Consider the following 56,220-nt stretch of genomic DNA (forward strand, 5'->3'; position numbering starts at 1 on the left):
GCCGGACGGGCTGGGTAACTCAGCCCCTCCGGCGTTTGAGGAGCGGGGTCTGGGGCGGAGCCCCAGGATGGGACGGGTAGGGGCGGCGGGGGCGAGTCTCAGTGGTGTACCGACTCCGACAGTTCCGGCACGTGGGACGCGACCACGCGTTCCCGCCCCGGTACCGCCCGCCGCCGGTCGACCACGTACGCGACCCCCGCGACTCCCAGCCCCAGCACGGCAAGTCCCGCGCCCACGACCGCCGGAGACGTCACACCGAACCCGGCGGCAAGAGCGAGCCCCCCGATCCACGCACCCCCGGCGTTCGCCAGGTTGAACGCCGCCTGGTTCGCCGAGGACGCCAGTGACGGGGCCGAGGACGCCTTCTCCATCACCATCAGCAGCAGGGGCGAACTGGTCACGAACGCCGCCGTGCCGAGCAGGACCACCGCGAGCGGCGCGCTCCACGCCGTTCCCATCAGTACTGGGAAGAGCGCGAGGACGATCGCCAGAGAGACCAGGCCGCCGAACAACGTGCCCCGCATCGACCGGTCCGCCAGGCGTCCGCCCAGCAGGTTGCCCGCCGTCGCGCCGACACCGAACAGGGCCAGCAGCAACGTCACGCTGGAGTCGGCATAACCCGCGGCGTCCGTGAGCATCGGCGTGATGTAGCTGTACGCGGCGAAGAGGGCACCGAAGCCCGCGACCGTCGTACCGAGCGCGAGCCAGACCGGGAGGGAGCGCAGGGCGGCCATCTCGCCGCGCAGGCCGGCAGACGACGCGTGGGCGCTGTCCCGAGGCACCAGCAGCGCCAGGGACACCACCGCCAGGACGCCGATCACGCTGACGCCGAGGAACGTGGAGCGCCAGCCGAGGTGCTGGCCCATGAGCGTGGCCACGGGCACGCCCGCGATGTTGGCGATGGTCAGGCCGAGGAACATCAGCGAGACCGCGCGGGCCTTGCGCTCGGGGGCCGCGAGCCCGGTGGCGACGACCGCGCCGACACCGAAGAAGGCGCCGTGCGGCAGGCCGCTGAGGAAGCGGGCGGCGAGCAGCCAGTCGTAGTCGGGGGCGAACGCCGAGAGGGTGTTGCCCGCGATGAACAGGAGCATCAGGCCGATCAGGACCTTGCGGCGGGACATGCGCGCGGTGACGGCGGCCAGCAGGGGCGCGCCGATCACGACGCCGAGCGCGTACGCCGAGACCAGGTGCCCGGCGGTGGGGATGGAGACGTGGAGGTCGTCCGCGACGTCGGGCAGCAGGCCCATCATCACGAACTCGGTGGTGCCTATGCCGAATGCGCCTACGGCCAGCGCGAGCAGGGCCAGGGGCATGGAGGTGCCTGTGCCTTTCCAAGAGTGCGGTGTTCTGTCCACTGTATGTTCATGGACGGAACAAAGTCTCCCCGGCCCAGTATTCCGGCAGGTTAAGAGCGCGTGTAATCAAGCGCAGATGTCATCAAAAGTCCGTGTCATCACGAGCCGGTGTCGAGATTCACACGCGCCGCCACCGGCAGGTGATCGCTCGCCGTCCGCGGCAGCGTCCACGAGCTCACCGGCTCGATGTCCTGGACCATGATCTGGTCGATCCGGGCCATCGGGAACGCGGCCGGCCAGCTGAACCCGAAACCGCTGCCCGCCGCGCCCTGCGTGGAGCGCATCTGGGCGGTGACGGCGTTGAGGGAACGGTCGTTCATGGTGCCGTTGAGGTCGCCGAGCAGGATCTTGCGGGGCAGTTGCTCGTCGGCGATCGCCTCGCCCAGCGCGTCGGCGCTCTTGTCGCGCTGCCGGGCGGTGAACCCGGCCTCCAGCTTCACCCGCACCGACGGCAGATGAGCGACGTACACCGCGATCCGGCCCTCGGGCGTGGTGACGGTGGCGCGCATGGCGCGGGTCCAGCCCAGCTTGATGTCGACGGCCTTCACCCCGGTGAGCGGGTCCTTGCTCCACAGCCCGACCGTGCCCTCGACCGAGTGGTACTTGTACGTCGACGCAAGCGCCTTCTCGTACACCGGGACCGCCGAGGCGGTGAGTTCCTCCAGGGCCACCACGTCGGCGCCGGAGGCGGCCACGTCGCGGGCGGTGCCGGAGGGGTCGGGGTTGTCGGCGTTGACGTTGTGGGTGGCGACGGTCAGGTCGCCGCCGCTGCCGGTCTTGTCGGTGAGCAGACCGCCGAAGACGTTCAGCCAGACGGCGGCGGTCAGCACCACCGCGATCAGCGCGGTCGCGCTCCTGCGCACCAGGGCGAGCACCAGCAGCACCGGAACCAGCACGCCCAGCCAGGGCAGGAAGGTCTCGGTGAGGCTGCCCAGGTTGCCGATCACGTTCGGGATCTGCGCGTGCAGCAGCATGACCAGGGCGAGGAGCACCGCGATCGCGGCGAGCACGATGCCGCGCCGCCAGATTCTCGGATCCCCGCGCCAGCCGGCCACCAGCCGCTTCAGCAGGCGCCGGACCCGGTCTCCCCGGCGTTCGGGTCCCGACCCGCCGCCGTCCGTCTCCGTCACATAAGCCTGCTGCGCCATACCGTCGCCTCACTACCTGCCGTGCGCACCGTTCATCTCCGCGTCATACGACCCTAGGGGATGATCGGTTGTCCTCCTGCCGTGCCATGACGGCCGTACGGGCACGAGGACGACGAAGCGGGCGCGGGGAGTTGCAGGGACCGCTGGTGAAAGCGCGGTCTGTGACGCAACGCGCACATTCACGCGTTCAGGCTCACACCGTTCCTACGGCGTGGTCGGCGGGCTGACGGGCCGTAGTCCCGCGAGCAGCGTGTCCACGATCTGTTCGGACAGGCCCTCGGGAAGGTCGCCGTCGGGGCGCATGACGGAGCGCAGGAGCATCGGGCCGACGAACAGGTCGTTCAGCAGCTCGGGGTCGAGGTCCGGGCGCAGTTCGCCGTTCTCCTGACCGCGGCGCAGGATCTCCACCGCCTTGCGGCGGCGGGGCTCCACGACGGTCGCCTGGTAGGCGGCCCAGACCTTCGGGGTGCTCTTCATCTGCGCGAAGACGTTGTGCAGGAGCGCCGAGGACCGGGTCATCACGCCCCGCAGCCGCAACTGCTCCAGCATGGCGACGAGGTCGTCGCGCACGGAGGTGCCGGGCAGTTCGGGATCCGCCGGCTCGGCGCAGCGGACGACGTCGACGAACAGTTCCTCCTTGCCCGGCCAGCGACGGTAGATGGTGGCCTTGCCGACACCGGCGGTGCGGGCGATGCGCTCGATGGAGAGTTCGGCGAGGGGCACCCCCTCCTCCACGAGCTTCATCACGCCTTCGGTGATGGCACGTTCGACGGCCTCGCTGCGGGGGCGTCCCCTGGTGGGGGCCTCCTGCCCAGTCCCGTTGCCGGCAAGGCTCACGTCACTCCGTCCTTTCGCTGCCCCCGTCCTTCCCCGCCGGGGCGATTGTCGTCGCTACTCCCCCACGACGACCAATTCCTGCTCCTCCTTGCCCTCCTGGCGAGCCGTCGGCTTGCCGGGCAGGAAGAGGAACGCGACGACCGCGCCGATGATCGCGACGCCCGCTCCGCACAGCGCGGTGACGTGCATGGCGTGCAGGAACGCGTCGTTGGCGGGGGTGACGAGCGCCTTGCCCTGCGCGCCCAGCTTCTCGGCGACACCGAGGGTGGCCTCGATGGACTCGCCGGCGGTGTCCCGCAGGGCGGGCGGTACGAGGCCGAGCTTGCCCTCGATGCCGTTGCGGTAGGCCGTGGACAGGACCGAGCCGAGGACGGCGATGCCGAGGGCGCCGCCGACCTGGCGGAAGGTGTTGCTCAGCGCGGACGCGGAGCCCGCCTTCTCGCGCGGCAGGGCCTGCATGATGACCACGCTGGTCGGGGTCATGACGTGCGCCATGCCGGTGCCCATCAGGAAGAACACGACCTCCAGCAGCCAGATCGGCGTGTCCGCCTCGAAGCCGGCGAACGCGGCGAGCGTCCCGGCGAGCAGCAGCAGGCCGACGCCGGTGGTGACCTTGTTGCCGAACCGTTCGACGACCAGCCGGGCCCGCGGCGCGAAGATCATCTGCGCGGCGGCCAGCGGCAGCATCAGCAGACCGGTCTGCAGCGGCGAGTAGCCGCGCACGCTCTGGGTGTAGAAGACCGAGAAGAAGGTCACGCCCATCAGCGCGAAGAAGACCAGCGCGATGGCGGCGATCGCGGCCGAGAACACCTTGTTCTTGAAGTAGGTGACGTCGATGGAGGGGTGGTCGCTGCGCTTCTCGAACCAGACGAACCCGGCGAGGACGAGGACACCGGCGATGATCGTCGACAGCACCTTGGGCGCGGTGAAGTCGGCGAGTTCGCCGCCCTCGATGATGCCGTAGACCAGCAGGACGAGGCCGACGACGGACAGCACGACGCCGATCGGGTCGACGCGGCCGGGCTTGGGGTCGCGGGAGTCGGGCACCAGCCAGATCATCAGGGCGAGCGCGAGCAGCACGATCGGCACGTTGATCAGGAAGACGGAGCCCCACCAGAAGTGGTCGAGGAGCACACCGCCGGTGATCGGGCCGATCGCGATGGCGAGGCCGACACCGCCCGCCCAGATGCCGATGGCCTTGGGCTGCTCCTCGCGCTCGAAGACGTTCATGAGGACGGCGAGGGTGGCGGGCATCACGAAGGCGGCGCCGAGGGCCATCAGGGCCCGGAAGGCGATGAGCTGGGTCGGCGAGCCGGACTCGGCGGCCAGCGCGGAGCCGATGCCGAACACGACGAGCCCGCCGAGCAGGACCTTCTTGCGGCCGATCCGGTCGCCGAGGAGGCCGGCGGTGAACAGTAGGCCCGCGAAGACGAGGGTGTAGGCGTTGATCGCCCACTCCAGCTCGCTCTGCGTGGCGCCCAGGCCGGTCGGGGCCGGGGTCGAGATCGTCTTGATGGCGACGTTGAGGATCGAGTTGTCGAGCACCACGATCAGCAGGCTCAGCATGAGAACGCCGAGGATCGCCCAACGGCGCCGGTGCACCGCCTCCGGTATGCGGGAGGCGGGTACGGATGGAGTGGTCATGCCGGTCAGGCTAGGCGAATTCCGATACGGAACGGTCCCGTATCGTAAATCTTTTACTCATCTCTTACATGACGGAGACCCCCTTCCTCCTACGTGACGGAGACCCCTCTGGCCCTCACTGGCACGAGGTGCCACCATGGAGGTGATCCGGGGACACCGTCAGGGTGCCTCGAGATGACCGAAGGAGCCGTTGCAATGACGCAGCTTTCGGCTGCCCCGACTGTGCACAACAGCCCCTCCGACGGCACCAAGGCGCTGTACGGAGGCAAGGGCACACGCCGTATCACCGTGCGCGACATCGCTCTCGCCAAGGACCGTGGCGAGAAGTGGCCCATGCTCACCGCCTACGACGCGATGACCGCGTCCGTCTTCGACGAGGCCGGGATCCCGGTGATCCTCGTCGGCGACTCGGCGGGCAACTGCCACCTGGGGTACGAGACGACCGTACCCGTCACCCTCGACGAGATGACCATGCTCTCGGCGGCCGTGGTCCGCGGCACGACCCGCTCCCTGATCGTCGGCGACCTGCCGTTCGGCTCCTACCAGGAGGGTCCCGTGCAGGCGCTGCGCTCGGCGACCCGGCTGGTCAAGGACGCCGGGGTGGGCGCCGTGAAGCTGGAGGGCGGCGAGCGCTCGCACGAGCAGATCCGGCTCCTGGTGGAGGCCGGCATCCCGGTCATGGCGCACATCGGCCTGACCCCGCAGTCCGTGAACGCGATGGGGTACCGCGTGCAGGGCCGGGGCGAGGAGGCGGCCCAGCAGTTGCTGCGCGATGCCAAGGCGGTGCAGGACGCGGGCGCGTTCGCGGTCGTCCTGGAGCTGGTGCCGGCGGAGCTCGCGGCCGAGGTGACCCGGGTGCTGCACATTCCGACGGTCGGTATCGGCGCGGGCGCCGAGACGGACGCGCAGGTGCTGGTGTGGACCGACATGCTCGGGCTGACGCCGGGCCGGGTGCCGAAGTTCGTGAAGCAGTACGCGAATCTCCGGGAGGTCATGGGGGACGCGGTGAAGGCGTTCGCGGAGGACGTGGTCGGCGGAACGTTCCCGCTGGAGGAGCACTCGGTCCACTGACGTCATGACGTCATGAAGCAGCCATGGAGCCACTGCGGCACAGAGACGGCCCGCCGATTTCCCCCGTCGGCGGGCTGTCGCCTTTGCCGGGTTCGAGTCGGTCGTGTGTCGGCACCGACAGGTCACCGACATATCTCTGTCGGTGACCTGTCGGTCGTTTGTCGGTGGGCCCTGGCACCGTTCTCGGCATGACGCGAATCGACAAGAACCCCAGCGGCGGGGACACCGCCGTGACCGTGCGGGGACTGGTCAAGCACTACGGCGAGACCAAGGCGCTGGACGGTGTCGACCTGGACGTGCGCGAGGGCACCGTGATGGGTGTGCTCGGGCCGAACGGCGCCGGCAAGACCACCCTCGTACGCATCCTGTCCACCCTCCTGGCCCCCACCTCCGGGCACGCCACCGTCGTCGGCTACGACGTCCTGCGCCAGCCCCGGCAGCTGCGCAAGGTGATAGGGCTGACCGGCCAGTACGCCTCGGTCGACGAGAAGCTGTCCGGCTGGGAGAACCTCTATCTGATCGGGCGCCTGCTCGACCTGTCCCGCAAGGACGCCCGCACCCGGGCCGACGAGCTGCTGGAGCGGTTCTCGCTCACCGAGGCCGCCCGGCGCCCGGCGAGCACCTACTCCGGCGGCATGCGGCGCCGGCTCGACCTGGCCGCCTCGATGATCGGGCACCCGCAGGTGCTCTTCCTCGACGAGCCGACCACCGGCCTCGACCCGCGCACCCGCAACGAGGTGTGGGCCGAGGTGAAGTCCATGGTCGGCGAGGGCGTGACCGTCCTGCTGACCACCCAGTACATGGAGGAGGCCGAGCAGCTGGCCTCCGAGCTGACCGTCGTCGACCGCGGCAAGGTCATCGCCGGCGGCGCCATCGAGGAGCTGAAGGCGAAGGTCGGCGGCCGTGCCCTGCGCATCCGCCCGGTCGACCCGCTGGAACTGCGCCCGCTGGCCGGCGCGCTGGACGGGCTCGGCATCACCGGGCTCGCCACCACCACCGTGGACCCCGCGAGCGGCACGCTCCTGGTGCCGATCCTCAGCGACGAGCAGCTGACCGCGGTCGTCGGCGCGGTCACCGCGCGCGGCATCACCATCGGCTCGATCACCACCGAACTGCCCAGCCTGGACGAGGTGTTCCTCTCGCTCACCGGCCACAAGGCCAGTGCCCCGCAGGACGCCGTGCCCACCGACACCCGCGAGGAGGTCTCCGTATGAGCGCCGCCACGATCACCGCTCCCGTCGGCGCCGCGGACGCCCGTATCCCGCTGCGCAACCACGTCCGGCACACCGGCGCGCTGATCCGCCGCAACCTGCTGTGGATCCGCCAGGACCCGGAGTCCATGTTCGACGCCGTGCTCTTCCCGGTGATCTTCACCCTGCTGTTCGTGTACGTCTTCGGCGGCTCCATCGGCAAGTCGCTGGGCGGCGGCCAGGAGGCGTACGTGCAGTACGTCATCCCCGGGCTGCTGGCGATGATGGGGATGAACATGTCCCAGGGCGTCGGCACCGGCTTCAACACGGACTTCAACTCCGGTGTCATGGACCGCTTCCGGTCCCTGCCGATCGGACGCGGCTCGGTGCTGATCGCCAAGATCGTGGTGGAGCTGATGCGCATGCTCGCCGCGTGCGTGATCCTCATGATCGTGGCCGTGCTGGTGGGCTTCGACATCACCAGCTGGACCGGGATGCTCGGTGCCGTGGGTCTTGCCACGGTGTTCGGCTCGGCGCTGATGTGGGTGTTCATCACCCTCGGCGTGACGATGAAGAGCGCGCAGTCCGTGCAGGCGATGGGCTTCCTGGTGATGATGCCGCTGCAGTTCGGCTCGTCGATCTTCGCGCCGACCGACTCGATGCCGGGCTGGCTCCAGAACTTCACCGACTACAACCCGCTGTCCTCGCTCGCCGACGCGGCGCGCGGCATGATGGTCGGCGGCCCGGTCGCCCACGGGCTGTGGGTGACGCTGGCCTGGTCGGTGGGGCTCACGGCGGTCATGGCGCCGGTCGCGATCCACAAGTTCCGTACCAAGAGCTGAAGTTCACCATCGGTGCGCGTCAGGCAGTGTCCTGCACCAGGGCGGCGGCCTCCTCCAGGGAGAGGCCGCCGCCCTCCGCGTACGCGGCCTCGTACTCGGCGTCGCCGAGGGCCGCGCGGGTGTGCCGCTCGGCCCGCTCGAACACCTCGCGCTCCATGGACGTCGAGCAGTTGCCGGGCGGCAGGTTCGCCACGCCGGACCCGAGGCAGCGGGCGCCGTCGCGGGCCAGGCGGCCGCCGTCGACCTCGGCCATGCTGATCGCGGCGAGGGCCAGGTACAGGGAGCGCATGTGCGGGGCCATGGCCCTGGACAGCGCGTCGGAGGACCGCTCCAGCGCCTTGCGGACCTTCTCCAGGGAGAGGTCGTAGTCGCCCGCGACCGCCTCCAGCCAGGCCTCCCCGCCGAGGATGAAGGCGTCGAAGACCATGAAGTGGGAGATCTCGAACTCCTTGCGCAGCACCGCCAGTTGGCTGCGCGCCTCGTCGACCCGGCCGGTGGTGGCGAGCCGGCCGGCGAGGAACATCCGGGCGGCGGGCATGGCCTCGTTGCCGGAGCCGTCCTTGCGCTCGATCACCTCGCGCAGCAGCTGCTCGCCCCGCTCGGACTCGCCCGCCTCGATGAGCGCGCTGCCGAGCCGGGCCTGCAACACCGCCACCTGGCCGCGGGCGCCCAGCCGCTCCGCCTGCTCGGTGGCCGCCGCGTAGTCCCCCGCGGCGAGCACGTACTCGCCGACCCGCTCCCGGGCCTCGCCGCGCGCGGACAGCGCCTCGGCGGTGCCCCAGGCGTCGCCGAGCCGGTCGAAGATCCGCAGCGACTCGTCGGCGTCACGAGAGGCGTCGCCGGCCCACTCGCTGCGGTTGGCCAGCAGGTTGGCGCGCATCTGGAGCGTGGCGGCCAGCTCCCACTCCATGCCGGGGGTGGTGCGGCAGGTGTGGACGCAGGCGTCGAGGATCACCGGCAGCATGTCCACGTTGCCGGTCAGCATCACGGCGTAGAACCAGAGCATGGCGGGGGTGCGGCAGGTCTGCGGCATGCCGGGTTCGTAGACCTCGGTGATCAGTCGCAGTTTCTCCTTGGCCGCCGGGGACTCCCAGGCCTCCAACTCGGTGTCCATGCAGGCGAGATGGGCGAGGTGGATGCCGCGGCGGGCCTCGGCGAGGAGTTCGCCGGTCAGCGGGGGCGGGACGTCGGTGCAGCGCTCCCGGACGGGGGCGGCGCGGCGCAGCGGGGCGGCGAAGGGGTCGGGGCCCAGGGTCATGACCTCGGCGCACCAGTTGCGGGCCTCGATGCGGGCGTCGCGCATCTGCCAGTACCAGACCAGCGACAGGGCGAGGCTGAGGGCCTCCTGTTCGTCGCGCTCGGCGACGGCGTGCCGCAGGGCGGTGCGCAGGTTCTCGTACTCGCGCTCCAGCAGTTCGATGGCGGCGAGCTGGCCGGGGCCGCGCAGCAACGGGTCGGTGGTGCGGGCGAGTTCGCGGTAGTACGTCAGATGCGCGCGCTCGGTGCCGGCGCGTCGGCCGGCCTCGTCGAGGCGCTCGCCCGCGTACTCGGCGACGGTCTCCAGGAGCCGGTAGCGCATGCCGCCGTCGCCCGAAGGGGACGCCACCACAAGGGACTTGTCGACGAGCGAGCCCAGCGCCTCCAGCGCGACCGGGCCGCACACGGCCTCGGCCGCGGCGAGGTCGCAGCCGCCCGCGAACACCGAGAGCCGGCACAGGACGTCGCGTTCGTCGGCGTCGAGCAGGTCCCAGGACCAGTCGACGACCGCGCGCAGGGTCTGCTGGCGGGGCAGGACGGTACGGCTGCCGGAGGTGAGCAGCCGGAAGCGGTCGTCGAGCCGGTCGGCGATCTGACGTGGTGTCAACATCCGTAGCCGGGCCGCCGCGAGCTCGATGGCCAGCGGCAGTCCGTCGAGCCGGCGGCAGATCTCGGCACACGCCTCGGGGTCGTCCTCGACCCGGAACCCGGGCCGGGCGGCGGCCCCGCGGTCGGCGAGCAGCCGCAGCGCGCTCGGCTCGGGCAGCGGCTCCACGGGCCGCAGCAACTCCCCCGGTACGCCGAGGGGTTCACGGCTGGTGGCGAGCACCGTCAGTTCGGGGCAGCGGGCCAGGAGCTCCTCGACGAGACGGGCGGCGGCGTCGATGACGTGCTCGCAGTTGTCGAGGACGATCAGCATGCGGCGTTTGCCGAGATGTTCGGCGAGCCGGTCCAGGGGCTCGTCGTGCCGGTCGCTGCCCGCCGCCCGCATGGCCTCGGCACCGGCGCCGTACAGCACGGTCTCGCGGGCGCCGACGGCGGTGAGCACGGCCTCCGGCACGGAGTCCGGGTCGTCCACGGGCGCCAGTTCGGCCAGCCAGACCCCGTCCCGGGTGGCGTACCGCACCTTCTCGGCGGCCTCCTGCGACAGCCGCGTCTTCCCGGCCCCGCCGGGCCCGAGCAGCGTCACCAGCCGGGCGGCGGCGATGTCACCCCGGATGGCATCGATGTCGGCCTCCCGGCCCACGAAGGAGGTGAGCCGGGCCCGGAGGTTGCCGGGAGGCGGGGCGGAGGGGCCACCGGGCGGGGTCGGTGCAGCGGCGGGGGCCTGGGCACGGGCGTCGCTCGCGGGACCCGCCTCCCCGTCCGCCGACCGGAGCAACTCCCCGTGCAGGGCGCGCAGTTCAGGGCCCGGGTCGGAGCCGAGCCGGTCCGCGAGGAGTCGGCGTACGTCCTCGTAGGCGGCCAGCGCCTCCGCCGTGCGGCCGGTGGCGCGCAGGGCCTTGAGGCGCAGGGACTGGAGGGGTTCGTCGAGGGGGTGGGTGTCGCACAGGGCGGTCAGTTCGGGCAGGGCCGTGTCCGCGTCGCCGAGGGCGAGGGCGGCCGTGAGCCGGGCCCGGCGGGCGTCCAGGCGCCGGGTCTCCCAGCGGGACGCCTCCCCCGTGCGGTCGGGGAGGTCGGCCAGGGCCGGGCCGTGCCACAGGGCCAGCGCGTCGTCCAGGGCCTCCGCCGCCTTCGCGGGGTTGCCGTCGGCCAGCGCCCGCAGCCCCTCACCGGTCAGCCGCTCGAAGCGGTGCAGGTCGATGTCGTCGGCGGCGACGGCGAGCCGGTACCCGCTCTCCGCCGAGGCGATCGCCTCGGCACCCAGCGTCCGGCGCAGCCTCCCCACCAGCGCCTGGAGCGCGCCCGTCGCGTCCGCCGGCGGATCCCCGCCCCACACCTCGTCCACCAGCAGGCTCGCGGGCACGGTCCGCCCGGGCCGCAGAGCGAGCACGGTCAGCAACGCGCGCAGCCGCGTCCCGCCGACCGGGACGGGCGTACCGTCGGGGCGGACTGCCTGGGTGGTACCGAGAATGCGATAGCGCACGGGGTCCATTGTCTCCGGTCATATCGGGGCCGGTCACGGGGTTCGGATACACGGGGTGGCGAGGGGCCGGTCGAAAGGGGGATCGGCGGGCTCAGGGAGCCGGCCTCGGACGCGTCCACGCCCCGCTCTTCACGCACCTCACCGCTTTCCCGACCCTCATCCCCCCACCTTCCCCGGAACCGTTGACCCTCCGCGAGACGTTTTCCCCTTACGCCCGGTACCGTCGGGCAGTCCCACCGCGCGCGCATTCAGTCCAGGGAGCCCGATGACCACCGCCACCACCCGCCACAGCGACCGCCGGATCAGTCCCGTCTTCCTCGGGATCCTGGCCGTCACGGCGGTCACGGGATGGGCCACCTGGACGGGGTTCGCCGAGCAGCCCGGCGTGGCCGTGTTCCTGTTCGTGACGGCCGCCTGGATCGTCTCACTGTGTCTGCACGAGTACGCACACGCGCGTACGGCGCTGCACAGCGGCGACATCTCCGTTGGCTCCAAGGGTTATCTCACGCTGAACCCGCTGAAGTACACGCACGCCCTGCTCAGCATCGTGCTCCCCGTGCTCTTCGTGATCATGGGCGGGATCGGGCTGCCGGGTGGGGCCGTCTTCATCGAGCGTGGGCGGATCCACGGGCGCTGGAAGCACAGCCTGATCTCGGCGGCCGGTCCGCTGACCAATGTGCTGTTCGCCGCCGTCTGCACCGCGCCGTTCTGGCTGCACGCGCTGGACGGGGTGCCGCGGGACTTCCAGTTCGCGCTGGCCTTCCTCGCGCTGCTCCAGGTCACGGCCGCGATCCTGAACTTCCTGCCGGTGCCGGGCCTCGACGGCTACGGCGTGATCGAGCCCTGGCTCTCGTACAACATCAAGCGCCAGGTGGAGCCGTTCGCGCCGTTCGGTCTGCTGTTCGTGTTCGCGCTGCTGTGGGTGCCGGCCGTCAACACCCAGTTCTTCGACGTGATCGACGCGATCCTGCGCGGTCTGGGGATCGGCGACTTCTCGACCTACTGCGGTCAGGAGCTGTACCGCTTCTGGCAGGGCAGCAACGAGTTCTGCTCGGTCAGCGGGTGACGGAACGGGACGCGGTGCCCCGGCCCCGCTTCAGGTAGTACCAGCACATGTTGGACGACAGCCCCGCCAGCAGCACCCACACGATCCCGATCCAGCTGCCCTGCACGAAGGACACGACCGCCGCGGCCACCGCGAGGACGCAGACGACGAGGGCGTAGAGGGCTAGGCGGGGCATTCGATCGGCTCCTGTCGAGGGGCGGGGGAAACGGATGGGCACCCACCAGTCTCCCCCACCCGCTCACACGTCGGTGACGCGCAGCCCCGCGTGTGCCTTGTAGCGGCGGTTCACCGAGATCAGGTTCGCCACCAGTGACTCCACCTGGTGGGCGTTGCGCAGCCGGCCCGCGAAGACTCCGCGCATACCGGGGATGCGGCCGGCCAGGGCCTGGACGATCTCGACGTCGGCCCGCTCCTCTCCGAGGACCATCACATCGGTGTCGATCTCCTCGATCTCCGGGTCCTGGAGCAGCACCGCCGAGAGGTGGTGGAAGGCGGCGGCGACCCGGGAGTCCGGCAGCAGGGCGGCGGCCTGTTGGGCGGCGCTGCCCTCCTCCGGCTTCAGCGCGTAGGCGCCCTGCTTGTCGAAGCCGAGCGGGTTGACGCAGTCGACGACCAGCTTGCCGGCCAGTTCCTCGCGCAGGGACTCAAGGGTCTTGCCGTGACCGTCCCAGGGCACGGCGACGATCACGACGTCACTGCGCCGCGCGGTCTCCGCGTTGTCGGCGCCCTCGACGCCGTACCCGAGCTCGTCGGCGGCGGCCTGCGCGCGCTCGGCGGCCCGCGAGCCGATGATCACCTTCTGGCCGGCCCGGGCCAGCCGGTAGGCGAGACCCTTGCCCTGCGGCCCGGTCCCGCCGAGGACGCCGACGACCAGACCGGAGACGTCGGGGAGGTCCCACGGGTCCTTGGCGGGGGCCTTCGCAGGGGTCTGTGCAGCACTGTCGGTAGAGGTCATGGGCCGACTGTACGTGCGCCCCGACCCCCCTCGCCGGTCAGGTGAGCGCCGTCACGGGCACTGTGCGGAATACGACGCGTTCGTACGCCCCGAAGTCACCGGTCTCGTACAGGAGTCCGACGGTCTCGTCGTCCACGCGGACGAGGTCGGAGTAGGCGGCGGGCAGGCCGTCGGCCGTGCACACCGGGCGCCAGGTGGTCCCGCCGTCGGTGGAGGCTCGGACGGTCATCAGGGCGCGGCCGTCGGGCAGGGCGGGGCCGGAGAAGAGGAGGACGTCGGGGTCGCCGAGGTGGAGCAGGCTGCCCTCGCAGACGGGTCCGGTGAGACCGGCCTGGGGGCGGAAGGGGAGGCGCAGGGTCCGGCCGCCGTCGTCGGAGTGGGCGTCGGCGCGGTTGCCGGGCGACGGTGAGTCGTTGCGGGTGTTGAAGTAGACGCGGCCGTCGGGGAGTTCGGCGGCGGTGGTCTCGTTGCAGTTGATGTAGCCGTTGGTGTTCTCGTCGACGTAGCCGAGGTACCAGGTCTCGCCCAGGTCGTCGCTGAGCAGGCAGTGGCCGCTGTTGTACTTGGCCTCGTTGCCGATGTCGGTGCCGGTGGGCGGCAGCGTGTGGTTGGCGGGGACGACGACCCTTCCGGTGCTCAACTGGAGGGCGTGGCCCGGAGTGGTGGCGTACCAGCGCCAGCCGGGCCGCTTCACCGACGCGGTGATCTCGACCGGGCTCGACCAGGTCAGCCCGTCGTCGTCGCTGTGGCACACCCACACCCGGCGTCCGTCGGCGTCCGTCACCTGGCCGCGCAGGATCAGGTCCTCGGAGGCGCCGGCCGCCGAACGGACGTGCACGAGGAGGATCCGGCCGGTGTCGAGGACGACGGGGGCGGGGTTGCCAGCGAGGTCGGTGCCGTTGTCCGCGGCGATCTGGAGCGGGCCCCAGGTACGGCCGCCGTCGGTGGAGCGCTTGAGCACGATGTCGATGTGGCCGTAGTCGCGCCCGGAGTCGACCCGCCCCTCGCAGAAGGCGAGCAGGGTTCCGGCGGCGGTGCGGACCACCGCGGGGATCCGATAACTGGCGTACCCCTCGCGACCGGCGCGGAAGGGGACGGTGGCCTCTGCCATGGACGTACTCCTCGTGATCGTCGTTGATCTCCGATAACTGACCCGATTGCCCAACTTGGGCGAATTCGTGGTGAACACCGGGTCACGAGTGGCCGGTTGGTGCAGGATGCGGACATGGACGCCGTACGTGTCGCGCTGCTGCGCGAGGTGCTCGCCGGGACCGAATGGCTGGGCGCCACAAGGAGGTTCGCGGGGGCGCTGCGCGGGTCGGTCGTCTCGCACGGTGGCGGGCTGCTCCTCGTCGGCACCCCGGAGTACGAGCCCTGGCACCTGGCGGCGCACCTGGTCGACGAGGCCGCCTGGTCGGGTACGCCGGAACTGGCGCCGACGCTCGTCCGGCACGGGGCGCAGGCCGCGGACCCGGCCCATCTGGCCGTCGGTCTCGGCCGGTTGGCGGCGGCCCGGCGCGGCGAGACGCTGCTCGTGGTGTCGCCGGGCGGCCCCGATGTGCCGCTCCTGGAGCGCGTGCACGACGCCCGCCGGGCCGGGGCGACGGTCCTGGCGCTGGGTCCCGGCGAGGAGCAACTGGTCTCCCTGGCCCACGAGTCGCTGGCGGTCCCGGACGGCTCCGAGCTGGATCTCGACACCGTCCAGCACCTGGTGAGCGCGGCGGCCGGCGAGACCCCGCTCCCCGCACCGCGAGGCCGCCGCCGTTTCAAGGACCGGCTGTCCCGGCTGGCGGACCAGCTGACGGCACCGCCGCCCGCGCGCTGGTAGCGACAGCGGGGACGCTGCCGCAGGTGGGGCGGCCGGAAAAGCGTTTGCCCCGGGCAGCCATCCAGCCCGAACATGGCACTTCGTGACCGAAGACGCCCCCGAAACCCCGTCCCGCCTGCGCGGCCTCCTGCCCGATCTCGCCCCCTGGCGGGCCTCACGGGACTTCCGGCGGTTGTGGTTCTCGGGGATGATCTCGACCTTCGGCAGCTTCCTGACGTTCGTCGCGCTGCCGGTGCAGATCAAGGAACTCACCGATTCCGCGGCGGCCGTGGGGGCCATCGGGGCCGTGGAGCTGGTCCCGCTGATCGTGTTCGGGCTGTACGGCGGTGCGCTGGCCGACGCCCTGGACAAGCGGAAGCTGATCCTGTGGACGGAGGCCGGACAGGGCGTGCTGTCCGCGCTGCTGCTGCTCAACGCGCTGATGCCGAGCCCCGCCGTGTGGCCGCTGTACGTGGTCGCCGCCCTCTCCTCCGCCCTGGTCTCCGTGCAGCGCCCCGCGCTCGACTCGCTCTGGCCCCGGATCGTGGCCCACGAGCACCTGCCGGCCGCGGCCTCGCTGAACGCCCTGCGCTGGACGGTCGGCGGGGTCGCCGGACCGGCCCTCGCGGGCGTGGTCGTGGCGTACGCGGGCCTCGGCTGGGCGTACGGCGCCGACCTGGTGACGTTCGTCGTCTCCGCCGTCCTCATGGTCCGCATCGCCGCCGCCCCCGCCGTGCGCGAGGCCGCGAAGCCGTCGCTGGCCGCGATCGTCGAGGGCGCCCGGTACGCCTGGAGCCGCAAGGAACTGCTGGGCACCTACGCCGTCGACCTGGCCGCGATGTTCCTGGCGATGCCGCTCGCCCTGCTGCCCTTCCTCGCGGACGAGCTGGACGCCGAGTGGTCGCTGGGCCTGATGTACGCGGCGGTCCCGTTCGGGGCGATGCTGGTGGGCCTGACCGGCGGCTGGACCTCGCGGGTGCACCGGCACGGGCGGATGGTGGTGCTGTCGGCCGCGCTGTGGGGCCTGGCGATCGCGGGCGCCGGTGTCGTGGGCAACGTATGGCTGGTGCTGCTCTTCCTGACCGTGGCCGGCAGCTGCGACATGGTCAGCGGCATCTTCCGGAGCGCCATGTGGAACCAGACGATCCCGGACGAGCTACGGGGTCGGCTCGCCGGGATCGAACTGCTCTCGTACTCCGTCGGACCCACCCTCGGCCAGGTCAGGTCGGGCGGTTTCGCCGCCTGGTGGGGCGTACGGGCGTCCGTCTGGTCCGGCGGGCTGCTGTGCGCGGGGGCGGTGGGGCTGCTGGCGCTGTGCCTGCCGGGGCTGATGCGCTACGACGAGCGGACCAACGAGCACGCGGCACGCGTGCGTGCGCAACGGAAGGCGACCGCCGCGGTGACACCGGTGAGCCAGGCGCAGGCCCAGGCGTAGGCACGTATACCTACGCCCGGACCCGTGCGCGGGCCCGTCACTTGTCCTCGGTGCCGCCCTTCGGGGCGTCGTGCCAGTTGGGGTCGTTCTCCCACTCCAGGTTGCGCTCGCGGGCCGTCTCCATCGCGTGCTCGGCCTCCTGGCGGCTCGCGTAGGGCCCGAAGCGGTTCTTGCCGGGGCAGTCGGGCCCCTCCTCGACCGTCTTGTGTTCGAGGCAGTAGTACCACTCGCCCGGCTTGCCGACCGTGCGCTTCTTGAACAAGGCCATGACCTGCTCCTCTCGCCACCGACATGTTCCCCCACGGCGGCTCGTTAGACTCGCTGGCATGTCTGGCCAGTCGCTGCTCGTACCAGGGGATCTCTCCCCCACCCGTCAGGTACCCGGAAACATCCGCCGCCCCGAGTACGTGGGCAAGCCCGCACCGGCGCCGTACACCGGCCCCGAGGTGCAGACGCCCGAGACGATCGAGGCGATGCGCGTCGCCGGGCGGATCGCCGCGCGGGCGATGGCGGAGGCCGCGAAGCTGATCTCCCCCGGCGTCACCACCGACGAACTGGACAAGGTGGCGCACGAGTACATGTGCGACCACGGCGCCTATCCGTCGACGCTCGGCTACCGCGGCTTTCCCAAGTCCCTGTGCACCTCCGTCAACGAGGTGATCTGCCACGGCATTCCGGACTCGACCGTGCTGCGGGACGGCGACATCGTCAACCTCGACGTGACGGCGTACATCGGCGGGGTGCACGGCGACAACAACGCGACCTACCTGGTCGGGGACGTCGACGAGGAGTCGCGGCTGCTGGTGGAGCGGACCCGGGAGGCCCTCGACCGCGCGATCAAGGCCGTCCGGCCGGGCCGGCAGATCAACATCATCGGCCGGGTCATCGAGTCGTACGCCAAGCGCTTCGGGTATGGCGTGGTCCGGGACTTCACCGGCCACGGGATCAACTCGTCCTTCCACTCCGGGCTGATCATCCCGCACTACGACAGCCCGCACGCGACGACGGTGATCCAGCCCGGGATGACGTTCACGATCGAGCCGATGCTGACGCTCGGGACGTACGAGTACGACATGTGGGACGACGGGTGGACGGTCGTCACGAAGGACCGGAAGCGGACGGCCCAGTTCGAGGACACGCTGGTGGTGACGGAGTCGGGGGCGGAGATCCTCACGCTGGCGTAGTCCGCCGGAGGTGGACACGGCTCGGGTCGATGTCGATGCGGCTCGCTCTCTCGGAGGGCGGGCCGTTTTCTTGTACTCTTTTACCGACAGGGTGTCGGCATCCTTACCGACCAAAAGTCGGGAAGCTGTTGACTTAGGTAAGGCTTACCTCAGAAAATGGCGCGCATGGACTCCTTCTCGACAGTCATCCGCACCGCCTCCCACGAGCAGCACGTGGAGGCGGAGACCTCCACGTTCATGAGCGACCTGCTCGGCGGACGACTGGGGGTGGACGCGTACGCGCGCTACACCGAGCAACTGTGGTTCGTGTACGAGGCGTTGGAGGCGAGTGCCGAGGCGCTGGCGTCGGATCCGGTGGCCGGGCCCTTCATCCAGCCCGAGTTGTACCGGCTGCCCGCGCTGGAGCGGGACCTGACGCATCTGCGGGGCGCCGACTGGCGGTCCGGCCTGACCGCGCTGCCCGCGACGCGGGCCTACGCGGACCGGGTGCGGGAGTGTGCGGAGCAGTGGCCGGCCGGGTACATCGCCCACCACTACACGCGCTACCTCGGCGACCTCTCCGGCGGCCAGATCATCCGCGACAAGGCGGAGCGGACGTGGGGCTTCACGCGCAAGGGAGACGGCGTGCGGTTCTACGTCTTCGAGGAGATCGCCAACCCGGCCGCATTCAAGCGGGGTTACCGGGAGCTGCTGGACGCGGTGCGGGCGGATGACCTGGTGAAGCAACGGATCGTGGCGGAGTGCAAGAACGCGTTCGCGCTAAACACCGGGGTCTTTCGGGCGCTGGGCGAGGAGTTCTCCCTGTCTGCGTGACCGCTCCTGGGGGCTGCGCCCCCAGACCCCCTTCGGCCTGAACGGCCTCGTCCTCAAACGCCGGACGGGCTGGATGATGCCGACCGCATGGATGGGTCAGCGCTCCAGGAACACCCGTCCCCCGACCTCGACCCATCCCCCAGGCTGCGGAGCCGTCAGTAGCTGTGACCCCGCGCCCTGCGTGATGTTGAGCGCCCGTCCCAACTGGTCCGTGAGCAGGAGTGCCGCCGCGCCCGTTGCCTCGTCCTCGTCGATGCCGTCGTTGCGGCCGGGGAAGGCGCGGGCGCGGACGCGTCCGGCGGCCTCGTCCTCCCAGGCCCAGGCGTAGATCCACTCCCCCGGCGGCGGCACCGGCAGGGCGTCGACCTCGGCGGCCGTGCCGTACTGGCGCAGCGTGCGCGGCGGCGCCCACTCCGCGCGGGCCTCGATCCAGCTGAACTCGCCGTCCAGACGGGCGCCCACGAGCCCGGCCGGCGTGACCAGTTCGGGCACGTCGAGGAGCCAGGCCGAACCGACGCAGGGGTGGCCGGCGAAGGGGAGGCGCAGGGTGGGTGTGTAGATGTCGATGACTCCACGCTCGGGGTCGTCGACGAACACGGTCTCGCTGAAGCCGAGTTTGCCCGCGAACGCCTGCCGCTCGTCCGGGTCGGGCAGCGTCGAACCCTCCCGGACGACGGCGAGTTCGTTGCCGTATCCGCCGTTGGGTGCGCAGAAGACGCGGAGCACGTCGTAGTCGGTCACGCGGGAATTGAAGCATCCCGGGGGCACAGGCGATTGCCTGTGCCCCCGGTCCGACCAAGACTTACGCCTCTGTACGCCGCCTGCGCATCGCGAAGACCACGCCCGCGCCCGCCGCCACCGCGACCGCCGAGGCCGTGCCGAGTGCGGTGACCGGTACGTCCGAGCCGGTCGACGCCAGGCCGCCGCTGATGCCGCCCGTCGTCGAGCCGGTCGTGCCGCCGGTGGTGCCCGAACCGCCGGTGGAGCCGCCCGAGGAGGTGCCGGTGCCGCTCGAACTGCCGTCGGTCGGGAGGGTGGCGTCGTCACTGAGGGCCACCGAGAGGGTGACGGGGTCGAGTTCGGTGCCGGAGGTGTAGTAGCCGCTGAAGGCCTTCGCGCCGGCCTCGGTGAGGGTCGCGGTGATGCCGTCGACCGTGATGACGTCGTCCTCGGGGGTGAGGGTGGCGTCGTTGGTCTCGAGGTCGGCCAGGACCACGTCGTCGGTCGTCCTGCCGAGGCTGGTGACGTCCGCCGTCAGCTCGCCCTTGCCGCCGTCGAGGGCGACTTCGAGGCCGCTGAGGGTGAGGTCGAGGGCATAAGTGCCGTTCGTCTCATGGCCCTTGAAGTTCACCGCGCCCTCGAAGACGGCGGAGAGGGTGTCCGCGTCGTTGTCGTAGGAGCCGGTCGCGTCGGGGAACGTGAAGGCGCCGTTGCCGGTGGCCTGGGTCGCGCCGGATGATGCCGTGATCCTGCCGTTGGCGACGCTGCCCACGACGTAAGTGCGGAAGGACTCCTTCACGCCCCAGCCGAGCTTGCCGTCGAGGATCTCGCCCTCGGTCGCGGGCTCGGACTCCGACTCGGAGGGCGTCGGCGAGGGGGTGTCGGTCGCGGTGGGGGTGGTGGTCGGGGTGGGCGTGGGTGTCGGGGTCGGGGTGGGCGTGGTCGACGGCGGCGGCGAACTGGGCGGGGTCGGAGCCGTCACCGTCAGCGGGTCGCCGGCCGCGCCCTCGTAGCCGGGGCTGCCGAAGGAGTCCGCGGCCTCCTTGGTCAGCGTCGTCGCCATGGCCTTCATGTCGCGCGTGACGGTGACCTTCGCGAGCGGCACGTTCTGTGCCGTCGTCCCGTTCTTGGTCACGTCCGCCGTCAACTCGGCGTCCTTGCTGTCGAATTGGACGTCCGACAGCGTGATGTCGAAGCCGTGCAGCTTGGAGACGATGGTCAGGCTGCCCTCGAAGGCGAGGTCCACCGTGTGCGCGTCGGAGTCGTAACTGCCCGCGCCCTTGACGAAGGTGAAGGCGCCGTTGCCGGACGCCTGCGAGGCGCCGGCCGCCGGGGTGAAGGTGCCGGCCGCGGCGCCGGTCACGTAGGTGCGGTACGACTCCTTGATGCCCCACGTCAACTCGTAGCCGCTGAGCGGCACTTCGGCGGCGGACGCGCTGGTCGCGGCGAACGCGCCGGCGCCCAGGGTGACCGCGACGGCGGCGGCGAGGGCGATGGATCTGGGTGTGGCGGCTGGCATGGCGGGATCGTCTCCTCGTGATGATGGTGGTGATGGCGTTTGTGGGGGGGGTCAGCCCTCGTCGGCCGTGGCGCGGGCCCGGCGTGCGCGGACGACCGCGTAGGCGGCGGCCGCCAGCAGCAGGGCGCCGGCCGTGAGGCCGACCGGGAGGACCGGGAAGCCGGCGTCGTCGCCGTCGGTGGCGCTCGCGGCGCGGACCGGTTCGGCGGACGCCTTCGAGGGCGTGGGGCTCGGGGTGGGCGTGCTGCCCAGGTCGGGCAGGGCCGGGAGGACGGCGTCGTCGGTGAGGGCGACGGCCAGCGAGACCGGGTCCATCGCGGTGCCCGCCTGGTACATGCCGCCGAAGGCCTTGGCGCCCTGGGCGGTGAGCTGCGCGGGGGCCTCGGTCAGTTTCACCAGTCCGTCGGTGACTTTGAGGCCCTTCGCCGCGAAGGTGACGAGCGGGACCTTCTTGCCGGTGAAGTCGGCGCTCGTGACATCCGCGTAGAGGGTGCCCTTGCCGTCCTTCACGGCGGCCCGCACCACGCTCAGCCTCAGGTCGAGGCCCTGCTCGCCGGTGAAGCGGACCGCGCCGGTGAAGCTCGCGGTCAACTCGCCCTTCTCGTACGTCCCTTCGCCCTTCGGGAAGCGGAAGAGCGCGCCGCCGTCCTCGGCGCCGTCGGAGAGCGTCCACTTGCCGCGGGCGATGTCGCCGGTGACGTACTCGCGGAAGGTGCGGCGCACGCCCCAGTCGGCGGCGCCGTCCTGGATGGCGTCGGTGGCGGCCGGCTTCTTCTCCTTCTTCGCCGCCGACTTGGTGGGCGTCGGCGAGGAAGTGGCCTTGGCCGCCTGGATGTCCGCCGTGAGGCTGACGGGGTCCAGGGCGGTGCCGGCCGTGTAGTAGCCGGCGAAGGACTTGGCGCCCTGGGCGGTGAGGGTGGCGGGCAGGTTGTTCAGGACGACCGAGGTGCCGCCGCCCTTCATGTTGATGCCGCCCAACGAGAGGGAGGCGAAGGGCACTTGCGAGGACGTCGTGACCGTCCCGGTGCCCTTCGCCTTGCTGACGACGTCCAGGTAGAGCGTTCCGGTGGCGCCGGAGATGCGGACGGTGGGGCGGCTGAGGGTGAGGTCCAGCTGGTAGGTGCCGTTGGCCTCCTTGTGGCCGACGAAGTGGACCCCGCCGGCGTAGGAGGCGTTGAACGCGCCGGTCGAGCCGTCGTAGGTGCCGGTCGCCGAGGGGAAGCGGAACTGACTGCTGCCCACGGTCGCCGCGCCGCCGGTGAGGGAGTAACTCCCCTTGGCGATCGGGCCGGTGACATAGCTCTGGAAGGAGGATTTGATCCCCCAGTCGAGCCGGCCTCCCCGCACGGTGCTGCTGTCCGCGTGCGCGGCGGTGACCGGGAGCAGCAGGGCTCCCAGTACGGCCGTGCACAGCACGGTGATCAGGGCACTTAGGCGCGCGGGCATGAAAAGTCCTCCGGTGACGACTGCCGGTAGCGAGCGAAGGTAAGGCTAACCTAAGCTTTGCCTGCCGAAAACAGTCGGCGGACCTGGTCATGGACCGGACCTGAACCGGAAGGAACGAACGGGACCGTGCGACGCATGCGCGCTCGACTGGCAGGAGCACTGGTCTCCGTGCTCGCCCTCACGCTCACCGCGACCGCCTGCGGAGGGGACGACACCACGACCCCAACCGCGGCGACGACCACGGCGGCCAACCGGGTGGAACCGCTGACCGGCACCCCGGAGCCCGACCTCCCGGTGACCGTCGCCTCGGCGGACGGGAAGAAGGTGACCGTCTCCGCCGCCCGGCGCATCGTGCCGCTCTCCGGCAGCCTCAGCGAGATCGTGTTCACGCTCGGGCTCGGCGACCGGGTCGTCGCCCGGGACATCACCGCCACCTTCCAGCAGGCGGCGAAGCTCCCGGTCGTCACCCGCAACCACGACGTCTCCGCGGAGAGCGTGCTCTCGCTCAAGCCCGACCTGGTCCTCGCCGAGGCCACGACTGGACCGGAGGAGGCGATGGGCCAGATCCGCGCCGCCGGTGTCCCGGTCCTGGTCGTCGACCCGGCCCAGGGCCTCGACGACGTCGGCCCGCGCATCCGGGCCGTCGCCGACGCGCTCGGCGTACCGGCCGCCGGGAAAGAGCTGACGAAGCGCTCCGAGGCGCGCATAGCCGCCGTACAGAAGGCGGTTCCCACCCACAAGGACAAGCCGCGGGTCGCGTTCCTCTATCTGCGCGGTTCCGCCTCCGTCTATCTCATCGGCGGCAAGGGCTCGGGCGCGACCTCGCTCCTGGAGGCGGCCGGCGCGGTCGACGCGGGCGCCGAGTCGGGGCTGGACAAGGACTTCACCGCCATCACCACCGAGGCCCTCGCCAAGGCCGCGCCGGACGCGATCCTCGTCATGACCAAGGGACTCGAGTCCGTCGGCGGCATGGACGGCCTGGTGAAGATCCCGGGCGTCGCCCAGACCCCGGCCGGCATGAACCGCCGGGTCGTCTCGATCGAGGACGGCGTGCTGCTCAACTACGGGCCGCGCACCGACCAGGTGCTGAAGTCGATCGTCGACCAGTTGTACGGGGAGACCAAGTGACGCTTCTCGACAAGCGGTTGGTGACGGAGAGGACAGCTCCGCCGCGCCCCAGACGCACCACCACCTGGATCCTGACCGTGGGTCTGGTGCTCGCCCTGCTCGTCCTCATCCCCCTCGCCGCCGGGCTCGGTGCCTATCCCATCCCCGTCGGTGACGTTCTCTCCTCCGTCCAGCACCGGATCGGACTCGGCGGCGCGGCCCTGGACCGCGTACCGGAGTCGGTCCTGTGGAACGTGCGCTTCCCGCGGATCGTGCTCGCGCTGCTGGTGGGTGCCTCGTTGGGCTGTGCCGGTGCGCTGATGCAGGGCGTGTTCGGCAATCCGCTAGCCGAACCCGGGGTCATCGGCATCTCCTCGGGCGCGGCGGTGGGCGCGGTCGCGGTGATCGCGTTCGGCCTCAACTTCCTCGCCACATGGACGGTTTCGGTGTTCGCCTTCGTCGCCGGTCTTGGCGCGGTCCTGCTCGTGTACGCGGCCTCGCGCTCCGGGGGCCGTACGGAGGTGGTGACGCTGATCCTGACCGGCATCGCGCTGAACGCGTTCGCGGGCGCGCTGATCGGCCTGTTCCTCTTCTTCGCGGACACCGCGGCCGTCAACCAGATCACCTTCTGGCAGCTCGGCTCGCTCTCCCAGGCAACCTGGCCGAAAGTATTGGCAGTCCTACCGTGCGCGGCGATCGGCCTGACCCTCGCCCCCCTGTACTCCCGCCGCCTGGACCTCCTCGCACTCGGCGAACGCCCGGCCCGGCACCTCGGTGTGGACGTGGAACGGCTGCGCCTGACGCTGGTCCTGCTGATCGCCCTGCTCACCGCCGCCGCGGTCAGCGTCTCCGGCATCATCGGCTTCGTCGGCCTGGTCGTCCCGCATCTGCTGCGGATGGCGGCGGGCCCCGGCCACCGCTTCCTCGTCCCCGGCAGCGCCCTGCTCGGCGCGCTCGTCCTGCTGGCGGCCGACCTGACCGCCCGCACGATCGCCGCCCCCGCGGAACTCCCCCTGGGCGTCCTCACCGCCCTCCTGGGCAGCCCGTTCTTCTTCTGGCTGCTCCTCAGAACCCGGCGCAGGCAAGGGGGTTGGGCATGAAGAGTCGGCATGCCGGCGGATCCGGTCGCATCCTGACGCACGGTCGGTTCATGAGGTTGAAGTACGCCGGCACCCTGTTCATCCGGTACACCGGCGCCTTGCTACCGGGCCACGCGCCACCCGCGGTCCAGTCCCCCGGGAGCGCGCTGAACCTGCCCCAGCGACACCTCCCCGCCCGCCACGCGTTCCTCGCCGCCCTCTCCCGCCACCGCGCGGCGGCGGCCACCTTCGCCCCGCCGTCGACCGACCACACCGACGACGCACTCCGCCCCTGCCCGACCTCCCGGGCATGAGCCGCACCCGGCACCACCCGCGGCCGCGTACGGCGGGAAGGGGACGGGCCGGGGGGTGTCCGCCCGCAGTGTCCGGTGTCAAGACACGGCCCCGTCCAGAACTCCCTGTGCCACCGGACCGAGGACGGACACCCCCCGGCCCGGCCCCGACCCACACCTCACCCGAGGCATTCCGCCAACTGCCCTCCGCCCTACTCCGCCTTCCTCCGCGCCCAAGGACCGCCACATGAGACTCCTGCGCCCCCGCCCGACCCCACCACCTCCCGCCGAACCCGGAGACGTGCTCGCCGAGGCCGTGGGGCTTCATGTGCGGCTCGGGGGCCGTGAGGTGCTGCACGGTGTCGATGTGCGGGCGCGGGCCGGGGAGATCCTTGCCCTGGTCGGGCCCAACGGGGCCGGGAAGTCCACCCTGTTGGGCGCCCTCGCCGCCGATCTGCCGGCGGCGACCGGCAACGTTCGGATCGACGGCCGGTCCGTCACGGAGTGGACCACCCCCGAACTCGCCCTGCGCCGCGCGGTACTTCCCCAGTCGGCGACGCTCTCCTTTCCGTTCACGGTGGAGGAGGTCGTCCGAATGGGCCGTGCCCCGCACGTCGCGACGCACGCCTCCGCACCCGCCGAGGACGACCGGGCCGTCGCCGACGCGATGGCCCGCACCGAGGTGACCGCGTTCGCCGCGCGCCCCTTCAACGCGCTTAGCGGCGGCGAGCGCGCCCGGGTCGCCCTCGCGCGCGTACTCGCCCAGCACGCCCCGCTGTTGCTGCTCGACGAGCCGACCGCCGCGCTCGACCTGAAACACCAGGAGCTGGTGCTGCGGCTGTGCCGGGAGCGGGCACATGCGGGGGACGCGGTGGTCGTCGTCCTGCACGATCTGGGGCTCGCCGCCGCCTACGCGCACCGGGTCGCGATCCTGTGCGCCGGGCGGGTCGCGGCGGACGGCCCGCCCGCCGAGGTCTTCACCGAGCCGCTGCTGTCGCGGGTCTACGACCAGCCCGTCGAGGTGCTCCAACACCCGCGCACGGACGCGGTCCTGATCACCCCGAAGCGAATCCTTTGAAGTTCCTTTGAAGGTTTCTTGGGGTCCGTTTTAGGTCACCGTGATCGGCTCGTGGCCGTAGGTCTGCCATGAGAGCTGAATCACCGCATGGGTGGGTATCACGCAGGCAAGGCTCAGTTAAGTTAGGCGAGCCTCACCATCCCAGTGTGAGCCCCGACACGCGATTTTTCGCCATCCTCAGGAGCCTGCATGCGAGCCGTCAGACTCTCCGCCGTCACCGCAGTCGCCACCGCCGCGGCCCTGGCAGCCGTCACGGGCTGCACCGAGAAAAGCTCGGGCGACGGTGACGACGCGATCCAGGTGACCGCCGCCGACTCCAAGTGCGACACCTCCGTCAAGTCGGTGGCGGCCGGTCAGGTCACCCTGAAGATCGAGAACACGGGCTCCAAGGCGACCGAGGTCGAGATCCTCTTCCCGGACGACCGGATCGTCTCCGAGAAGGAGAACATCGGGCCCGGGACCAAGTACACGCTCACCGCCGAGGTCAAGGCGGGCTCGTACGAGATCGCCTGCCGGCCCGGCATGAAGGGCCACGGCGTCCGGCAGAAGCTCACCGTCACCGGCGGCTCGGTCGCCAAGCGCGACCCGAAGCTGGACGCGGCCGTCGCCGCCTACCGCGAGTACGCGCAGAACGAGGCCGACACGACGATCCCGAAGGTGGAGACCTTCGTCAACGCCATCAAGGCGGGCGACCTCGACGCCGCCAAGAACGCCTACGCCCCCTCCCGTGTCGGCTGGGAGACCACCGAGCCGATCGCCGAGTCGTTCGGGGACATCGACCCCAAGACCGACACCCGCGCCGACGGCCTGGAGAAGGGCCAGAAGTGGACCGGCTGGCACGCGCTGGAGAAGGCGCTGTGGGAGGACAAGAAGATCGGCGCCGAGCAGAAGACCCTCGCCGATGAGCTGCTCACCGACCTGAAGGACTGGCAGAAGCGGGTCGGCAAGGCCGAGATCACCCCGACCTCCATGGCCAACGGCGCCAAGGAACTCCTCGACGAGGTCGCCACCGGCAAGGTCACCGGCGAGGAGGACCGCTACTCGCACACCGACCTGAGCGACTTCAAGGCCAACGTCGACGGCGCGCAGAAGGCGTACGAGCTGCTCAAGCCGGTCGCGCAGAAGAACGACGCGGCCCTCACCACCGAACTGGACAAGCAGTTCGCCTCGCTCAACACGCTGCTGGACAGGTACCGCTCGGACAGCCCGCACGACAAGGCGTACAACGGCTTCGTGTCGTACGCCACGGTCACCAAGCCCAAGCAGAAGGAGCTGTCGGACGCGGTCAACGCCCTCGCGGAGCCGCTCTCCAAGCTCGCCGCCACCGTCGTGAAGTAGGCCTGAGATGACCGAAGTCGAGGAAAGCGAAAGCGGTACTCCTTCCCGCCGTTCGCTGCTCGGCTGGGGCGGTGCCGGGCTCGCGCTCGGTGCCGTCGCGGCCGGCGGCACGGTCGCGGCGGTCCGCTCCGGCGACGACATGGACCCGGCCGCCGCCGAGACGGGCGCGGCGGTCGCCTTCCACGGCGCCCACCAGTCCGGTATCGCCACGCCGGTGCAGGACCGGCTGCACTTCGCCGCGTTCGACGTACAGACCGACGACCGCGCCGAGTTCGTACAGATGCTGAAGGACTGGACGGCCGCCGCGCGCCGGATGACCGCCGGGAAGGCGGTCGGGGACGGCGCGTACGGCGGTCTGGCGGAGGCCCCGCCGGACGACACCGGCGAGGCGCTGGGGCTCAAACCGTCCCGGCTGACGCTGACGATCGGCTTCGGTCCGTCGCTCTTCAAGAAGTTCGGGCTGGCGGACCAGCGGCCCGAAGCCCTCGTCGAACTCCCCCAGTTCGCCGGCGAGAACCTGGACAGGAACCGCAGCGACGGTGACCTGTGCATCCAGGCCTGTGCGGACGACCCGCAGGTCGCCGTGCACGCGATCCGCAATCTCGCCCGCATCGGCTTCGGCAAGGTCGTCATCCGCTGGTCCCAGCTCGGCTTCGGGAAGACCTCGTCCACGACACCCGACGCCCAGACCCCGCGCAACCTGATGGGCTTCAAGGACGGCACCCGGAACATCGCCGGCACCGAGACGGCCCGGTTGAAGAAGTACGTGTGGGCCGAGGGCCCCGACTGGATGAGCGGCGGCTCGTATCTCGTCGCCCGGCGCATCCGCATGCACATCGAGACCTGGGACCGCACCTCGCTGCAGGAGCAGGAGGACATCTTCGGCCGGGACAAGGGCGAGGGCGCTCCGGTCGGCAAGGCCAAGGAGCGGGACAAGCCGTTCCTGAAGGCCATGCTGCCCGACGCACACGTCCGGCTGGCGCACCCCGACTCCAACCAGGGCTCGACGATCCTGCGCCGCGGCTACTCCTTCACCGACGGCACGGACGGCCTGGGGCGGTTGGAGGCGGGCCTGTTCTTCCTCGCCTACCAGAAGGACGTGCGCGACGGATTCATCCGTATCCAGCGGCACTTGGCGACCGACGCCCTCAACGAGTACATCCAGCACGTGGGTTCGGCGGTCTTCGCCGTCCCGCCGGGCGTCCGCGACAAGGACGACTGGTGGGGCAGCACGCTGTTTTCCAAGGAGGCCTGACGCGTGTTCTCCAACTACCTGATCGGTCTGCGCGAGGGCCTGGAAGCCAGCCTCGTCGTCTGCATCCTGATCGCCTACCTGGTCAAGACGGACCGCAGGGACGCCCTGAAGCCGATCTGGATCGGCATCGCCGTCGCCGTGCTCATCGCGATGGGGTTCGGCTGCGCGCTCGAATTCGGCTCCCAGGAGCTGACGTTCCAGGCGCAGGAGGCGCTCGGCGGCTCGCTGTCGATCGTCGCGGTCGGCCTGGTGACGTGGATGGTGTTCTGGATGCGGCGCACCGCCCGGCACCTGAAGTCCGAGCTGCACGGCAAGCTGGACGCGGCCCTGGCGATGGGCACCGGCGCGCTGGTCGCCACCGCGTTCCTCGCCGTGGGCCGCGAGGGCCTGGAGACCGCCCTGTTCGTGTGGGCGTCGGTGCACGCGGCGAGCGACGGCACCCCGCGCCCGCTGGTCGGCGTCGCGCTCGGCCTCGCCACCGCCGTCCTCCTGGGCTGGCTCTTCTACCGCGGCGCCCTGAAGATCAACCTCGCGAAGTTCTTCACGTGGACCGGCGCGATGCTCGTCGTCGTCGCGGCGGGCGTGCTGGCGTACGGCTTCCACGACCTCCAAGAGGCGGACTGGATCCCGGGATTGACCAACCTGGCCTTCGACATCAGCAACACGATCCCGCCGGACAGCTGGTACGGCACCCTCCTCAAGGGCGTCCTCAACTTCCAGCCGGACCCGACCGTCCTCCAGGTCACGGTGTGGCTGCTGTACCTGGTCCCGACGCTCGCGCTCTTCTTCGCCCCGGTAGGGTTCGCCTCCGGGAAGGGGAAGGTGAAGACACCTGATGAGCAGGGATCTCGGCCCTCGAAGGCTCCGCAGGCTTGACCGGCGCGTACTGATAGCGGCCTCGGTGACCGCTTTGTCGCTGACGGCGAGCGGTTGTGTGGTGGTGCACGGCGAGCGCGAGGTGCTCCCCTCCACCACCCGCGCCGAGGCCGCGAAGGCACTTGAGCAGTTCACGACCGCGTACAACGCGGCGGACAAGGCCTACGACAGTTCGCTCGACGCCGACCATGTCACCGGCGCCCTCGGCGACATCGACGCGGCCCGGCTGAAGGCCGGTCACACCAACAGCCCGGCCGGCAACCCGTCGCACACGCCGCTGACGCTGACGAACGCGACGTTCACGATCCCCAAGAAGGCGGGCTGGCCACGCTGGTTCGTCGCCGAGGCGCAGGGCAACAAGGGCGGAAACCTGCGCTGGCTGCTGGTGTTCACCCGTGACGACCTGGCCGAGCCGTTCCAGGTGGCGTATCTGACACTGATCACGCCCGGCTCACTGCCCAAGGTCAAGAAGGACGCGGCCGGCTGGGCCGAGGCCGTGCCCGCCAACTCCACCGGACTCACCGTCCCGCCCGGGCAGTTGAGCAACGACTACGCGACCTACCTGAAGAACGGCGGGCAGGGCTTCGCCGACGGCCCGCACACCAGCGAGTGGCGCGCCCAGCGCGCGAAGTCGGCGAAGAAGCCGGGCCTGGTGACGCAGTTCATCGACGAGCCGGTCACCAGCGGCGACTACGCCCCGCTGGCGCTGCGCACCGAGGACGGCGGCGCGCTGGTGTTCTTCACGACCCGGCGCTTCGAGAAGGAGACCGCCGCGGCGGGCACCGCGATCCCCACCCCGAACGCGAACGTGCAGGCCCTGACGACCGGCGAGATCAAGCAGTCGCTCACCATGGAGTTCGTCTCCAACGGGGTGGCGCTGGACCCGAAGAGCGGCGGCAAGGTGACGATCATGGCCCGCCTGGAGGGGCTGACTTCGGCCGAGGGGTCCTGAACGGTCAGGTCCCTCAGCGGAGTTGAACGGTCAGTGGCGCGAAGGCCAGGCCGCGCTCGCGTGGTCGGGCTCCTCGCCCGCGTACCGGGCGCACGCGTCGGTGAGGGTCTCCAGCAGGCTCAGCGGGTCGGGCAGCGGGTGCTCCAGACCGCGTACCCACCACACGGACCGGTCGTCGGCACCGGGGAGCCGGGCGGGCGGTACGAGGACGTAGGACCCGCGGCAGTGCCAGCGCAGTCCGTGGTGCTCGTCCATCGTCTCGGGGTGGCAGTCCAGCTCGCAGGGCCACCACTCGTCCTCGTCCTCGGGGGTGCCCCGGGTGAGGGTGAAGAACAGCAGCCGGCCGTCGGAGCTCTCGGCGACGGGTCCTACCTCGACGCCGGCGCCGAGCAGTCGCTCCAGCGCGGAGCGGCCCGCCTCCAGCGGCACGTCGAGGACGTCGTGCACCATGCCGGTCGCGGTGATGAAGTTGGCCTGCGGCTGATGCCGGGCCCAGCGCTCGATCTGCGCCTTGTCGGTGGTGGACTGCGTCTGCCACGCGAACGACACCGGGTGCCGCGCCGGGGTGGGACAGCCGACGCGGTCGCAGGAACAGCCGTAGCCGGCGGCCGGATACGCGGCGGGGGCGAGCGGCAGCCCCGCTCCGGCGGCCGCCAGCAGCAGGGCCTCACGACCACCGTCGCCGGTGGGCTCCTTGGGCCCGCGTCCGCGCAGCCACTGGGAGATTCTGCCCTGTAGGCCGGTCCGGCCGGCCGAGTCCGCGCGGTCCCCGCTCATCTGCACCTCGCCTCGCTGTCGTCCCAACAGCATGCCTCATGGTCCCATCGTCGTGCGCTCCGGGGGGTGCAGAGCCGACATCTGGGGAGGTCCCGACACCGTGGCACCCGATGGCACCGGGTGTCACCTCGGGGCGAGACCGCCCAGCGCGTAGTCGACGAGAGTGTCCGTGTACGCGTAGGAGATCGGTCCCGTGTGCTGGAGCCAGCGCTGGGCGAGCGGGGAGACGAACAGCTCCAGGGCGATACGGGGATCCACGTCGGGCCGGATCCCGCCGGCGTCCTGGGCCGAGCGCAACCGGTCGACGTAGAGCTGGAGTTGGGGCTCGAGGAGCTTGGCGACGAACTCGCGGCCGAGCTGCTCGTTGACGAGGCCCTCGGCGGCCAGCGCGCGTGACGGTGCCTCGAAGCGGGGGTCGAGCAGTTCGTCGACCGTGGCCCGCAGGACGGCCTTGAGGTCGGCGGCGAGGTCTCCGGTGTCGGGGATGCGGTACGGCTCGTGTCCGGCGTCCCGCGCGGCCCGCTCGCCCATGTCGAGGAACGCCTCCAGCAGCACGTCCGCCTTCGACGGCCACCACCGGTAGATGGTCTGCTTGCCCACACCGGCCCGCGCGGCGATGCCCTCGACGGTCGTCTTCGGGTAGCCGACCTCCGCGACGAGGGCGAGCGCGGCGTCGTGGATCGCCCGCCGGGACCTGTCGCTGCGGCGGGTGGCGTCGGGGGTGGCGCGGTCGGGGGTGGGCTTTTTGACCATGGGTCGACGGTACCGGCCTGGGAGTTTCTACGGCTGTGCGGTGTACGGCGGCCAGGAGTCGCCCCAGTTCGCGTCCCGGGCGGCCTTGTACAGGTCGCCGTGGCGTTTGGTGACCGTCGTGCGGCGCAGCTGTTCGTCGGGCTCGCACAGGTCGAGGAGGACCTGGCCCTTGCGGATCTGAGGGCGGCGGACGATCCGGGCGAGGGCGGGCGCGGACGCCTGGGCGGCGGGCTTGAAGCGGGTCGCGGCGACGTAGCTGAACTTCTCGTCCTCGTACGGCAGTGAGCCGCCCTTCACCTTGCGGTGCAGGGAGGAACGGCTGACCCGCGCCGAGAAGTGGCACCAGTCCGTGCCGGGGGTGATCGGGCAGGGGGCGCTGTGCGGGCAGGGGGCGGCGATGTGGAAGCCGGCGGCGATCAGGCGGGTGCGGGCCTCGATCACGCGGGCGTAGCCGTCGGGGGTGCCGGCCTCGACGATGACGATCGCCTGCGCGGCTGTCGCGGTGGCGTCGATCAGGGCGGTGCGGTCCTGTTCCGTCAGTTCGTTGAGGACGTAGGAGACGGTGACCAGGTCGGTGGGGGCGAGGGTGAGGGTCTTGCCGATGCGGGCCTTTTGCCAAGTGGCTTCGCGGAGGGGCGGGTTGGTGGCGGCGAGTTCCTTGCCGAGGGCGAGGGCGGGTTCGGCCCAGTCGAGGACGGTGATCTTGCGGGGGCCGGGCCAGGTGGCGGAGACGGCCCAGGTGGCTGCGCCGGTGCCGCCGCCTACGTCTGTGTGGGTGGTGGGGGTCCAGTCGGGGGTTGCGGCGGCGAGTTCTTCGAGGGCTGTGTGGGCTGCCTCGAAGGTGGCGGGCATGCGGTAGGCGGCGTAGGCGGCCACGTCCGCGCGGTCGCGGAGGATGGGGGTGTGGGTGGGGGTGGTGCCCCGGTAGGTGGTGATGAGGCGGTCCACGGCTTGGGACGCCTGCTTGGGCGGAAGGCCGTCGAGGAGGGTGGCGAGTCTCGCGCGGAGGGCTTCCGCCGGGGGTACGGGGGCATTCACTCCGCGATTCTAATCTCGCCCCCGCCGCCCCTACCCGTCCCATCCTCCAGGGGCTCTGCCCCTTCGACCCCGTCCGGGGGCCAGCCCCCGGGCCCCCGCTCCTCAAACGCCGGAGGGGCTGGAATTGGCGAGTGGGTGGGCTGGAATTAGCGGGTGGGTGGGCTGAAAGTCACCTCACCGCCCTTGCCATTCTTGTTGCCAGTTGGGCCCTCGGGGTGTTGTCCGGAGGGCGGCGTCTTGGGTGGACCGTGTTGGCCAGGAGGACCACGAACGTGTCCGTCTCTCGGTCCAGGACCAGGGACGTGCCCGTGAAGCCCGTGTGGCCTGCCGCGCCCTGGCCCGACAACTCGCCCATGAACCACGGTTGGTCGAGGGCGAAGCCCAATGCCGGTGGGGTGAGGAGGAGTTCGACCAGGTCGGGGCCGAGGATGCGGGCGGGACCGTAGGAGCCGCCCGCCAGGAGGGTGCGGGCGAAGACCGCCAGGTCTCGGGCCGTGGAGAACAGGCCCGCGTGGCCGGCCACTCCGCCCAGGGCCCAGGCGTTCTCGTCGTGGACCACTCCTCGGAGCATGCCTCGGTCCGCCTTGGCCCAAGGACGTCGTTGGTCCTCGGTCGCGGCGGCGCCGGGGCAGGGGCCAAAGGCCGTCGACGTCATGCCCAGGGGGCGGGTGATGCCCTCGTGGACGAGGACGTCCAGGGAGCGGCCCGTGATGCGTTCCAGGACGTACTGGAGGAGGAGCAGGTTGAGGTCCGAGTAGGTGTAGGTGCCGGGGACTCCTACCGGGGGTTCCGCTTGGAGGAGAGCCAGGCGTTCCTCGTCGTTCTCGCAGTCGTAGAGCGGGAGTTCGGGGCGCAGGCCCGATGTGTGGGTGAGGAGTTCGCGGATGGTGATGCCGTGTCTGGCCGCCGCTCGGAAGTCCGGGAGGTAGTCGCCGACGCGTGCGTCGATGCCCAGCGTGCCGCGTTCGATCTGCTGGACGGCGGCGACCGAGGTGAAGAGTTTGGTCAGGGACGCCAGGTCGAAGGGGGTGTCCACCGTTGTCGGGACGCGAGAGCTTTTCGGGAGTTCGACTCCCTTGTCCCGCTCCGGGTCGTACGACGTGTAGCGGACCGCCCAGCCCGCCGCCTCCGCCACCGCGATCACCGGACCGCGGCCGGCGACCACGACCGCGCCCGCCGCCCAGGGGCGGTCCCCGGCGGTGAGGTCGTGGACCTCCTGGGCGAGCAGACGGAGTTCCTCGGGGTCGAGGCCGGCACGTTCCGGTGTGTCGTCGCGCAGTCTGGGTGCGCTCAGCTCCCTGCTCCCTCCAGGCTCGTACGTTTGTTCCAGGGACGGCAGATTCCCATGAAGCAGGCCAGCGCCACCAGTGCGGCCGCCAGTTGGACGACGGCCATCGGGACGGCCGTGTGCTCCCCGGCGATCCCGACGAGCGGCGAGGCGACCGCGCCTATCAGGAAGGACGACGTTCCGAGCAGCGCGGATGCAGAACCGGCCGACTGTTTGGTGCGCATCAGGGCCAGCGCCTGGGCGTTGGGCAGCGTCACCCCCATGGCCGACATCAGGACGAACAGGGCGGCGGCCACCGGAACCAGCCCGACCTCGCCGAACGCGCCCGTCGACATGAGCAGCAGCGCGGTCGCGGCGGCGATCACGACGAGCAGGCCGACGCCCAGCACCGTCTCCAGGGTGACCCGGCCGACCAGCAGCTTGCCGTTGATCTGGCCGACGATCACCAGGCCGACCGAGTTCAGGCCGAACAGCAGGCTGAACGTCTGCGGGGAGGCGCCGTAGATCTCCTGGATCACGAACGGCGAGGCCGCTATGTACGCGAACAGCGCGGCGAAGGTGAAGCCGCCCGTGAGCATGTAGCCGGTGAAGGGCGGGTCGGCCAGCAGGCGGCGCATCGCGTGCAGGGCCTCGCCCACCCCGCCGCTGTGGCGCTCGGCGGGGGCGAGGGTCTCGGGGAGTCTCACCCACACGACCGCGGTGAGCAGCACGCCGACCACCGTCAGGACCACGAACACGCCCCGCCAGTCCGTCACCCGCAGGATCTGGCCGCCGATCAGCGGCGCGACGATCGGGGCGACCCCGGAGACCAGCATGAGCGTCGAGAAGAAGCGGGCCATCGCCACGCCGTCGTACAGGTCACGGACCACCGCGCGGGCGATGACGATCCCGGCCGCGCCCGCCAGGCCCTGCGCGAGGCGGAAGGCGACCAGGACCTCGACGGTCGGCGCGAGGGCGCACAGGACCGTGGCGACGACGTACACCACCAGGCCGGTCAGCAGCGGGCGGCGGCGGCCCCAGCGGTCGCTCATCGGGCCGACCACCAGCTGGCCGAGCGCCATGCCGAGCAGACAGGCGGTGAGCGTGAGCTGGACGGTCGCGGCGGGCGCGTGCAGGGAGCGGGTGACCTCCGGGAGCGAGGGGAGGTACATGTCCATCGCCAGCGGGGGCGTGGCGGTGAGGCCGCCCAGGATGAGCGTGACGAGGATGCCGGTGCGGCGGGCGGCGAGGACGGTGGGGGCGGTGGTGGGGACGGCCGGTTCCGCGGCGGGTTCGGCCGCGGGTGCCGTCGCCGGCTTCGTGTTCTGCTCCACGCCCGGGTCCATGCCCTGGTCCAGGCGCGGTGGCGGCGCCCCCTGCTCGGGCATGTGCCCCTCCCTCTCCGATTGATCCGACACCTATGCTCTCAGCTCGTACACAGTGCCGAGGGTCACACGAGCGGCCGAGGCACCTGAGCGAGGGCGGCGCGAGATGGCGGCGGAGAACGTGCGGTGGGGAATTCTGGCGACCGGTGGGATCGCCGCCGCGTTCACGGCGGATCTGGTCGATCTGCCGGATGCCGAGGTGGTCGCGGTCGCCTCGCGCACCGAGGCGTCGGCGAAGGCGTTCGCGGAGCGGTTCGGGATCGAGCGGGCCTACGGCGACTGGGACGCGCTGGCGCACGACGAGGACATCGATGTCGTGTACGTCGCCACCCCGCACTCGGCGCACCGGGTGGCCGCGGGGCTGTGCCTGGAGGCCGGGCGGAACGTGCTGGTGGAGAAGGCGTTCACGCTCAACGCGCGCGAGGCGGACGAGTTGGTCGCCCTGGCCCGGGGGCGCGGGAGCTTCCTGATGGAGGCCATGTGGATGTACTGCAACCCGATGATCCGGCGGCTCAAGGCGCTGGTCGACGACGGCGCGATCGGTGAAGTGCGGACCGTTCAGGCGGACTTCGGGCTCGCCGGGCCCTTCCCGCCGGCGCATCGGCTGCGCGATCCGGAGCAGGGCGGCGGCTCGCTGCTCGACCTCGGGGTGTATCCGGTGTCGTTCGCGCAGCTGCTGCTCGGGGAGCCGTCGGACGTGGTGGCGCGAGCGGTGCTCTCGGACGAGGGCGTCGATCTCCAGACCGGAGCGCTGCTCTCCTGGGAGAGCGGGGCTCTCGCTTCGGTGCACTGCTCCATCGTCGGCGGTCTGGCGACCTCGGCCTCGGTCACCGGCTCGCTGGGCCGCATCGACGTCCCGGACGGCTTCTTCTTCCCGGACCGCTTCGTCCTGCACCGCGACGGACGTGATCCGCAGGAGTTCACCGCCGACCCGGCCGACGGTCCGCGCAACAGCCTCAAGCACGAGGCCCGCGAGGTCATGCGCGCGCTGCGGGCCGGCGAGACCGAGTCCCCTCTCGTCCCGATCGACGGCACCCTCGCCGTGATGCGGACGCTGGACGCGATCCGGGAGCGGATCGGGGTGCGGTACCCGGACGAGGCGTGATCCCGGCGACACCGGAACGGGGCGTGACCTCGCGGGATCCCGCTTCGTAGGCTGCGGTCCCATGGATGCTGAGCAATCGAAGACCGCCGTATCGAGATCCGCCGTACCGAAGGTCGCCGTGGTGACAGGCGCCGGTTCCGGGATCGGGCGGGCCGTCGCCGTCGAGCTGTCGCACGCCGGCTGGTCCGTCGCGCTGGCCGGGCGGCGCGCCGAGACGCTGGCGGAGACGGCGGCGCTCGTGCCCGACGGCGCCGCCCTCGTCGTACGCACCGATGTCTCCCAACCGGCCGACGTGGACGCGCTGTTCGCCGCGACCGTGGAGCGATTCGGGCGGGTGGACCTGCTGTTCAACAACGCGGGGACGTTCGGTCCCGGTGGGGTGCCGGTGGAGGAACTGCCGTACGAGGCCTGGCGGCACGTGGTGGACACCAACCTCAACGGGGCGTTCCTGTGCGCGCAGGCGGCCTACCGACGGATGAAGGAGCAGGAGCCGCAGGGCGGACGGATCATCAACAACGGTTCCATCTCCGCCCATACGCCCCGGCCGCTGTCGGTGGCGTACACGGCGACCAAGCACGCGCTGACCGGCCTCACCAAGTCGCTGTCCCTTGACGGGCGGCCGTACCGGATCGCGGTGGGGCAGATCGACATCGGCAACGCGGCGAGCGCCATGACGGCGGGGATGAGCACGGGCGCGATGCAGGCGAACGGTGAGGTCGCGCCCGAGCCCGTGATGGACGTGGCCGATGTCGGGCGCACCGTGCGGCACATGGCGGAGCTGCCGCTGGAGGCGAATGTGCAGTTCGCGACCGTACTGGCGACGACGATGCCGTACGTCGGCCGCGGCTGAGCGCGTCCACCGACCCCCAACTCCCCAACTTGCACAAGCGGAATTTGACCGTCCGCACTATTGCGGCCGGTGGCGGCCTTATGCTCAACTCTCCTACACAAGAGCTTCACACTTGGAGCACGGGGCTTCCGCAGACCAAAACCGAGGGGGGAGGCGGCAGCCGTTCCACGGCATCGCGTGGGGGTGGACCTCATGCGGGACCGTGAGGTACGCACCGGTGCCTGGAACGGCTGCCGCGAGACTCAGTCGGGGCGGTCCGCCTCGTTCGCCTTCGTCGCCCCCTCAACTCCCGTTGCTCCGGCCGCCCTTCGCCTGCGCAGCGCCCACGCCCCGCCCGCCAGCAGCGCGACCGCGCCGCCCGCGCCCGCGAGCGTCCCCCAGGCCGAGGACCCGCCGTCCGCCGCCGAACCCGGTGCCCCGGCCGCCGCCCGGGCCGATGCGCCACCCGGGGTCGCGGTCGCCTTGGCCCCGCCCTCGCTGAGCGGATCGACCAGCGTGCCCAGCGCCCGGGCCGAACTCCCTTTGCCGAAGCCCCAGTCGAGCAGCGCGGCCGTCTCCTCGTAGACGGCGTTGTAGCCGCTCCTGGGGTGCATCACCGTCACCAGCAGGGTCCGGCCGCCGCGGGTGGCGGCTCCGGTGAAGGTGTTGCCGGCGTTGCTCGTGTAACCGTTCTTGACCCCGATCAGACCGTCGTACGTCTTCACCCCGTACGTGCCGGTGAGCAGGCGGTCGGTGTTCTGGATCTGGAACGTCTTCTTGCCGCGCGCCGGGAAGTCGGCGGTCCTGGTGGCGCAGTACGCGCGGAAGTCGGCGTCCTTCAGCCCGTGCCGGGCGAAGAGCGTGAGGTCGTAGGCGGACGACAGCTGGCCCTTGTGGTCGAAGCCGTCGGGGCTGACCACATGGGTGTCCAGGGCCTGCAGATCCTCCGCCCTGGCCTGCATCTCGGCGACCGTCCTGGCGATCCCGCCGTTCATGTGGGCGAGCACGTGCACGGCGTCGTTGCCCGAGCGCAGGAAGACGCCCTGCCACAACTGCTCGACGGTGTACGTGATTCCGGGCTTGACGCCGACCAGGCTGGAGCCGGACGGGATGCCGGCCAGGTCCGCGTCGGTCACCCGGTACCGCTCGGCCCGCTCGAACTTCCCCAGCACGGTGTCGGCGAACAGCATCTTCAGCGTGGACGCGGGCGCGAGCCGCCGGTGCGGGTCGCGGGCGGCGAGCACCTCTCCGCTGTCGCAGTCGGCGACGAGCCAGGCGGCGGCGGTCAGCTTGGCGGTGAGCGCCTTGGGCAGACCTGTGCCCTGAATTCCGGCGCGGGCCAGCCGCGCACCGCCGACAACGGTCGAGGCGTGCGCGTCGGTCGCCGTGGCGAGCGGAATGGCGGCGGCCGCGCACAGGCCGAGCGCGGTCCGCCGGGAGAGCGGGTGGGAAGCGTGCATCCCGGGACCGTACACCGCACCCAACAGGGGTTTCCTGGCAGTAGACCCTCTACAGGATAAGAATTGCCTGTCTTATACAAATTTGAATCCCCACCCTGCTTTCTCAGCCCTGACACATCCTTTACTCAGCCTGGCTCAAAGGTTTCTCCATACCTTGTGGCAGCGCCCACAGCGGGCGCCAAGAACCTTTGGGGAACGGGATGTTTGGCATCTATCTCAAGCGCGAACTGGGCCGGAGAAAGAAAGCGGCTCTGGTCATCGCTCTGGGTCTGGCGCTCGGAATCGCTCTGGTCATCACCGTCAACTCGGTGTCGGCCGGCATGGCGCAGGCGCAGGACAAGGTCCTGAAGTCGCTCTACGGCCTCGGCACGGACATGACCGTGACCAAGGCGCAGTCCGCCCCCACCAGCGGCAGCTCCGGGGGCCCGAGGTTCAACTTCGACGCCAAGTCGAGCAGCAGCACCACGCAGAGCTCCGACCGGGTCAATACGCAGGGCGGTCAGGTCCTCGCGTCCTCCCTGGTCACCAAGGTCGCGGCACAGAAGGGTGTGTCGGACGCGGTCGGCGCGCTCACCCTGAACGTCACCAAGGTCGACGGCTCGTTCACCCAGGGCAAGGCGCAGTCCTCCACCTCCGGCTCCTCCCAGCAGGGCGGCCCCGGCGGCGGCAACAGCGGCAGCACCGCCCCGCCCCAGGTGCAGGGCGGCGGCGCGTCCTTCGACGTCAACTCCTACTCGGTGGCGGGCATCGACGTCACGGACCAGGACCTCGGCCCGCTCGCCACGTCGAAGATCACCTCGGGCAGGACCTTCACCTCCGCGCAGGCGAACTCCAAGGTCGCGGTGGTCAGCAAGTCCTACGCCAAGGAGAAGAAGTACAAGGTCGGTTCGACCTTCAAGATCTCCGGCACCAAGTTCACGGTCATCGGCATCGCGACGCCCGACAGCTCCGAGTCCACCACCGACGTCTTCCTGCCGCTGAAGCAGGCGCAGACGCTCGGCGACTCGAAGAACAAGGTCACCACGATCTACGTCAAGGCGACCGACTCGAAGCAGATCTCGACCGTCAAGTCGACGATCCAGAAGAACATCTCGGGTACGACGGTCACCACCTCCGCCGACCTCGCCTCCACCGTCTCCGGCTCGCTGTCCACCGCCTCCGACCTGGCGACCAGCGTCGGCAAGTGGCTCTCGATCGCGGTGCTGGTGGCGGCCTTCCTGGTCGCCGCGCTGCTGACCTCCTCGGCGGTCTCCCGCCGGGTGCGCGAGTTCGGCACGCTGAAGGCGCTGGGCTGGCCGAGCCGCAAGGTGACCCGGCAGGTCGTCGGCGAGTCCATGGTCAACGGCCTGATCGGCGGCGGCCTCGGCATCGCGCTGGGTCTTGCGGCGGCCTACACGGTGACCGCGATCAGCCCCAAGCTGACCGCGCAGCTCGGCTCCACCGGCGGTGGCGGCCAGGGCGGCGGTCCCGGTGGCGGCGGCCCCGGCCGGCAGTCCGCGGCCAGCACCATGGAGATCGCCCTCTCCGCCCCGGTCTCCCTGACCACCATCGCGCTCGCGGTGGGCCTGGCGGTCACCGGCGGTCTGATCGCCGGCGCCATGGGCGGCTGGCGCGCCTCCCGAATGCGCCCGGCGGACGCCCTGCGCAGCGTGTCGTAACACCCCCCGTGCAGGGGCGCCGCCGCCACTCCCCCGGGCGGCGGCGCCCCGCCCCCTACCTCCTGCCACATCTCCTGACCTCCTGGAGTTCCCATGTACAGACTCAGCGGCGTCACCAAGCGGTACACACGCGGCAAGGAGACGGTCGAGGCGCTGCGCGACATCGACCTGACCATCGAGGACGGCGACCAGCTCGTCATCCAGGGCCCGACCGGCGGCGGCAAGTCCACCCTGTTGCAGATGATCGGCGGCCTGGACCGGCCGACCGAGGGCAGCGTGGAGCTGGACGGCGTCGACCTCGCCCGCATCAGCGAGGCCAAGCTGACCCGGCTGCGTGCCGAGAAGGTCGGCATCATCTTCCAGTCGTTCAACCTCATCCCGACCCTGACCGCGCAGGAGAACGTCGAGACGGCCCTGGTGCCGCTCGGCGTGAAGCCCGCCGAGCGGCGCGAGCGGGCGGCCGAGGCGCTGGCCTCGGTCGGCCTCGGCGACCGTCTGCGGCACGCCCCCGCCGAGCTCTCCGGCGGCCAGCAGCAGCGCGTGGCGATCGCCCGCGCGCTGGTGAAGAAGCCGAAGGTGCTGCTCGCCGACGAGCCCACCGGCAACCTCGACGAGGGCACCCGCGACGACATCATGGGCCTGCTGGAGGGCCTGTGGCACGAGTACGGGCTGACCTTCGTCATGGTCACCCACGACTCCTCCATCGCTCGCCGCGCCCCGCGCCTGGCGACCATCAAGGCCGGCCGTCTGACGCTCACGGAGCAGGGCGGGCAGTTCACCCAGGCGGCACAGCAACAGCCGTACGGGGAGCAGCAGTTCGGCGATCAGGGCTACGGCGGTCAGCAGCCCGGCGATCAGCAGTACGCCCGGTACGGCAACCAGGGGTACTGACGGCACGGCGCCCGGCGTTACCGAATGCCGTGCCCGCAGGGGCCGTTCACCTTCCGAGCACCCGGTCGATCTCGGCCAGCTGCCAGGCGGTGAGCGGCCCCTTCTCGATGGCGCCCGCGTTCTGCTCGGCCTGCTCGACCGACCGGAACCCGGGGATCGGGATCGTCCGCGGGCTGCGCGCCCAGATCCAGGCGAGGGCGCCCTGGGCGGGTGTGCGGCCCTCGCTGGTGAGGATGGAACGCAGGGCGTCCACCCGGGCGACCCAGTCCTCGTCGGCGCCCTCGCCCTGCTTGAAGCCGGTCAGCCAGGCAGGCGGGGTGTTGCGGATGTCGCCCGCTTCGAGGGCGCGTCCGGCGCGCTGCTTCCCGGTCAGCAGACCCATGGCGAGGGGACTGCGGTTGACGCTCGCGAGCCCGGACTCCTCGCACAGCGTGAGCATGTCGGGCGCGTCGTTCAGCACGTTGAGCGCGTGCTGAACGGCGGCGCAGTGCTCCCCCTGCGCGAACACGGCGGCCCGGGCGGGGTCGTCGGTGCTCCAGGCATAGGCGCGAATGAGGCCCTCGCGCACGAACTCCTCGCACTGGTCCCGGAGTTCGGCCGCCCGCTGCGGATCGGCGTCGGAGAGGTGCAGCTGGTAGAGATCGACGTACTCAGTGCCGAGCCGCTCCAGCGAGGCGGTCAGGGCGCGGCGGGCGTACTCCGGGGTGTCGTCGCTGCCGGTGAGGGTGCGGGTCTCCTCGTCGAAGACGTTGCCCCACTTGGTGGCGACCACGACGTCCTCGCGCCGCTTGCCGAGCGCTCGCCCGAGCACGCGCTCACTGTGCCCGGCGCCGTAGGTGTCGGCGGTGTCGAAGTACGTCACCCCGAGGTCGAGGGCGCGGCGGATCGCCCGTACGGACTCGTCGTCGTCGACCTTGCCCCAGCCCAGGGGCTGTCCGTCGGGATCCTGCCACTCTCCCCCGATGGCCCAGCAGCCGAAACCGAGGGCGCTCACTTCGATACCGCTGCGGCCGAGTGTCCTGTTGGTCTTCATACCGACAGACGCTAGGAGTTGGAGCGCACACGAAGGCAAGGGGTATGCGGAAGGCGGGGCGTTTTCAAGAGTGGGTCCTACGGACCGGTCACGCCTGCCCGGTCTCGAACCGGGAGATCCTGCCGTCGTCCTCGACCGTGAAACTCCACCGGGTGCGCATCTCGCCCCAGGTGTCGTTGCGGTAGTTCGCGAGGAGCGCGCGGCCGCCCTGGGACTCGTTGTCGACGTCGAGGTGACCGTTGGAGGAGAAGATCTCCCGGTCGATCCACTCGTCGAGGTCCCGGTCGGAGCCGTCGTCCGCCATCGTCGCGCCGGGCGCGAGCAGCGCCACGAAGCCGTCGCGGTCATGGGCGTTGACGGCGGTGACGAAGGCCCGGACGGTCGGGTCGGTGAGTTTGGCTGGCTGAATCGTCATGCCAGCAGACTCACACCGCTCCCCCACGACCGCCACCCGAACGGCCGCGCGAACGGGCCTGCGGGGTGGGTGCGGTGGGACGGTGGAGACACGGGGAGGGCCGTCGATGGAGACCGGCGGAGACATGGGGAGGTGACCTGTTCCTGCCGACCGCACCGGGAGTCGACGTGACCTGCTACGACCGACGTGATCTGGGCCTGCTGTTGCTCCGGCTGGGCACGGGAGGTGTGCTGGCCGCGCACGGCGCGCAGAAGCTGTTCGGCTGGTTCGGAGGGCACGGGATCGAGGGGACCGGCCGGTTCATGGAGTCCGTGGGCTACGCGCCCGGCCGGGCCAGCGCCACGGCGGCGGGCCTCGCCGAGGCGGGCGGCGGCACCCTGCTGGCCCTGGGCCTGGCCACCCCGGCGGCGGGCGCGGCGGCGGCCGGGGCGATGGCGGGGGCGGCCGCGGTGCACACCCCGAACGGCTTCTTCGCCGCGGGCGGCGGCTACGAGTACGCGGCGAGCCTGAGCCTGACCGCGGCCGGCCTCGCCGTCACGGGCCCGGGCCGCCTCTCCCTCGACCACGCCCTCGGCCACGCGGTCGACCGCAACTGGATGGTCCCGGTGGCACTGGGCGTGACGGCGGCGGTGACGGCGGCGGTCGTGGGGATGCGGAACCAGCGACTGCGGAGGGTGGTGGACGAGGAGGAAGGGGAGGACTGGGAGGAGGGGGCGGGGGCGCAGGAGGTGCTGTTCGACCGGTGAGCCCGCGTGACAGGCTCCGTGTATGAGTGATCAGGACCTTTCCGCCCCGCCGGCCGCCGCTCCCGTCGACCTCTGGGCCGCCATCGACGACCTGTGGACCTGGCTGGAGGCGAACCGTCCGCTCGACGGCAAGGAAGGCATGCTGCTGCGCATGCTCAAGCTGTCGGAGGAGGTCGGCGAGGTCGCCGAGGCGGTGATCGGGGCGACCGGCCAGAACCCGCGCAAGGGCATCACCCACACGTGGGACGACGTCCAGGCGGAACTGTGCGATGTCGTCATCACGGCCCTGGTCGCGCTGCGCACCCTGACCCCGGATACCCGCGAGGTCTTCGCCCACCATCTGGCGCGGGTGCGGTCGCGGTCGCTGGGGGTGGACGGGGCGTCATAGCCACGGCCGAAGCCTTAGCCATAGCCATAGCCACCGCTACGAAGACCACGGTCACGAGGAACGTCCAGTCCTGGACCGGACCAACACCCTCCCAGGACTGGACCTGCCCCGCACCCACCCCCCATGATGACGCTGCCATGACAACAACGACGTCGTCTCGCAGGGCGGTCACCGTGCGCGGATCCCTCGTCAGGGCCACTCTGGCCGCCGTACTCCTGCTGGTACTTCCGGTACCGGTGTCGACGGCCTCGGCCGAATCGGGAGCCGAGCCGGCCGCGCCGGCGCCGGTCACCTCTCCCGTGGTCGCCGCCACCGACTGGACGCCCCCGCTCAGCACCCGGGGCCGCTGGATCGTCGACGCCAACGGCAACCGCTTCAAGCTCCGCTCCGGCAACTGGCACGGCGCCAGCGGCACTTGGAACGGCTCGGGCAGCACGGACGACGACGCCAACCACCACGCGGGGGAGAACTCCGGCCGGATGCCGCTGGGCCTGGACCGCGCGTCCATCGCCGAGATCATCGCCGGTTTCAAAGAGATCGGCATCAACAGCATCCGGCTGCCGTTCTCCAACGAGATGATCCACGACACCGTGCCCGTCACGGACCGCTCGGTCGCCGCCAACCCGTCCCTGCACGGTCTGACCCCGCTCCAGGTGTACGACGTGGTGGTGCGCGAGCTGACCGCCGCCGGGCTCGCCGTGATCCTCAACAACCACACCAACACGACCCGTTGGTGCTGCGGGGTCGACGGGAACGAGCGCTGGAACGCGAGCCAGTCGACCCAGACCTGGGAGGACGACTGGCTGTTCATGGCCCGCCGCTACCGGGACAACAAGCGCGTGGTCGGCGCCGACCTCTACAACGAGGTGCGCCGCAACGTCTGGGACGACCCCAACTGGGGCCTGGGCGACGACCACGACTGGTTCGCCGCCTCGCAGCACGTCGGCGATCGCATCCTCACGGAGGCCAACCCCGATCTGCTGATCGTCGTCGAGGGCATCAACTGGACCGGCATCCCGATCGACGGCTTCGCGCACGAACGCCCCACCCTGGCACCCGTACGCACCCTCTCGCACACCCTCGTCGACTCCGGCAAGCTCGTCTACTCGGCCCACTTCTACGACTACACCGGCCCCAACCACAGCGGAGCGACCGGCACAGGCGAGACCAGCGACCCCCGCTACCGCGACCTGACTCCGGCCGAGCTGACCCAAGTCCTGTACCGGCAGGCCTTCTTCGTGACCGCCGAGCAGGACCAGCACTTCACCGCACCTGTCTGGATCAGCGAGTTCGGCGTCGGCGGCCGGGAGGAGACCGGCGCGAAACCGCGCGCCTGGTTCGAGAACTTCGTCGACGAACTGATCCGCAACGACGCCGACTTCGCCTACTGGCCGCTGGTCGGCTGGCACGAGAACCGCACCGGCAACGGCTGGGCCCTGCTGCACTGGGACAGCCAGGGCCGGCGCATGGGCCTGTACGACGGTGACGACTGGCGGGCGGCCGCCTGGACCCGGCTGATCACCGCGACCGGCCGGACCGGGCCCGTGGCGGCCGTGCCGGAGTGGTCCCAGCTCAGCCCCGACCACGGCGACTTCGTCCAGTCCCGGCGGCTGCGCGCCCTGCCCGACTGGGACTCCGGCGCCCGCAAGGCGGCCTGCCCCGACGGGCAGCGGCTGCTGGGTCTGAGCCACACGGGCAACCGGGCGCTGTGCTCGGACGTGACCGCGGGCGCGCTGTGGGCACCGGCCGGCGCCCACGAGGTGGTCGTCGACGAACGGCATGTCGCGGCGGGCGGCGACTGGGCGTCGGGCTACACCAAACTCCAGTGCGCCGACGGTCAGTTCATGACGGGATACAGCGTCCGCGGCGCCGCCGTATCGGCCGTCCTGTGCGCGACCGCGTCCGCCGGACGGCTCGGTTCCGGCGGCCGTACCGTCTGGTTCGACCGCGGTGACAACCGGGGATCGGCGCCGAAGGGCGGAGACTTCGCGTCCGGCAACTACAAGGGCCAGTGCGCCGACGACGAGTACGCGGCGGGCGTCGCGTACACGGGCCGGCTGGGCTCGTCGCGGACACCGGACGCGCTGTACTGCCGCAAACTGGCCTGAAGCGTTGCCGTCACACCCTGACGTCAGGCAAGCCGCTTCCGTCAAACCTTACTTCACCTCTTGACGTAAGTGGTCCATACCTTTAAGTTCACCGGTCAGCCCCAGTACCACGCGTGCGTTCGCCCTGCACCGGTCGCCCCGGCCCCGGGCGTCCCACCCCCCACGAAAGGGCCGATCTGTCATGCCCAGACCACTCGTCGCCGCGCTCTCCGTCGCGGCACTCACCCTCTCCGCCGGCCTCCTCGCCAGCACCCCCGCCTCCGCCGCGACCGGCACGATCACCGGCCTCGGCGGCAAGTGCCTGGACGTGGCGGGCGCCAGCTCCGCCGACGGCACGGCCGTCCAGCTCTACGACTGCAACGGCACCGCCGCCCAGCAGTGGACCGTGGGCACCGACGGCACGATCCGCGCGCTGGGCAAGTGTCTTGACGTCACCGGGAGTTCGACCGCCGACGGCACCAAGATCCAGCTGTGGACGTGTTCCGGCGCCGCCAACCAGAAGTGGACCGTCTCCGCCGCCCGCGACATCGTCGGCACGCAGGCCAACAAGTGCCTGGACGCCACCGGCAACTCCTCGGCCAACGGCACCCGCGCCCAGATCTGGACGTGCTCCGGCGGCGCCAACCAGAAGTGGACCGCGCCCGCCGCCGGCGGCGACAACCCGCCGACCTCCTCGCCCCTGGCCGTGGCGCCCTACCTCTACAACGGCTGGGGCAGCCCGCCGAGCCCCACCACGATCACCAACGCCACCGGCGTCAAGAACTTCACGCTCGCCTTCGTCCTCAGCAACGGCTACTGCAACCCCCAGTGGGACGGCGGCCGCGCGCTGACCGGCGGCGTGGACCAGTCCACGATCAACACCATCCGGGCCAACGGCGGCGAGGTCATCCCGTCCTTCGGCGGCTACAGCGGCAACAAGCTGGAGAGCTCCTGCTCCAGCGCCGGTGAGCTGGCGGCGGCGTACCAGAAGGTGATCAACGCCTACGCGCTCAAGGCGATCGACATCGACATCGAGGCCGACGCGTACAGCAACGGGACCGTGCAGCAGCGCACGGTGGACGCGCTGAAGACCGTGAAGGCCAACAACCCGGGCATCAAGATCTACATCACCATCGGCACCGGGCAGAGCGGCCCCGACACCAGCCTGATCAACCGGGCGCACAACTCCGGTCTGACGGTGGACGCGTGGGCCATCATGCCGTTCGACTTCGGCGGCGCGGGCCAGAACATGGGCAACCTGACGGTCCAGGCCGCCGAGGGCCTGAAGAACGCGCTGAAGAGCGCGTACGGCTACACCGACGACGCGGCCTACCGGGACATGGGCATCTCGTCCATGAACGGGATCACCGACAACAACGAGACCGTCACCGTCGCCGACTTCCGCACGATCCTCGCCTACGCCCAGCAGCACCACCTGGCCCGGCTGACCTTCTGGTCCGCCAACCGCGACCGGCCCTGCACCGGCGGCCCCGCCGACAGCTGCTCCGGCGTGAGCCAGGGCAACTGGGACTACACCCGCGTCTTCTCGGCCTACACCGGCTGACCGACGGTGTACGCCGACTGAGTCGCGGCGTACACCGGCCCGGCTCGGCCCGCACCGGCCGAGCCGGGCCGCACCCCACCCCCCTCAGCAACTCAGGCTAGGAGAACCCGTGTTCCGTCATCTACGCACCGCCTCCCGGGGCCGCAGACCGCTCGCGGTCGCGATGGTCGCCGGGGCGGCAGCGTCGCTGCTGACCGCGAGCCCCTCGCAGGCGGCGGCCACCGCCCTGCCCACCGGCTTTTCCACGCTCACCAACGCGGCCAGCGGCAAGTGTCTGGACGCCAGGTCGGCCGCCACCACGAACGGCACGGCCGTGCAGCAGTACACCTGCAACGGCAGCACGGCCCAGCAGTGGAGCTTCACGACCACCACGGACGGCTACGTCAGCATCAACAACGGCAACAACACCAGCCAGGTCGTCGACATCACCGGTGTCTCCACGGCCGACAACGCGCTGGCCCAGCTGTGGACGTACGGCGGCGGCACCAACCAGCAGTGGCTGCCGGTCGACGAGGGCGGCGGCGCGTACCACTTCGTCAACCGCAACAGCGGCAAGTGCCTGGACGACCCGGCCGCCTCGACCGCCGACAGCGTGCAGCTGGTCCAGTACACCTGCAACGGCAGTGCCGCCCAGCGCTTCCAGGTGGCCGCCGTGAACCCGCCGTCGTCCGGCAACCCCGACCTCGGCCCGAACGTGGTCGTCTTCGACCCGTCGATGTCGGCGTCGACCATCCAGAGCCGCGTGAACACGATCTTCTCGCAGCAGGAGACGAACCAGTTCGGCTCCCAGCGCTACGCCGTGATGTTCAAGCCGGGCACCTACAGCGCCAACGTCAACGTCGGCTTCTACACCCAGGTGCTGGGCCTCGGTCTGACCCCGGACGCGGTCAACATCAACGGCGCGGTGCACGCCGAGGCCGACTGGTTCCAGGGCAACGCCACGCAGAACTTCTGGCGCGGCGCGGAGAACCTCTCCGTCACCCCGACCGGCGGCTCCGACCGCTGGGCGGTCTCGCAGGCGGCGGCCTACCGCCGGATGCACCTGCGCGGCAACCTCGCGCTGGACGACGGCGGTTGGTCCAGCGGCGGGCTGCTCGCCGACAGCAAGATCGACGGCCAGGTCAACTCCGGCAGCCAGCAGCAGTGGCTGACCCGCAACTCGCAGCTCGGCAGCTGGACCGGCTCCAACTGGAACATGGTCTTCGTCGGCAGCCAGGGCGTCCCGGGCACCAGCTTCCCCAACCCGCCCTACACGACGGTCGCGCAGACCCCGGTCACGCGTGAGAAGCCGTTCCTGTACGTCGACAGCGCCGGCGCCTACCAGGTGTTCGTACCGTCGCTGCGCTCCAACTCGACCGGGACCAGCTGGGCTTCGGGCTCGCCGGCCGGCTCGTCGCTGTCCATCGACAGCTTCTACATCGTGAAGCCGGGCGCGACCGCCGCTCAGATCAACGAAGCACTGGCGGCCGGCAAGAACCTCCTGGTGACGCCCGGTGTCTACCACCTCAACCAGACCCTCCAGGTGAACCGCCCCGACACGGTGATCCTCGGCCTCGGCCTCGCCACCCTGATCCCGGACAACGGCATCACCGCGATGAAGGTCGCGGACGTCGACGGCGTGAAGGTCGCGGGTCTGCTCTTCGACGCGGGCACCACCAACTCGCCGTCCCTGATGGAGGTCGGCCCGAGCGGCTCGTCCGCCACCCACACCGCCGACCCGACCTCGCTGCACGACGTGTACTTCCGCGTCGGCGGCGCGGGCGTCGGCAAGGCCACCAACAGCCTGATCGTCAACAGCGACAACGTGATCGGCGACCACATGTGGATCTGGCGCGCCGACCACGGCTCGGGCGTCGGCTGGACCAGCAACACGGCCGACAACGGCCTGACGGTCAACGGCGACAACGTGACGATGTACGGCCTGTTCGTCGAGCACTATCAGAAGTACCAGACCATCTGGAACGGCAACGGCGGGCGCACGTACTTCTACCAGAACGAGATGCCCTACGACCCACCGAACCAGGCGTCCTGGATGAACGGCTCCACCCAGGGCTACGCGGCCTACAAGGTCGCCGACTCGGTCACCAGCCACCAGGCCTACGGGCTCGGCAGCTACTGCTACTTCAACGTCAACCCGGGCGTGGTGGCCGCGCGTGCCATCGAGGCGCCGACCAACTCCAACGTCCGCTTCACCAGCATGCTGACGGTGTCCCTGGGCGGCACGGGCACCATCAGCCACGTCATCAACAACACGGGAGGACCGTCCAACTCCTCCAACAACGTCGCCAACCTGACCAGCTACCCGTAACGGATCTCCCGGTCGCGGTGGTCGTAGGCTGCTGGACGAGCCTGCGACCACCGCGAGGAGATCCATCCGTTGAGCAGTTCAGCCGCCTACTACGAGCGCATCGACGACCACCGCTACAAGCCCACCCCGCACACGGGCGGCGCCTGGTCCTCCGACGAACAGCACTTCAGCCCCCTGGGCGGCCTCATCGCCCACGCGCTGGACCGCCACATCGGCGAGCGCCCCGGGCTGCTGCTGTCCCGCATCAGTTTCGACATCCTCGGCCGTCCTGCCCTGGACGAGTGCGAGATCAGCGTCGAGACGGTCCGCCCCGGCCGCACCATCGAGCTCCTCGAAGCCGTGGTGCGGATCGCCGGGCGCCCGGTGGTCCGGGCCCGCGCCTGGCTGCTCGCCGCCGTCGACACCACGGCGGTGGCGGGCGGCCCCGACGCCCGGCTCGCCCCGCCCGAGTCCCTCGACCCGTGGAAGATGGCCGACGCCTGGCCGGGCGGCTACATCGCCTCGATCGACGTCCGCCCCCTCGCGCCGCCGCAGCCGGGCCGCACCACCGCCTGGATCTCCACCGAGCTCGACCTCGTCGCCGGCGAGCCCAGCGGCCCGCTCGCCTCCTACCTCGCGCTCGTGGACACGGCCAACGGCATCGCCGTACGGGAGTCGCCCGCCGAGTGGATGTTCCCGAACGTCGACCTCACGATCCACCTGCACCGCCAACCGGTGGGCTCCTGGACCGGGTTGGACACGACGGTCACCTTCGGCCCGACCGGCCAGGGCCTGACCAGCACGGTCCTGTACGACATCGAGGGCCCGGTCGGCCAGGCCCAGCAGCTCCTCACGGTCCGCCCGCAGCCGGGACTCTGAAGCGTTTTTTGCCTCGGAGGCAACTCAGGGTGCCCATCTCCCCACCCACCGTGAGGACCACGTAACTCCGCTTTATTCCGGATGACTTGGACCGGTAACGGCCGGTGGCTGAAGTGGGTCCCACAGGCAGCGCCGAGGTGTAAAGACCTCGGCGCCTCGCGTGGGAGGGATGTCATGCCCGAGACCTACCCCGAGACCTACTCCGACACGCGCCGGCTCGCCGGTGCCCACTTCCCGGTCGCCGTCATCGGCGGCGGCCAGGCCGGCCTCTCGGTCAGCCACTGCCTGCGCGAACGCGGCATCGAGCACGTCGTCGTCGAGGCGAACCGGGTCGGGCACGAGTGGCGCAGCCGCCGCTGGGACTCCTTCTGTCTGGTCACCCCCAACTGGCAGTGCAGGCTGCCCGGTTACCCCTACCGGGGCGACGACCCCGACGGCTTCATGGTGCGCGAGGAGATAGTGCGCTACCTGGAGGGATACGTCGCCCACTTCCGGCCTCCGCTGGTGGAGGGCGTGTCGGTCACCCGGGTGCGCAGGCCGGCCGGCGGGACGTACGAACTGGCTACGACCGCGGGCGACTTCACCGCGGAGCAGGTCGTCGTGGCGACCGGCCCGTACCACCGCCCCAAGGTCCCGCGCGCCGCCGAACGCCTGCCCGCCGGGATCGAGCAGGTCCACTCCTCCGCCTACCGCAGTCCCGCCCAACTCCCCGACGGGGCCGCCCTGGTGGTGGGCACGGGACAGTCCGGCTGCCAGATCGCCGAGGACCTGCACCTCGCGGGCCGGCAGGTGCACCTGGCGGTCGGCAGCGCCCCGCGCGTGGCCCGCTTCTACCGCGGCCGGGACTGTGTGGCCTGGCTGGACGAGATGGGCCACTACACCCGGTCCATCGACGAGTTCGACGACGCGGGCGCGGTGCGCATGCGGGTCAACCACTACGTCACCGGGCGGGACGGCGGCCGGGACATCGACCTGCGCGCCTTCGCGAAGGACGGCATGCGGCTGTACGGCCGGCTGACCTCGGTCGACGGCCCGGCCCTGGAGTTCGCCGACGACCTCAAGGTCAACCTCGACCACGCGGACGCCGTGGCGGAGGGCATCAAGGACGCCATCGACGCCCACATCGCGGCCCACGGCATCGACGCCCCGACCGAGCCCCGCTACACGCCGGTGTGGGAACCGGACGTCCAGGCGGGCGAGTTGAACCTGGCGGAGGCAGGCGTCACCTCCGTCGTCTGGGCGACCGGCTTCGCCCGCGACCACCGCTGGATCGAGATCCCCGCCTTCGACGGACGCGGCTACCCGATGCACTGGCGCGGTGTCACCAGCGTGCCGGGGCTGTACTTCGTGGGCCTGCCCTGGCAGCACTCCTGGGGCTCGGGGCGGTTCGAAGCGGTGGGCAGGGACGCCGAGTTCATCGCCGGGCACATCGACGCGGGCCGCCGCCTCGCCGACGTCTGCGGCACCCTCACCGGCGCCCCGACCCGGGTCGCCGCCGCGGTACCGGTGGGCTGAGCCATGGTGTACGACGCCCACCGCCACATCGGCGTACTGCCCGCCTTCCCCTTCTACGGCGGCCCGCCGGTGCACCCCGACACCACCGCCCGCGCCACGGTCAAGCAGCTGCTCGCAGACCTGGACGCGGAGGGCACCGAACGCGCCCTGGTCATCCCCAACTACGGCGTCCCCGACCCCGAGATCGCCTTCTCCTTCAACGAGTTGGCCATCGAGGCCGCCCAGACCGACGACCGCATCCGCGCCGGCCTCTGGGTCTCCCCGCGCCCCGAGGACGCCCACCGCACGGACCTGGCCCTCGCCCTCGCCGGCGAACGCGGGGTACGGGCCCTGAAGCTGAGCTTCCTGCTCGGCGGCCGGCCCACCGACCCGGCCTGCCGCCCCCAACTGGACCGCATCTTCGCCGTCGCCGCCCACCACGACCTGGTCGTCCACGTCCACACCTCCCCCGGCGCCGCCTCCGACATCGACGAGGTCGGCCACCTCGTGGACTGGTACGCCGATCGGGTCGCCGTCCATCTCGTGCACTTCGGCGGCGGGATGAGCGGCCACATCAAGCTCGCCGGGTCCCGCTTCTTCGACTGGATCGCGGCCGGCAAGCGCGTCTACACCGACCTCTCCTGGGCCATCGGGTTCCTGCCGTACTGGCTGGCCCGGGAGATCGAGCACCGCGGCCTCGGCCACGACCGCGTGCTCTTCGCCAGCGACCAGCCCTGGGGCGACTTCACCGGCGAGTACGCCCGGATGACCGCCGCGACCGGCGGTGGCGAACTCGGCGACCGGGTCTTCCGGGACACGTTCGCCACGCTCTACGACTGACCCTTCCCGCAGCTCCGACCCGTCCTTCACCTCCCGTACGCGCAAGGAGACAGCCATGTCCGAAACCGTCGAACTCAGCGAGATCGAGCAGAAGTCCCTCACCGAGATCCCGCACCCGTCGCTGCCCGAGGGCACCAGCATCTACGGCGCGACCAAGGTGTTCCCCGACTACAAGGCGGAGGACGGCGAGACCTACTTCACGCTCGTCCACGGCATCGCCCACGAGTCGTCGGTGTCCTTCGTCGCCGTGCTCCAGGCGACCCGCGCACTGCGCAAGGGCTTCGAGACCGCCATCTACTTCTACGGCCCCGGCTCCCTCAACTGCCTTGCCACCCGCGGCTTCCCGACCACCGGCACCTCCGCCTTCCCCGGCGAGCACAACATCAACAACCAGCTCAAGACGTTCATCGCCGAGGGCGGCAAGGTGTTCTGCTGCCGCTTCGGCCTCTCGCTGCACGGCGCCCGCGAGGAGGACCTCATCGAGGGCGTCATCCCCACCCACCCGCTGGACGTCCAGGACGCGCTGATCCACTACGCGCGCAAGGGCGCCATCATCAACTCGACCTACCAGCTGTAGGGGGCACGCCGTGAGCGTTGGCACCGGATCGACCAGTACGGCCGTGGACGTCCGCATCCTGACCCGCGCCGAACTCGCCCTGCGCGGAGTGGCGTTGGACACTCCTGTACGGCGCCCCGACGGCGCGGGCCCCAGTGACGACGGGCACATGGTCGTCGACGGTGCCAACGCCGCCCTCCCCACCAACCCGGCCAGCCCCTACCGCGTCCGCGACGGCAGGGTGTGGCTCGGCGAGGAGGACACGGGCCTGACCCTGACCGCCGTGCGCCGCCCGAGGTTCTACGACCTGACGACCACCGACGGCGTCCCCTACGAGCACATCGCCCGGCTGCACGGCGCCGACGTCCTCGCCACCACCGTCGTGCAGACCTGCATCCGCTACGCCGAGTCCGACCGCTGCCGCTTCTGCACCATCGAGGAGTCGCTGCGCGCCGGGGCCACGATCGCCGCCAAGACGCCGGCGCAGCTCGCCGAAGTGGCTGAAGCGGCGGTGCGGTTGGACGGCGTCCAGCAGATGGTGATGACCACCGGCACGACGACCGGGCCGGATCGCGGCGCCCGCACCCTCGTACGGTCGGTGCGCGCCGTCCTCGAAGCCGTGCCCGGACTCCCCGTCCAGGTGCAGTGCGAACCACCCGGCGACCTGTCCTGGATCGGCGCCCTGCACGACGCCGGGGCCACCGCGATCGGCATCCATGTGGAGTCCCTGGACGACGAGGTGCGCCGGCGCTGGATGCCCGGCAAGTCGGCCGTCCCGCTGGCCGAGTACGAGGCCGCGTGGGACGAGGCGGTCCGCGTCTTCGGCCGCAACCGTGTCTCCACCTATCTGCTGATCGGACTGGGCGAGGATCCCGACGAACTCATAGCCGGCGCGGGCAAGTTGATCGACCGGGGCGTCTACCCCTTCGTCGTCCCCTTCCGCCCCATGCGCGGCACCCTCGCCGCCCGGGACGGCATCCCCGCGCCGAGCGCCGAGTTGCTGCGGTACGTCACCGAGGGCGTCGCCGCGAAGCTGGTCGCCGCCGGGATGAGCGGCGCTGACCAGAAGGCGGGGTGCCCGGCCTGCGGGGCGTGCAGTGTGCTCAAGACGGCGGGCGGGTGAGAGAGATGTATCTCGACGGATCCTCGGCTGCGCCGGTGCGGGACGAGCCCTTCGACGTCCTGGCCCTGCTCGGCGACCGCAGCACGCTGGCTCGCCGACCTGCCTTTCACATCGAACAGGCCGACGGTCGGGCCGAGTTGACGGAATACCGGCGACTACGCCGGGATGTCTTCGTCCACGAACAGGGGCTGTTCGCCCGGGACGACGCCGACGACCGCGACCTCGATGCGCGCACAGTGGTCCTGGTCGCGAGGGCGCCCGACGGCACCGTGGTCGGCGGCGTGCGGCTCGGGCCGGTCGACGACGGGCCCGACATCGGCTGGTGGCAGGGCGGCCGGCTGGTCGTCTCGGCCCACGCCCGCGGCCCGCACGGCATCGGCGCCGCTCTGGTGCGTGCCGCCTGCGCACGGGCCGAGGCCGAGGGCGCCCTGCGCTTCGACGCGACCGTCCAGGCCCGCAACGAGCTGCTGTTCCGCCGGCTGGGCTGGCGGTCCGTGCGGACGACCGAGGTCGCGGGCGCGCCGCACATCGTGATGCGGTGGCCGATCGGACGCATCGCGGCGCAGGCGGCGGCCACCAAGTCCGCGCTCGGACCGCTCCTTTCGGCCCTCTCCCCCGGTGGCGCCGGTTTCGTCGGCGACGACGGCGCCCCCGTCCCCACCACCGACGTGATCGCCGCGTGCGACGCGATCGTGCCGTCGATGGTCGAGCGCGACCCGGAGTGGGCGGGCTGGTGCGCGGTCCTGGTCAACGTCAACGACCTCGCGGCGATGGGCGCTTCACCGCTCGGCCTGCTGGACGCGGTGGGCGCGCGGGACGCGTCCCATGCCGCGCGGGTGCTGGCCGGACTGAGCAGGGCGGCACGGGCGTACGACCTCCCGGTCCTCGGCGGGCACACCCAACTCGGCGTCCCCGCCGCCCTGTCGGTGACCGCCCTGGGCCGCACCGCGCACCCCGTGCCGGGTGGTGGGGGTCGCCCCGGGCACGCGGTACGGCTGACGGCCGACCTGGCCGGCGGCTGGCGAGCGGGCTACCGGGGCCGTCAATGGGACTCGACGAGCCACCGCCGTACGCCCGAACTCCGCGCCATGACGGGGGTGGTGGCCGCCGCTCGTCCTGCCGCCGCGAAGGACGTGTCGATGGCCGGGATCGCCGGCACCCTCGGGATGCTCGCCGAGGCGAGCGGGTGCCGGGCGGTGCTCGACGTGGCCGCGGTGCCACGCCCGTCGGAGGCCTCGACGGGCGACTGGCTGACCTGCTTCCCCGGCTACGCGATGCTCACCGCCGACGCA

At 71.1% G+C, this 56,220-nt stretch carries 51 protein-coding genes (1 of these 51 only partly in view); 31 read left to right on the top strand and 20 right to left on the bottom strand.

Annotation, left to right across the window (positions count from 1 at the left end; translation table 11 throughout):
* Positions 1-98 precede the first annotated feature (98 nt).
* The 4 genes from ACIP6U_RS45475 to ACIP6U_RS45490 all read right to left on the bottom strand — a co-directional run bounded on the left by ACIP6U_RS45475 (position 99) and on the right by ACIP6U_RS45490 (position 4,984).
* Entirely contained in the window at positions 99-1,313 is a 1,215-nt protein-coding gene (locus ACIP6U_RS45475) for an MFS transporter (protein ID WP_401729091.1), read from the bottom strand.
* A gap of 140 nt (positions 1,314-1,453) precedes the next feature.
* Positions 1,454-2,503 carry an endonuclease/exonuclease/phosphatase family protein gene (locus ACIP6U_RS45480; RefSeq protein WP_401729092.1) on the bottom strand — a complete coding sequence of 350 codons (1,050 nt, stop codon included), beginning with the start codon at positions 2,501-2,503 and terminating at the stop codon, positions 1,454-1,456.
* 204 nt (positions 2,504-2,707) lie between these two features.
* A complete protein-coding gene (locus ACIP6U_RS45485) occupies positions 2,708-3,340 on the bottom strand; it encodes a TetR/AcrR family transcriptional regulator (RefSeq protein ID WP_401729093.1) in 633 nt (210 codons plus the stop codon).
* A 54-nt stretch (positions 3,341-3,394) separates the two neighbouring features.
* On the bottom strand, positions 3,395-4,984 hold the full coding sequence (locus tag ACIP6U_RS45490) for an MFS transporter (RefSeq protein ID WP_401729094.1): 1,590 nt from the start codon (positions 4,982-4,984) through the stop codon (positions 3,395-3,397).
* A 195-nt stretch (positions 4,985-5,179) separates the two neighbouring features.
* Here ACIP6U_RS45490 and panB point away from each other — a divergent pair, with 195 nt between their 5' ends.
* The 3 genes from panB to ACIP6U_RS45505 all read left to right on the top strand — a co-directional run bounded on the left by panB (position 5,180) and on the right by ACIP6U_RS45505 (position 8,087).
* Complete coding sequence (panB, locus tag ACIP6U_RS45495) at positions 5,180-6,055, top strand: 3-methyl-2-oxobutanoate hydroxymethyltransferase (RefSeq protein WP_401729095.1); 876 nt, start codon at positions 5,180-5,182, stop codon at positions 6,053-6,055.
* A 188-nt stretch (positions 6,056-6,243) separates the two neighbouring features.
* A complete protein-coding gene (locus tag ACIP6U_RS45500) occupies positions 6,244-7,269 on the top strand; it encodes an ATP-binding cassette domain-containing protein (protein WP_401729096.1) in 1,026 nt (341 codons plus the stop codon).
* The gene (locus tag ACIP6U_RS45505) at positions 7,266-8,087 is read left to right on the top strand and encodes an ABC transporter permease (RefSeq protein ID WP_401729097.1); all 822 of its coding nucleotides are present in this window, start codon (positions 7,266-7,268) and stop codon (positions 8,085-8,087) included. The genes ACIP6U_RS45500 and ACIP6U_RS45505 overlap by 4 nt, the downstream gene beginning before the upstream one ends.
* A 19-nt stretch (positions 8,088-8,106) precedes the next feature.
* Here ACIP6U_RS45505 and ACIP6U_RS45510 read toward each other — a convergent pair whose 3' ends face one another.
* Positions 8,107-11,439: an AfsR/SARP family transcriptional regulator gene (locus ACIP6U_RS45510; RefSeq protein WP_401729099.1), complete on the bottom strand. Its 3,333-nt coding sequence runs from the start codon at positions 11,437-11,439 to the stop codon at positions 8,107-8,109.
* A 256-nt stretch (positions 11,440-11,695) separates the two neighbouring features.
* Here ACIP6U_RS45510 and ACIP6U_RS45515 point away from each other — a divergent pair, with 256 nt between their 5' ends.
* A complete protein-coding gene (locus ACIP6U_RS45515) occupies positions 11,696-12,496 on the top strand; it encodes a site-2 protease family protein (protein ID WP_401729100.1) in 801 nt (266 codons plus the stop codon).
* Here the strand turns inward: ACIP6U_RS45515 and ACIP6U_RS45520 are convergent.
* The 3 genes from ACIP6U_RS45520 to ACIP6U_RS45530 all read right to left on the bottom strand — a co-directional run bounded on the left by ACIP6U_RS45520 (position 12,486) and on the right by ACIP6U_RS45530 (position 14,562).
* The gene (locus ACIP6U_RS45520) at positions 12,486-12,671 is read right to left on the bottom strand and encodes a hypothetical protein (RefSeq protein WP_401729101.1); all 186 of its coding nucleotides are present in this window, start codon (positions 12,669-12,671) and stop codon (positions 12,486-12,488) included. The two genes, ACIP6U_RS45515 and ACIP6U_RS45520, sit on opposite strands and share 11 nt — an antisense overlap.
* A 63-nt stretch (positions 12,672-12,734) precedes the next feature.
* Complete coding sequence (gene npdG / locus ACIP6U_RS45525; protein WP_401729102.1) at positions 12,735-13,451, bottom strand: NADPH-dependent F420 reductase; 717 nt, start codon at positions 13,449-13,451, stop codon at positions 12,735-12,737.
* A gap of 37 nt (positions 13,452-13,488) precedes the next feature.
* Positions 13,489-14,562, bottom strand: coding sequence for an exo-alpha-sialidase (locus ACIP6U_RS45530; protein ID WP_401729103.1), 1,074 nt, complete (start codon positions 14,560-14,562; stop codon positions 13,489-13,491).
* Between the two features lie 114 nt (positions 14,563-14,676).
* On the opposite strand from ACIP6U_RS45530, the gene ACIP6U_RS45535 reads away from it, so the two are divergent.
* The gene (locus ACIP6U_RS45535) at positions 14,677-15,279 is read left to right on the top strand and encodes a hypothetical protein (protein ID WP_401729105.1); all 603 of its coding nucleotides are present in this window, start codon (positions 14,677-14,679) and stop codon (positions 15,277-15,279) included.
* 82 nt (positions 15,280-15,361) lie between these two features.
* Positions 15,362-16,693 (top strand): MFS transporter, encoded by a 1,332-nt coding sequence (locus ACIP6U_RS45540; RefSeq protein WP_401729106.1) that lies wholly within the window; start codon positions 15,362-15,364, stop codon positions 16,691-16,693.
* Positions 16,694-16,730: 37 nt separating this feature from the next.
* Here ACIP6U_RS45540 and ACIP6U_RS45545 read toward each other — a convergent pair whose 3' ends face one another.
* Positions 16,731-16,961: a hypothetical protein gene (locus ACIP6U_RS45545; RefSeq protein WP_123999447.1), complete on the bottom strand. Its 231-nt coding sequence runs from the start codon at positions 16,959-16,961 to the stop codon at positions 16,731-16,733.
* Between the two features lie 58 nt (positions 16,962-17,019).
* Here ACIP6U_RS45545 and map point away from each other — a divergent pair, with 58 nt between their 5' ends.
* A complete protein-coding gene (gene map, locus ACIP6U_RS45550) occupies positions 17,020-17,877 on the top strand; it encodes a type I methionyl aminopeptidase (RefSeq protein WP_401729108.1) in 858 nt (285 codons plus the stop codon).
* Positions 17,878-18,042: 165 nt separating this feature from the next.
* Positions 18,043-18,690 carry a heme oxygenase (biliverdin-producing) gene (locus ACIP6U_RS45555; protein WP_401729109.1) on the top strand — a complete coding sequence of 216 codons (648 nt, stop codon included), beginning with the start codon at positions 18,043-18,045 and terminating at the stop codon, positions 18,688-18,690.
* A 96-nt stretch (positions 18,691-18,786) separates the two neighbouring features.
* On the opposite strand, the gene ACIP6U_RS45560 is transcribed toward ACIP6U_RS45555, so the two are convergent.
* The 3 genes from ACIP6U_RS45560 to ACIP6U_RS45570 form a co-directional block, all read right to left on the bottom strand.
* Positions 18,787-19,431 carry a PhzF family phenazine biosynthesis protein gene (locus ACIP6U_RS45560; protein WP_401729110.1) on the bottom strand — a complete coding sequence of 215 codons (645 nt, stop codon included), beginning with the start codon at positions 19,429-19,431 and terminating at the stop codon, positions 18,787-18,789.
* A 61-nt stretch (positions 19,432-19,492) separates the two neighbouring features.
* Positions 19,493-20,929 carry an HtaA domain-containing protein gene (locus ACIP6U_RS45565; protein ID WP_401729111.1) on the bottom strand — a complete coding sequence of 479 codons (1,437 nt, stop codon included), beginning with the start codon at positions 20,927-20,929 and terminating at the stop codon, positions 19,493-19,495.
* Between the two features lie 51 nt (positions 20,930-20,980).
* Positions 20,981-22,375, bottom strand: a complete 1,395-nt coding sequence (locus tag ACIP6U_RS45570) for an HtaA domain-containing protein (protein WP_401729112.1) — start codon at positions 22,373-22,375, stop codon at positions 20,981-20,983.
* A 135-nt stretch (positions 22,376-22,510) separates the two neighbouring features.
* Between ACIP6U_RS45570 and ACIP6U_RS45575 the strand changes: the two genes are divergently transcribed.
* The 8 genes from ACIP6U_RS45575 to ACIP6U_RS45610 all read left to right on the top strand — a co-directional run bounded on the left by ACIP6U_RS45575 (position 22,511) and on the right by ACIP6U_RS45610 (position 30,353).
* Positions 22,511-23,503, top strand: a complete 993-nt coding sequence (locus tag ACIP6U_RS45575) for a hemin ABC transporter substrate-binding protein (RefSeq protein ID WP_401729113.1) — start codon at positions 22,511-22,513, stop codon at positions 23,501-23,503.
* A gap of 17 nt (positions 23,504-23,520) precedes the next feature.
* Positions 23,521-24,582, top strand: a complete 1,062-nt coding sequence (locus tag ACIP6U_RS45580; protein WP_401729220.1) for a FecCD family ABC transporter permease — start codon at positions 23,521-23,523, stop codon at positions 24,580-24,582.
* A 50-nt stretch (positions 24,583-24,632) separates the two neighbouring features.
* Positions 24,633-24,875 carry a hypothetical protein gene (locus tag ACIP6U_RS45585; RefSeq protein ID WP_401729115.1) on the top strand — a complete coding sequence of 81 codons (243 nt, stop codon included), beginning with the start codon at positions 24,633-24,635 and terminating at the stop codon, positions 24,873-24,875.
* A gap of 226 nt (positions 24,876-25,101) precedes the next feature.
* Positions 25,102-25,932 (top strand): heme ABC transporter ATP-binding protein, encoded by an 831-nt coding sequence (locus ACIP6U_RS45590; RefSeq protein ID WP_401729116.1) that lies wholly within the window; start codon positions 25,102-25,104, stop codon positions 25,930-25,932.
* Between the two features lie 189 nt (positions 25,933-26,121).
* Positions 26,122-27,270, top strand: a complete 1,149-nt coding sequence (efeO, locus tag ACIP6U_RS45595; protein ID WP_401729117.1) for an iron uptake system protein EfeO — start codon at positions 26,122-26,124, stop codon at positions 27,268-27,270.
* Positions 27,271-27,277: 7 nt separating this feature from the next.
* Positions 27,278-28,525, top strand: coding sequence for an iron uptake transporter deferrochelatase/peroxidase subunit (gene efeB, locus ACIP6U_RS45600; RefSeq protein ID WP_401729118.1), 1,248 nt, complete (start codon positions 27,278-27,280; stop codon positions 28,523-28,525).
* A 3-nt stretch (positions 28,526-28,528) separates the two neighbouring features.
* The gene (gene efeU / locus ACIP6U_RS45605; protein WP_401729119.1) at positions 28,529-29,401 is read left to right on the top strand and encodes an iron uptake transporter permease EfeU; all 873 of its coding nucleotides are present in this window, start codon (positions 28,529-28,531) and stop codon (positions 29,399-29,401) included.
* Complete coding sequence (locus ACIP6U_RS45610) at positions 29,361-30,353, top strand: hypothetical protein (RefSeq protein ID WP_401729121.1); 993 nt, start codon at positions 29,361-29,363, stop codon at positions 30,351-30,353. Before efeU ends, ACIP6U_RS45610 begins: the two co-directional genes overlap by 41 nt.
* Positions 30,354-30,383: 30 nt before the next feature.
* On the opposite strand, the gene ACIP6U_RS45615 is transcribed toward ACIP6U_RS45610, so the two are convergent.
* The 5 genes from ACIP6U_RS45615 to ACIP6U_RS45635 form a co-directional block, all read right to left on the bottom strand.
* Positions 30,384-31,130 carry a bifunctional DNA primase/polymerase gene (locus ACIP6U_RS45615; RefSeq protein WP_401729222.1) on the bottom strand — a complete coding sequence of 249 codons (747 nt, stop codon included), beginning with the start codon at positions 31,128-31,130 and terminating at the stop codon, positions 30,384-30,386.
* A 123-nt stretch (positions 31,131-31,253) separates the two neighbouring features.
* Positions 31,254-31,883 (bottom strand): TetR/AcrR family transcriptional regulator, encoded by a 630-nt coding sequence (locus tag ACIP6U_RS45620; protein WP_401729123.1) that lies wholly within the window; start codon positions 31,881-31,883, stop codon positions 31,254-31,256.
* Between the two features lie 27 nt (positions 31,884-31,910).
* Entirely contained in the window at positions 31,911-32,921 is a 1,011-nt protein-coding gene (locus tag ACIP6U_RS45625) for a small ribosomal subunit Rsm22 family protein (protein WP_401729124.1), read from the bottom strand.
* 169 nt (positions 32,922-33,090) lie between these two features.
* Positions 33,091-34,260, bottom strand: a complete 1,170-nt coding sequence (locus ACIP6U_RS45630) for a serine hydrolase domain-containing protein (protein ID WP_401729223.1) — start codon at positions 34,258-34,260, stop codon at positions 33,091-33,093.
* Complete coding sequence (locus ACIP6U_RS45635; RefSeq protein ID WP_401729126.1) at positions 34,212-35,576, bottom strand: multidrug effflux MFS transporter; 1,365 nt, start codon at positions 35,574-35,576, stop codon at positions 34,212-34,214. Before ACIP6U_RS45635 ends, ACIP6U_RS45630 begins: the two co-directional genes overlap by 49 nt.
* 103 nt (positions 35,577-35,679) lie before the next feature.
* Here ACIP6U_RS45635 and ACIP6U_RS45640 point away from each other — a divergent pair, with 103 nt between their 5' ends.
* A complete protein-coding gene (locus ACIP6U_RS45640) occupies positions 35,680-36,678 on the top strand; it encodes a Gfo/Idh/MocA family protein (protein ID WP_401729128.1) in 999 nt (332 codons plus the stop codon).
* A gap of 61 nt (positions 36,679-36,739) precedes the next feature.
* A complete protein-coding gene (locus ACIP6U_RS45645) occupies positions 36,740-37,528 on the top strand; it encodes an SDR family oxidoreductase (protein ID WP_401729130.1) in 789 nt (262 codons plus the stop codon).
* 242 nt (positions 37,529-37,770) lie between these two features.
* Here ACIP6U_RS45645 and ACIP6U_RS45650 read toward each other — a convergent pair whose 3' ends face one another.
* Positions 37,771-38,967, bottom strand: coding sequence for a D-alanyl-D-alanine carboxypeptidase family protein (locus ACIP6U_RS45650; RefSeq protein WP_401729131.1), 1,197 nt, complete (start codon positions 38,965-38,967; stop codon positions 37,771-37,773).
* 200 nt (positions 38,968-39,167) lie between these two features.
* Between ACIP6U_RS45650 and ACIP6U_RS45655 the strand changes: the two genes are divergently transcribed.
* Together ACIP6U_RS45655 and ACIP6U_RS45660 are read left to right on the top strand one after the other, a co-directional pair.
* Positions 39,168-40,625, top strand: a complete 1,458-nt coding sequence (locus ACIP6U_RS45655) for an ABC transporter permease (protein ID WP_401729133.1) — start codon at positions 39,168-39,170, stop codon at positions 40,623-40,625.
* 93 nt (positions 40,626-40,718) lie between these two features.
* Complete coding sequence (locus ACIP6U_RS45660) at positions 40,719-41,516, top strand: ABC transporter ATP-binding protein (RefSeq protein WP_401729135.1); 798 nt, start codon at positions 40,719-40,721, stop codon at positions 41,514-41,516.
* Between the two features lie 46 nt (positions 41,517-41,562).
* Here ACIP6U_RS45660 and ACIP6U_RS45665 read toward each other — a convergent pair whose 3' ends face one another.
* Both ACIP6U_RS45665 and ACIP6U_RS45670 read right to left on the bottom strand, forming a co-directional pair.
* Complete coding sequence (locus tag ACIP6U_RS45665) at positions 41,563-42,549, bottom strand: aldo/keto reductase (protein ID WP_401729137.1); 987 nt, start codon at positions 42,547-42,549, stop codon at positions 41,563-41,565.
* An 88-nt stretch (positions 42,550-42,637) separates the two neighbouring features.
* Complete coding sequence (locus tag ACIP6U_RS45670; RefSeq protein WP_401729138.1) at positions 42,638-42,964, bottom strand: nuclear transport factor 2 family protein; 327 nt, start codon at positions 42,962-42,964, stop codon at positions 42,638-42,640.
* Positions 42,965-43,131: 167 nt separating this feature from the next.
* Between ACIP6U_RS45670 and ACIP6U_RS45675 the strand changes: the two genes are divergently transcribed.
* The 11 genes from ACIP6U_RS45675 to ACIP6U_RS45725 all read left to right on the top strand — a co-directional run.
* Positions 43,132-43,710: a DoxX family protein gene (locus ACIP6U_RS45675; protein ID WP_401729139.1), complete on the top strand. Its 579-nt coding sequence runs from the start codon at positions 43,132-43,134 to the stop codon at positions 43,708-43,710.
* A gap of 22 nt (positions 43,711-43,732) precedes the next feature.
* Positions 43,733-44,098 (top strand): MazG-like family protein, encoded by a 366-nt coding sequence (locus ACIP6U_RS45680; RefSeq protein WP_401729140.1) that lies wholly within the window; start codon positions 43,733-43,735, stop codon positions 44,096-44,098.
* Positions 44,099-44,235: 137 nt separating this feature from the next.
* On the top strand, positions 44,236-46,206 hold the full coding sequence (locus tag ACIP6U_RS45685; RefSeq protein WP_401729141.1) for a glycoside hydrolase family 5 protein: 1,971 nt from the start codon (positions 44,236-44,238) through the stop codon (positions 46,204-46,206).
* Between the two features lie 181 nt (positions 46,207-46,387).
* The gene (locus ACIP6U_RS45690; protein ID WP_401729143.1) at positions 46,388-47,749 is read left to right on the top strand and encodes a lectin; all 1,362 of its coding nucleotides are present in this window, start codon (positions 46,388-46,390) and stop codon (positions 47,747-47,749) included.
* Between the two features lie 163 nt (positions 47,750-47,912).
* Positions 47,913-50,057 carry an RICIN domain-containing protein gene (locus tag ACIP6U_RS45695; protein ID WP_401729224.1) on the top strand — a complete coding sequence of 715 codons (2,145 nt, stop codon included), beginning with the start codon at positions 47,913-47,915 and terminating at the stop codon, positions 50,055-50,057.
* A 69-nt stretch (positions 50,058-50,126) separates the two neighbouring features.
* On the top strand, positions 50,127-50,915 hold the full coding sequence (locus ACIP6U_RS45700; protein ID WP_401729145.1) for a thioesterase family protein: 789 nt from the start codon (positions 50,127-50,129) through the stop codon (positions 50,913-50,915).
* Positions 50,916-51,089: 174 nt separating this feature from the next.
* Positions 51,090-52,430, top strand: coding sequence for an MSMEG_0569 family flavin-dependent oxidoreductase (locus tag ACIP6U_RS45705; RefSeq protein ID WP_401729146.1), 1,341 nt, complete (start codon positions 51,090-51,092; stop codon positions 52,428-52,430).
* A gap of 3 nt (positions 52,431-52,433) precedes the next feature.
* Positions 52,434-53,249, top strand: a complete 816-nt coding sequence (locus ACIP6U_RS45710) for an amidohydrolase family protein (RefSeq protein WP_401729148.1) — start codon at positions 52,434-52,436, stop codon at positions 53,247-53,249.
* Positions 53,250-53,304: 55 nt separating this feature from the next.
* Positions 53,305-53,826 carry an MSMEG_0572/Sll0783 family nitrogen starvation response protein gene (locus tag ACIP6U_RS45715; protein WP_280877547.1) on the top strand — a complete coding sequence of 174 codons (522 nt, stop codon included), beginning with the start codon at positions 53,305-53,307 and terminating at the stop codon, positions 53,824-53,826.
* 10 nt (positions 53,827-53,836) lie between these two features.
* On the top strand, positions 53,837-54,928 hold the full coding sequence (locus tag ACIP6U_RS45720) for an MSMEG_0568 family radical SAM protein (RefSeq protein WP_401729150.1): 1,092 nt from the start codon (positions 53,837-53,839) through the stop codon (positions 54,926-54,928).
* A gap of 5 nt (positions 54,929-54,933) precedes the next feature.
* On the top strand, positions 54,934-56,220 hold the 5' portion of the coding sequence (locus tag ACIP6U_RS45725; RefSeq protein WP_401729151.1) for an MSMEG_0567/sll0787 family protein. Its footprint extends 147 nt past the window's final position; 1,287 of the gene's 1,434 nt are visible here — the first part of the coding sequence; it begins with the start codon at positions 54,934-54,936; its stop codon lies off the right edge, out of view.

It is taken from the genome of Streptomyces sp. NPDC088794 (assembly GCF_044750545.1).
In the GTDB taxonomy this organism is placed as follows: Bacteria; Actinomycetota; Actinomycetes; order Streptomycetales; family Streptomycetaceae; genus Streptomyces.

Excerpts from the sequence above, each read along its gene's own strand:
- ACIP6U_RS45660 (WP_401729135.1), top strand. The coding sequence starts at position 40,719 with ATGTACAGACTCAGCGGCGTCACCAAGCGGTACACACGCGGCAAGGAG.
- ACIP6U_RS45645 (WP_401729130.1), top strand. The coding sequence starts at position 36,740 with ATGGATGCTGAGCAATCGAAGACCGCCGTATCGAGATCCGCCGTACCG.
- ACIP6U_RS45565 (WP_401729111.1), bottom strand. The coding sequence starts at position 20,929 with ATGCCAGCCGCCACACCCAGATCCATCGCCCTCGCCGCCGCCGTCGCG.
- ACIP6U_RS45665 (WP_401729137.1), bottom strand. The coding sequence starts at position 42,549 with ATGAAGACCAACAGGACACTCGGCCGCAGCGGTATCGAAGTGAGCGCC.
- ACIP6U_RS45585 (WP_401729115.1), top strand. The coding sequence starts at position 24,633 with ATGAGGTTGAAGTACGCCGGCACCCTGTTCATCCGGTACACCGGCGCC.
- ACIP6U_RS45535 (WP_401729105.1), top strand. The coding sequence starts at position 14,677 with ATGGACGCCGTACGTGTCGCGCTGCTGCGCGAGGTGCTCGCCGGGACC.
- ACIP6U_RS45615 (WP_401729222.1), bottom strand. The coding sequence starts at position 31,130 with ATGAGCGGGGACCGCGCGGACTCGGCCGGCCGGACCGGCCTACAGGGC.
- ACIP6U_RS45475 (WP_401729091.1), bottom strand. The coding sequence starts at position 1,313 with ATGCCCCTGGCCCTGCTCGCGCTGGCCGTAGGCGCATTCGGCATAGGC.
- ACIP6U_RS45710 (WP_401729148.1), top strand. The coding sequence starts at position 52,434 with ATGGTGTACGACGCCCACCGCCACATCGGCGTACTGCCCGCCTTCCCC.
- ACIP6U_RS45635 (WP_401729126.1), bottom strand. The coding sequence starts at position 35,576 with ATGCCCGAGCAGGGGGCGCCGCCACCGCGCCTGGACCAGGGCATGGAC.
- ACIP6U_RS45530 (WP_401729103.1), bottom strand. The coding sequence starts at position 14,562 with ATGGCAGAGGCCACCGTCCCCTTCCGCGCCGGTCGCGAGGGGTACGCC.
- ACIP6U_RS45695 (WP_401729224.1), top strand. The coding sequence starts at position 47,913 with ATGGTCGCCGGGGCGGCAGCGTCGCTGCTGACCGCGAGCCCCTCGCAG.
- ACIP6U_RS45685 (WP_401729141.1), top strand. The coding sequence starts at position 44,236 with ATGACAACAACGACGTCGTCTCGCAGGGCGGTCACCGTGCGCGGATCC.
- panB (WP_401729095.1), top strand. The coding sequence starts at position 5,180 with ATGACGCAGCTTTCGGCTGCCCCGACTGTGCACAACAGCCCCTCCGAC.
- map (WP_401729108.1), top strand. The coding sequence starts at position 17,020 with ATGTCTGGCCAGTCGCTGCTCGTACCAGGGGATCTCTCCCCCACCCGT.
- ACIP6U_RS45490 (WP_401729094.1), bottom strand. The coding sequence starts at position 4,984 with ATGACCACTCCATCCGTACCCGCCTCCCGCATACCGGAGGCGGTGCAC.
- ACIP6U_RS45510 (WP_401729099.1), bottom strand. The coding sequence starts at position 11,439 with ATGGACCCCGTGCGCTATCGCATTCTCGGTACCACCCAGGCAGTCCGC.
- ACIP6U_RS45670 (WP_401729138.1), bottom strand. The coding sequence starts at position 42,964 with ATGACGATTCAGCCAGCCAAACTCACCGACCCGACCGTCCGGGCCTTC.
- ACIP6U_RS45650 (WP_401729131.1), bottom strand. The coding sequence starts at position 38,967 with ATGCACGCTTCCCACCCGCTCTCCCGGCGGACCGCGCTCGGCCTGTGC.
- ACIP6U_RS45505 (WP_401729097.1), top strand. The coding sequence starts at position 7,266 with ATGAGCGCCGCCACGATCACCGCTCCCGTCGGCGCCGCGGACGCCCGT.
- npdG (WP_401729102.1), bottom strand. The coding sequence starts at position 13,451 with ATGACCTCTACCGACAGTGCTGCACAGACCCCTGCGAAGGCCCCCGCC.
- ACIP6U_RS45545 (WP_123999447.1), bottom strand. The coding sequence starts at position 16,961 with ATGGCCTTGTTCAAGAAGCGCACGGTCGGCAAGCCGGGCGAGTGGTAC.
- ACIP6U_RS45705 (WP_401729146.1), top strand. The coding sequence starts at position 51,090 with ATGCCCGAGACCTACCCCGAGACCTACTCCGACACGCGCCGGCTCGCC.
- ACIP6U_RS45610 (WP_401729121.1), top strand. The coding sequence starts at position 29,361 with ATGAGCAGGGATCTCGGCCCTCGAAGGCTCCGCAGGCTTGACCGGCGC.
- efeO (WP_401729117.1), top strand. The coding sequence starts at position 26,122 with ATGCGAGCCGTCAGACTCTCCGCCGTCACCGCAGTCGCCACCGCCGCG.
- ACIP6U_RS45555 (WP_401729109.1), top strand. The coding sequence starts at position 18,043 with ATGGACTCCTTCTCGACAGTCATCCGCACCGCCTCCCACGAGCAGCAC.
- ACIP6U_RS45570 (WP_401729112.1), bottom strand. The coding sequence starts at position 22,375 with ATGCCCGCGCGCCTAAGTGCCCTGATCACCGTGCTGTGCACGGCCGTA.
- ACIP6U_RS45715 (WP_280877547.1), top strand. The coding sequence starts at position 53,305 with ATGTCCGAAACCGTCGAACTCAGCGAGATCGAGCAGAAGTCCCTCACC.
- efeB (WP_401729118.1), top strand. The coding sequence starts at position 27,278 with ATGACCGAAGTCGAGGAAAGCGAAAGCGGTACTCCTTCCCGCCGTTCG.
- ACIP6U_RS45520 (WP_401729101.1), bottom strand. The coding sequence starts at position 12,671 with ATGCCCCGCCTAGCCCTCTACGCCCTCGTCGTCTGCGTCCTCGCGGTG.
- ACIP6U_RS45515 (WP_401729100.1), top strand. The coding sequence starts at position 11,696 with ATGACCACCGCCACCACCCGCCACAGCGACCGCCGGATCAGTCCCGTC.
- ACIP6U_RS45655 (WP_401729133.1), top strand. The coding sequence starts at position 39,168 with ATGTTTGGCATCTATCTCAAGCGCGAACTGGGCCGGAGAAAGAAAGCG.
- ACIP6U_RS45480 (WP_401729092.1), bottom strand. The coding sequence starts at position 2,503 with ATGGCGCAGCAGGCTTATGTGACGGAGACGGACGGCGGCGGGTCGGGA.
- ACIP6U_RS45575 (WP_401729113.1), top strand. The coding sequence starts at position 22,511 with ATGCGCGCTCGACTGGCAGGAGCACTGGTCTCCGTGCTCGCCCTCACG.
- ACIP6U_RS45590 (WP_401729116.1), top strand. The coding sequence starts at position 25,102 with ATGAGACTCCTGCGCCCCCGCCCGACCCCACCACCTCCCGCCGAACCC.
- ACIP6U_RS45500 (WP_401729096.1), top strand. The coding sequence starts at position 6,244 with ATGACGCGAATCGACAAGAACCCCAGCGGCGGGGACACCGCCGTGACC.
- ACIP6U_RS45680 (WP_401729140.1), top strand. The coding sequence starts at position 43,733 with ATGAGTGATCAGGACCTTTCCGCCCCGCCGGCCGCCGCTCCCGTCGAC.
- ACIP6U_RS45640 (WP_401729128.1), top strand. The coding sequence starts at position 35,680 with ATGGCGGCGGAGAACGTGCGGTGGGGAATTCTGGCGACCGGTGGGATC.
- ACIP6U_RS45690 (WP_401729143.1), top strand. The coding sequence starts at position 46,388 with ATGCCCAGACCACTCGTCGCCGCGCTCTCCGTCGCGGCACTCACCCTC.
- ACIP6U_RS45620 (WP_401729123.1), bottom strand. The coding sequence starts at position 31,883 with ATGGTCAAAAAGCCCACCCCCGACCGCGCCACCCCCGACGCCACCCGC.